The sequence below is a fragment of the Pseudoalteromonas sp. J2K-J979 genome (assembly GCF_058169715.2).
Genome location: NZ_CM200281.1, coordinates 3057501 through 3115171 on the forward strand (window position 1 = coordinate 3057501; position 57671 = coordinate 3115171).

At 41.5% G+C, this 57671-nt stretch carries 49 protein-coding genes (2 of these 49 cut by a window edge); 35 read left to right on the top strand and 14 right to left on the bottom strand.

All coding sequences use genetic code 11. The features are described 5' to 3' along the window. On the bottom strand, nt 1-514 hold the 5' portion of the coding sequence (gene rph / locus AC3KVK_RS13945; RefSeq protein ID WP_086744671.1) for a ribonuclease PH. It extends 200 nt beyond the left edge of the window; the window shows 514 of its 714 coding nt (coding positions 1-514); its start codon is at nt 512-514; the stop codon falls past the left edge of the window. A gap of 188 nt (nt 515-702) precedes the next feature. Between rph and AC3KVK_RS13950 the strand changes: the two genes are divergently transcribed. The 8 genes from AC3KVK_RS13950 (at nt 703) to AC3KVK_RS13985 (ending at nt 10564) form a co-directional block, all read left to right on the top strand. Continuing rightward, entirely contained in the window at nt 703-1563 is an 861-nt protein-coding gene (locus AC3KVK_RS13950; RefSeq protein ID WP_490311861.1) for a YicC/YloC family endoribonuclease, read from the top strand. A 190-nt stretch (nt 1564-1753) separates the two neighbouring features. Beyond that, nucleotides 1754-4507 (top strand): ATP-binding protein, encoded by a 2754-nt coding sequence (locus AC3KVK_RS13955; protein ID WP_490311860.1) that lies wholly within the window; start codon nt 1754-1756, stop codon nt 4505-4507. 3 nt (nt 4508-4510) lie between these two features. Continuing rightward, entirely contained in the window at nt 4511-4846 is a 336-nt protein-coding gene (locus tag AC3KVK_RS13960) for an Hpt domain-containing protein (RefSeq protein WP_490311859.1), read from the top strand. A gap of 308 nt (nt 4847-5154) precedes the next feature. After that, nucleotides 5155-5781, top strand: a complete 627-nt coding sequence (gene gmk, locus AC3KVK_RS13965) for a guanylate kinase (protein WP_490311858.1) — start codon at nt 5155-5157, stop codon at nt 5779-5781. 121 nt (nt 5782-5902) lie between these two features. After that, complete coding sequence (rpoZ, locus tag AC3KVK_RS13970; RefSeq protein WP_490311857.1) at nt 5903-6178, top strand: DNA-directed RNA polymerase subunit omega; 276 nt, start codon at nt 5903-5905, stop codon at nt 6176-6178. A gap of 126 nt (nt 6179-6304) precedes the next feature. Beyond that, complete coding sequence (gene spoT / locus AC3KVK_RS13975) at nt 6305-8410, top strand: bifunctional GTP diphosphokinase/guanosine-3',5'-bis pyrophosphate 3'-pyrophosphohydrolase (protein ID WP_490311856.1); 2106 nt, start codon at nt 6305-6307, stop codon at nt 8408-8410. A gap of 25 nt (nt 8411-8435) precedes the next feature. Continuing rightward, entirely contained in the window at nt 8436-8828 is a 393-nt protein-coding gene (gene ridA / locus AC3KVK_RS13980) for a deaminase RidA (RefSeq protein ID WP_490311855.1), read from the top strand. A gap of 110 nt (nt 8829-8938) precedes the next feature. Further along, nucleotides 8939-10564 carry a FapA family protein gene (locus tag AC3KVK_RS13985; protein WP_490311854.1) on the top strand — a complete coding sequence of 542 codons (1626 nt, stop codon included), beginning with the start codon at nt 8939-8941 and terminating at the stop codon, nt 10562-10564. 17 nt (nt 10565-10581) lie between these two features. On the opposite strand, the gene asnA is transcribed toward AC3KVK_RS13985, so the two are convergent. Then, nucleotides 10582-11577, bottom strand: a complete 996-nt coding sequence (asnA, locus tag AC3KVK_RS13990) for an aspartate--ammonia ligase (RefSeq protein WP_490311853.1) — start codon at nt 11575-11577, stop codon at nt 10582-10584. 195 nt (nt 11578-11772) lie between these two features. On the opposite strand from asnA, the gene asnC reads away from it, so the two are divergent. The 4 genes from asnC (at nt 11773) to AC3KVK_RS14010 (ending at nt 16569) form a co-directional block, all read left to right on the top strand. Then, a complete protein-coding gene (gene asnC, locus AC3KVK_RS13995) occupies nt 11773-12231 on the top strand; it encodes a transcriptional regulator AsnC (protein ID WP_490311852.1) in 459 nt (152 codons plus the stop codon). Between the two features lie 103 nt (nt 12232-12334). After that, nucleotides 12335-13021 carry a tRNA (guanosine(18)-2'-O)-methyltransferase TrmH gene (gene trmH / locus AC3KVK_RS14000; protein ID WP_490311851.1) on the top strand — a complete coding sequence of 229 codons (687 nt, stop codon included), beginning with the start codon at nt 12335-12337 and terminating at the stop codon, nt 13019-13021. A gap of 60 nt (nt 13022-13081) precedes the next feature. Continuing rightward, a complete protein-coding gene (gene recG / locus AC3KVK_RS14005) occupies nt 13082-15163 on the top strand; it encodes an ATP-dependent DNA helicase RecG (RefSeq protein ID WP_490311850.1) in 2082 nt (693 codons plus the stop codon). A gap of 260 nt (nt 15164-15423) precedes the next feature. Next, the gene (locus tag AC3KVK_RS14010) at nt 15424-16569 is read left to right on the top strand and encodes an OprO/OprP family phosphate-selective porin (protein ID WP_490311849.1); all 1146 of its coding nucleotides are present in this window, start codon (nt 15424-15426) and stop codon (nt 16567-16569) included. Nucleotides 16570-16636: 67 nt separating this feature from the next. Here AC3KVK_RS14010 and AC3KVK_RS14015 read toward each other — a convergent pair whose 3' ends face one another. After that, nucleotides 16637-17509 (bottom strand): LysR family transcriptional regulator, encoded by an 873-nt coding sequence (locus AC3KVK_RS14015; protein WP_490311848.1) that lies wholly within the window; start codon nt 17507-17509, stop codon nt 16637-16639. Nucleotides 17510-17601: 92 nt separating this feature from the next. On the opposite strand from AC3KVK_RS14015, the gene AC3KVK_RS14020 reads away from it, so the two are divergent. The 3 genes from AC3KVK_RS14020 (at nt 17602) to AC3KVK_RS14030 (ending at nt 20319) form a co-directional block, all read left to right on the top strand. Continuing rightward, nucleotides 17602-17970 (top strand): MaoP family protein, encoded by a 369-nt coding sequence (locus tag AC3KVK_RS14020; protein WP_490311847.1) that lies wholly within the window; start codon nt 17602-17604, stop codon nt 17968-17970. Beyond that, the gene (locus tag AC3KVK_RS14025; RefSeq protein WP_490311846.1) at nt 17970-18938 is read left to right on the top strand and encodes an ATP-grasp domain-containing protein; all 969 of its coding nucleotides are present in this window, start codon (nt 17970-17972) and stop codon (nt 18936-18938) included. The genes AC3KVK_RS14020 and AC3KVK_RS14025 overlap by 1 nt, the downstream gene beginning before the upstream one ends. Nucleotides 18939-19080: 142 nt before the next feature. Continuing rightward, the gene (locus tag AC3KVK_RS14030; RefSeq protein WP_490311845.1) at nt 19081-20319 is read left to right on the top strand and encodes a diguanylate cyclase; all 1239 of its coding nucleotides are present in this window, start codon (nt 19081-19083) and stop codon (nt 20317-20319) included. Between the two features lie 9 nt (nt 20320-20328). On the opposite strand, the gene rarD is transcribed toward AC3KVK_RS14030, so the two are convergent. Continuing rightward, nucleotides 20329-21246, bottom strand: coding sequence for an EamA family transporter RarD (rarD, locus tag AC3KVK_RS14035; RefSeq protein ID WP_490311844.1), 918 nt, complete (start codon nt 21244-21246; stop codon nt 20329-20331). Nucleotides 21247-21486: 240 nt separating this feature from the next. Here rarD and recQ point away from each other — a divergent pair, with 240 nt between their 5' ends. Continuing rightward, nucleotides 21487-23307 carry a DNA helicase RecQ gene (gene recQ, locus AC3KVK_RS14040; protein ID WP_490311843.1) on the top strand — a complete coding sequence of 607 codons (1821 nt, stop codon included), beginning with the start codon at nt 21487-21489 and terminating at the stop codon, nt 23305-23307. 41 nt (nt 23308-23348) lie between these two features. Here recQ and AC3KVK_RS14045 read toward each other — a convergent pair whose 3' ends face one another. Next, a complete protein-coding gene (locus AC3KVK_RS14045) occupies nt 23349-23654 on the bottom strand; it encodes a c-type cytochrome (protein WP_490311842.1) in 306 nt (101 codons plus the stop codon). Between the two features lie 175 nt (nt 23655-23829). On the opposite strand from AC3KVK_RS14045, the gene AC3KVK_RS14050 reads away from it, so the two are divergent. The 3 genes from AC3KVK_RS14050 to AC3KVK_RS14060 all read left to right on the top strand — a co-directional run bounded on the left by AC3KVK_RS14050 (nt 23830) and on the right by AC3KVK_RS14060 (nt 27465). Continuing rightward, entirely contained in the window at nt 23830-25278 is a 1449-nt protein-coding gene (locus tag AC3KVK_RS14050) for a protein adenylyltransferase SelO (RefSeq protein WP_490311841.1), read from the top strand. A 32-nt stretch (nt 25279-25310) separates the two neighbouring features. Continuing rightward, on the top strand, nt 25311-25595 hold the full coding sequence (locus AC3KVK_RS14055; protein WP_490311840.1) for a DUF3630 family protein: 285 nt from the start codon (nt 25311-25313) through the stop codon (nt 25593-25595). A gap of 139 nt (nt 25596-25734) precedes the next feature. Then, the gene (locus AC3KVK_RS14060; protein WP_490311839.1) at nt 25735-27465 is read left to right on the top strand and encodes a BamA/TamA family outer membrane protein; all 1731 of its coding nucleotides are present in this window, start codon (nt 25735-25737) and stop codon (nt 27463-27465) included. A 57-nt stretch (nt 27466-27522) separates the two neighbouring features. Here the strand turns inward: AC3KVK_RS14060 and map are convergent, their stop codons facing one another. From map to AC3KVK_RS14090, 6 genes are all read right to left on the bottom strand, one after another. After that, a complete protein-coding gene (gene map / locus AC3KVK_RS14065) occupies nt 27523-28308 on the bottom strand; it encodes a type I methionyl aminopeptidase (RefSeq protein WP_490311838.1) in 786 nt (261 codons plus the stop codon). 55 nt (nt 28309-28363) lie between these two features. Continuing rightward, a complete protein-coding gene (locus AC3KVK_RS14070) occupies nt 28364-28519 on the bottom strand; it encodes a ParD-like family protein (RefSeq protein WP_490311837.1) in 156 nt (51 codons plus the stop codon). Nucleotides 28520-28623: 104 nt separating this feature from the next. Beyond that, entirely contained in the window at nt 28624-31923 is a 3300-nt protein-coding gene (locus AC3KVK_RS14075) for a choice-of-anchor A family protein (RefSeq protein ID WP_490311836.1), read from the bottom strand. A 174-nt stretch (nt 31924-32097) separates the two neighbouring features. Beyond that, a complete protein-coding gene (locus AC3KVK_RS14080) occupies nt 32098-33348 on the bottom strand; it encodes an alpha/beta hydrolase (protein WP_490311835.1) in 1251 nt (416 codons plus the stop codon). 73 nt (nt 33349-33421) lie between these two features. Continuing rightward, nucleotides 33422-34228 carry a DUF2145 domain-containing protein gene (locus tag AC3KVK_RS14085; protein WP_490311834.1) on the bottom strand — a complete coding sequence of 269 codons (807 nt, stop codon included), beginning with the start codon at nt 34226-34228 and terminating at the stop codon, nt 33422-33424. Then, nucleotides 34218-34571 (bottom strand): hypothetical protein, encoded by a 354-nt coding sequence (locus tag AC3KVK_RS14090; RefSeq protein WP_490311833.1) that lies wholly within the window; start codon nt 34569-34571, stop codon nt 34218-34220. The genes AC3KVK_RS14085 and AC3KVK_RS14090 overlap by 11 nt, the downstream gene beginning before the upstream one ends. Nucleotides 34572-34701: 130 nt before the next feature. Between AC3KVK_RS14090 and AC3KVK_RS14095 the strand changes: the two genes are divergently transcribed. From AC3KVK_RS14095 to AC3KVK_RS14135, 9 genes are all read left to right on the top strand, one after another. Further along, nucleotides 34702-35445 (top strand): helix-turn-helix domain-containing protein, encoded by a 744-nt coding sequence (locus AC3KVK_RS14095; protein ID WP_490311832.1) that lies wholly within the window; start codon nt 34702-34704, stop codon nt 35443-35445. A gap of 18 nt (nt 35446-35463) precedes the next feature. Further along, a complete protein-coding gene (locus tag AC3KVK_RS14100) occupies nt 35464-36813 on the top strand; it encodes an alpha/beta hydrolase (protein ID WP_490311831.1) in 1350 nt (449 codons plus the stop codon). 341 nt (nt 36814-37154) lie between these two features. Then, nucleotides 37155-38270, top strand: coding sequence for a polyamine ABC transporter substrate-binding protein (locus AC3KVK_RS14105; protein ID WP_490311830.1), 1116 nt, complete (start codon nt 37155-37157; stop codon nt 38268-38270). A gap of 82 nt (nt 38271-38352) precedes the next feature. Beyond that, a complete protein-coding gene (locus tag AC3KVK_RS14110) occupies nt 38353-39459 on the top strand; it encodes an ABC transporter ATP-binding protein (protein ID WP_490311829.1) in 1107 nt (368 codons plus the stop codon). Next, nucleotides 39456-40358 (top strand): ABC transporter permease subunit, encoded by a 903-nt coding sequence (locus tag AC3KVK_RS14115; RefSeq protein WP_490311828.1) that lies wholly within the window; start codon nt 39456-39458, stop codon nt 40356-40358. The genes AC3KVK_RS14110 and AC3KVK_RS14115 overlap by 4 nt, the downstream gene beginning before the upstream one ends. After that, entirely contained in the window at nt 40359-41177 is an 819-nt protein-coding gene (locus tag AC3KVK_RS14120; protein WP_490311827.1) for an ABC transporter permease subunit, read from the top strand. A gap of 186 nt (nt 41178-41363) precedes the next feature. Beyond that, nucleotides 41364-43199: a monovalent cation:proton antiporter-2 (CPA2) family protein gene (locus AC3KVK_RS14125; protein WP_490311826.1), complete on the top strand. Its 1836-nt coding sequence runs from the start codon at nt 41364-41366 to the stop codon at nt 43197-43199. Nucleotides 43200-43293: 94 nt separating this feature from the next. Further along, on the top strand, nt 43294-43680 hold the full coding sequence (locus tag AC3KVK_RS14130) for a DUF1294 domain-containing protein (RefSeq protein WP_490311825.1): 387 nt from the start codon (nt 43294-43296) through the stop codon (nt 43678-43680). Nucleotides 43681-43820: 140 nt separating this feature from the next. Beyond that, nucleotides 43821-44696 carry a CHASE3 domain-containing protein gene (locus AC3KVK_RS14135; protein ID WP_490311824.1) on the top strand — a complete coding sequence of 292 codons (876 nt, stop codon included), beginning with the start codon at nt 43821-43823 and terminating at the stop codon, nt 44694-44696. A 39-nt stretch (nt 44697-44735) separates the two neighbouring features. Here the strand turns inward: AC3KVK_RS14135 and AC3KVK_RS14140 are convergent, their stop codons facing one another. Continuing rightward, on the bottom strand, nt 44736-45341 hold the full coding sequence (locus AC3KVK_RS14140) for a TetR/AcrR family transcriptional regulator (RefSeq protein ID WP_490311823.1): 606 nt from the start codon (nt 45339-45341) through the stop codon (nt 44736-44738). Nucleotides 45342-45531: 190 nt separating this feature from the next. Here AC3KVK_RS14140 and AC3KVK_RS14145 point away from each other — a divergent pair, with 190 nt between their 5' ends. The 7 genes from AC3KVK_RS14145 (at nt 45532) to AC3KVK_RS14175 (ending at nt 55008) form a co-directional block, all read left to right on the top strand. Then, entirely contained in the window at nt 45532-46581 is a 1050-nt protein-coding gene (locus tag AC3KVK_RS14145; RefSeq protein ID WP_490311822.1) for an efflux RND transporter periplasmic adaptor subunit, read from the top strand. After that, nucleotides 46581-49646 carry an efflux RND transporter permease subunit gene (locus AC3KVK_RS14150; RefSeq protein WP_490311821.1) on the top strand — a complete coding sequence of 1022 codons (3066 nt, stop codon included), beginning with the start codon at nt 46581-46583 and terminating at the stop codon, nt 49644-49646. The genes AC3KVK_RS14145 and AC3KVK_RS14150 overlap by 1 nt, the downstream gene beginning before the upstream one ends. A 159-nt stretch (nt 49647-49805) precedes the next feature. Then, the gene (locus AC3KVK_RS14155; RefSeq protein ID WP_490311820.1) at nt 49806-50963 is read left to right on the top strand and encodes a DUF3103 family protein; all 1158 of its coding nucleotides are present in this window, start codon (nt 49806-49808) and stop codon (nt 50961-50963) included. A gap of 115 nt (nt 50964-51078) precedes the next feature. Further along, nucleotides 51079-51816, top strand: coding sequence for a substrate-binding periplasmic protein (locus AC3KVK_RS14160; RefSeq protein ID WP_490311819.1), 738 nt, complete (start codon nt 51079-51081; stop codon nt 51814-51816). Between the two features lie 8 nt (nt 51817-51824). Continuing rightward, nucleotides 51825-52511 carry a hypothetical protein gene (locus tag AC3KVK_RS14165; RefSeq protein ID WP_490311818.1) on the top strand — a complete coding sequence of 229 codons (687 nt, stop codon included), beginning with the start codon at nt 51825-51827 and terminating at the stop codon, nt 52509-52511. Nucleotides 52512-52589: 78 nt separating this feature from the next. Continuing rightward, entirely contained in the window at nt 52590-54125 is a 1536-nt protein-coding gene (locus tag AC3KVK_RS14170; RefSeq protein ID WP_490311817.1) for a CHASE domain-containing protein, read from the top strand. 130 nt (nt 54126-54255) lie between these two features. After that, nucleotides 54256-55008: an NUDIX hydrolase gene (locus tag AC3KVK_RS14175; RefSeq protein ID WP_490311816.1), complete on the top strand. Its 753-nt coding sequence runs from the start codon at nt 54256-54258 to the stop codon at nt 55006-55008. 76 nt (nt 55009-55084) lie between these two features. On the opposite strand, the gene AC3KVK_RS14180 is transcribed toward AC3KVK_RS14175, so the two are convergent. Then, nucleotides 55085-55384 carry a DUF6172 family protein gene (locus AC3KVK_RS14180; protein ID WP_490311815.1) on the bottom strand — a complete coding sequence of 100 codons (300 nt, stop codon included), beginning with the start codon at nt 55382-55384 and terminating at the stop codon, nt 55085-55087. A 583-nt stretch (nt 55385-55967) separates the two neighbouring features. Continuing rightward, nucleotides 55968-57671: the 3' portion of a hypothetical protein gene (locus AC3KVK_RS14185; protein WP_490311814.1), read on the bottom strand. 51 nt of this gene lie beyond the right edge of the window; the window shows 1704 of its 1755 coding nt (coding positions 52-1755); its start codon lies beyond the right edge, outside the window; it ends in the stop codon at nt 55968-55970.

A 57671-nucleotide genomic window follows, 5' to 3' on the forward strand; every position in this document is an offset into this window, starting at 1 on the left:
TTGGCTCACCTTTATAAATGCCCACTGAAATCGCCGCAATCATATATTTAAGCGGATTATTATTGATCATTCCTTTCGCGCGCATATGCGTAAGCGCATCGACTAGTGCAACACATGCACCACTAATGGAAGCCGTACGTGTGCCACCATCAGCTTGAATGACATCACAATCAATCGTGATCGTATTTTCACCTAAGGCTTTTAAATCCACTGCAGCACGTAAAGAACGCGCGATTAAACGTTGAATTTCCATTGTTCGGCCACTTTGCTTGCCACGAGCCGCTTCACGATCACAACGAGTATGGGTTGAGCGAGGTAACATGCCGTATTCTGCAGTGATCCAACCTTTACCTTGGCCTTTCATAAAACGAGGCACACCCGGTTCAACAGTAGCAGTACATAATACTTTCGTATTGCCAAACTCAACTAATACAGAACCTTCTGCATGAAGGGTATAGTTTCGGCTAAAAGTAACCGGTCGAATCTGGTTAAGTGTTCTTTCACTAGGACGCATCATCTCTTCTCTAATCTAAAAATTTGCCACATTATAGAAGGTTGCTATCCATCATGCTATGACGAAATGGAAAACTTTATATGACAAGCTAATTTTGTTTAAAAATAAGTGCTAGAGCTGTCATCATCTTTGGTTATAATGGATTGAATTTAAAAATTAACCTGTAATTGAAAAAGGGAATCGTTTCCATGATCCACAGCATGACAGCATACGCGCGCCAGGAACAAAAAGGCGATTGGGGAACAGGCACGTGGGAAATCCGCTCTGTGAATCAACGTTATTTAGAAACCTTCATTCGAGCGCCAGAGCAATTCCGCGGCATGGAACCCATTATTCGCGATCGCCTTCGTAAAAATTTACAGCGCGGTAAAGTAGAAGTTTTCTTAAAGTTTGCAGCCAACCCAGCCCATGTTGGCGAACTGACCATCAATGAATCTCTCGCCACTCAATTAGTCAATAGCGCTAAATGGGTGCAAGATATAAGTCAAGGTGACATCAACCCTGTTGATATTTTACGTTGGCCTGGCGTGATGGAAGCTCAGGAAATTGACATGGATTCAGTACAAGCCGAGTTACTCTCAGCACTAGATCGTACCATTGTCGACTTTCTGGATGCGCGCGCTGCCGAAGGTGCCAATCTAAAAGACATGATTGAAAGTCGCTTAGCAGCCATTCTTGAACAGGTCGATATTGTTGAGCAACACATGCCACAAGTTAAAATTTGGCAGCGGGAACGGTTAAGTCAAAAACTCGAAGAACTCAAAACAGACATTGACGAAAGCCGTTTAGAGCAAGAGCTTATTTATTTAGCACAGAAGCAAGATGTCGCAGAAGAACTCGACCGCCTAAAATCACATGTTAAAGAAACCCGTAAAATGCTCAAAAAAGGCGGAGCATGTGGTCGCCGTTTAGACTTTATGATGCAAGAGTTCAATCGTGAAGCCAATACACTAGCCTCAAAATCAATTAACAGCGACATCACCAATGCTGCCGTCGAACTTAAAGTATTAATTGAGCAAATGCGTGAGCAGATCCAGAATATAGAATAACGTTAATTAAAAGCCCTACTTAACATTTTTTAAAAGTGAAGTCAGGGCTTTTAGCTTTTCAATCCATATCCAAACTGCGAACTTATCATTACTGAAAATCATGTTTTACCTATAACAACTCATCGTTGGACTACAAGCGAAAAACAAAATAACAGCTATATTTCTTATTATTAGAATAAGGAACTTCTGAATGGCTGAACAATACTTATCAACTATTTCAATTTTAGAATTTGACGAGAATTTTCATGTTCAGTCAGCTAATGATGCTTTTTGCCAGCTACTTGGAGTAAATAAAAATCAACTTCATGATATTGATATCCATAAAATACTCAATTTAAATCACTCCATTTTTTCCCTGACTTCACCAAAACAGCTGAACACTAAATCAATATTCGCGACCACAGACAATTTTCGTTCCTTTTTACTTAATGTGGTTGATACCAAGAAAATAAATAGCCGGACGGTAATCACAGTAACAGTCAATGAAATTAGCGAGCCATCTCTCATTTCTAATCAAATTAGTCAGAATATTAAAAGTGAATTCAGCTTGCTTCAAAATGCTGTAAGTGGTGCCAATATTGGTATTTGGCGCTACAACATCCTCAGTCAACACACCTATTTTTCGCAAAAAACAAAAGATCTACTTGGGTTAGACTCACATTCAGAGTTAACGTGGCAAGGCTTCATTAAACGAGTACATCCTATGGATCAAGAGCTCTTTGAGGTTTTCTTCGATAACCACCTTGAATTTAGACTGCTGCTTCATTTTGAATTCAGAATTTTTATTGATGATGCATTTCAATGGTTTGAACTTAGGGGGGAATTAGTAGAAAGAGCGACAGGTGAAAGTCACATTTACGGCACTTTAATAAATTGTCATCAGAAAAAAGAGATGGTCATTGCACTAAATGATGCAAACGAAAGTAAAGCCCTAGCCATGCAAGCGGGTAAGATAGGAACCTGGCGCGCTTCAAAAGCAGGTAACGAATGGACATGGGACTGGGACAAACTCACTAACGATATTTTTCACCTACAAGATGACGATATTGGCCATCTAGAGAAATGGGCTGAACGCGTCCATCCTGAAGATATACCTGAAGTACTCAGCCAACTCGAAGCCTCCCTAAAAACAGGCCAAGAATTCAACGAAAAATATCGAGGAGTACTCCCCTCTGGAGAAATTTTTTATGTTTCAGCAAAAGGAGTCGTGGGTAAAAATGCGCTCGGAGAAAATTATCGAATTGATGGCTTTTGTGTGGATGAAACTGAGATTTGCCAAGCGCATGTGCAATTACAACAGCTCAACCAAGAGCTCGAAGCCCGTGTAGCAGAAAGAACGGCAAGGTTAACCCAAGCTACAGAGCAAGCTGAATTAGCCAGTAAAATAAAATCCGATTTTCTTGCAATGATGAGCCACGAACTCAGAACACCAATGAATGCCATTATTGGCTCATTAGAACTTCTGTCATTATCGATCAATGATTATGAACAAAGCGAATTAATCAACACCGCTTCTATCTCTGCGCACAATCTGATTAATATTCTCAATGATATTTTAGATATAAATAAAATAGAATCTGGAAAGTTAGAAATTGAAACCCTTGATTTTAATCATCAGCAATTGATTCACAACATAGTAAAAACATATGAATCAACCACCATCAACCAAGGTGTGACTTTGATAGTGTTAGAAGACACTTCAATGCCGCCAATTATATCTGGTGATGAAATCCGAATCAGGCAAATACTGATCAATTTAATCAGTAATGCCGTTAAATTCACCGCAGGAAATGAAAAAGACCTTAAACAAGTCACAATTTCAATACTCTGGAGACAAATTGAAAGTAGCTTATTTGAAATAATCTATGAAGTGAACGATACCGGAATTGGCATAAACAAAGAAACACAAAAAAAACTCTTCACCCCTTTTATACAAGCAGAAAAATCAACAACAAGAAAATTCGGGGGGACAGGCTTAGGTCTCGCCATTTCAGGTAAGCTCGCAGATATGATGGGTGGCTCGATTGAACTAACCAGCCATGTAGGAGAAGGCAGCAAATTCACAATAAAACTCCCTATTTGGCAAAACGCATCAATTCAACTCCCAACAGAAAAAAGCATTTTGTGCGAAAAAATGACTGTCGTGTATTTTAATCAAGAAACCCCAACACAAACACTCCATATTAGTAGGCTCCTTTCTCGTTTCTGTGACAACATTCACCATCAATACTTGCCTCATAACTCTCCATCCAAGGAAGATGGACTGCTTGTTTTTATTGTTCCTGACCTAGAAAGTCAGGTTGAATCTTTTAAGTTTGTCGAGGAACTGTCTCAACCTTTTATCATTTTTACAAACCAAACAAATGTTGAAATAAGCCGACGTGCGTTACTAACCTCTCATATCTATACGATTCACCCTCAAACAATCGTATCTATGAGTGCAATTTTAAATCACTGTGGAAAAAATACAGACTCGATTGAAAAGCTTGAGGAATTCGACCTAGACTTAAATTTCGACCTCGATTTTGAGGACTTGCCACCAAACCCGACTGAACATATTTCAAACCCTGTAAAAACAGGCATCCTACTTGTAGAGGATAATATAGTGAATCAACAACTCATCGCTAAACAATTGAGCAAACTGGGGTATCAATGCGAAATAGCAAACAATGGCAAGGAAGGGTTTGATAATTGGCAATCAGGCAAACATAGCTTAATCCTAACTGATTGCCATATGCCTGAGATGGACGGCTACCATATGACAAAGAAAATTCGTGAATCCGAAACGGCGCTTAAACTCAATAGAATCCCGATTATCGCCGTGACGGGCGCCGCAATGAAAGGTGATAAAGAATATTGTTTTTCTTTTGGTATGGACGATTTTGTAAGCAAGCCCATTACCTTAGACAGCTTAAGAAAAACCCTAAATAAATGGTACTCTTAAAATATGACGCAACTAAAAACCCTTAATACACAAGTATTAATAGATTTAATAGGTGATGATCCCAATGAGCTTATTAAATTTCAAATGCGCTTTTTACAACAAGCGCAAAGTAATTTGAAGACGTTAGTCAGCCAGTTTAATAATGACCAATTTGATGAAATAAAAGAAAGTGCTCATTTTTTGAAAACTTCAGCAAAAGCCATCGGCGCAGAGATCACGGCAGATTTACTGCAACAATTAGAAGGCTGCGCACTTAAACAACAAAAAAAACAATGTAAATTCTTAATCCAAAGCATTGCTGACGAAATAAAACTCGTTTACAAAGAATGTAGGCAATAAACTCAGAATCACGCTCTTAACTCGCGGAGTCCCGAAAGTGCAGTCCGAAACATCATTGAGCAACATCAATTACACGAATAAACCACCAGACCTTTTTGTTTAAAAAACAGAGATTAACTCCGTTTTAAAAAGACTAAAATAAAAATTGAGTTACTTTTTAAAACATCAGCATTGCACACTTCGAACATGAAAAGCTATCTAAATGACTAGCAACTTCTTATAATTTGCCAATAGAAATGAACATTTTCATAATTTTTTTACAATTTTTGCACTGCAAAAGACATCAATACAGACTTTAGGAATGTTAAATGAACCGAGTTCGCGGAAATTTATTTATTTTATCAGCACCATCAGGTGCTGGAAAATCAAGCTTAATCACAGCCTTATTAAAGCGTCACGCTGATATGAAAGTTTCGGTGTCTCATACAACGCGCCAACCTCGCCCTGGTGAAGAAAATGCCGTGCATTATCACTTTGTTACCATCGATTCCTTTAAAGCACTCATCGATAAAAATGACTTTTTTGAGTGGGCTCAAGTGTTTGAAAACTATTACGGTACATCAAAGCAAGCGATTGAAGCACAACTCGCCAGTGGCATTGATGTTTTTTTAGATATCGACTGGCAAGGCGCACGTCAAGTTCGTCAATTAGCGCCTGAAGTACAAACTATTTTCATTGTTCCTCCCTCTAAAATTGAGCTCGAAAGCCGCCTCAATAATCGAGGCCAAGATTCTGTCGATGTCATTGCTTCACGGATGGCCAAAGCACAAGCAGAGACCTCACATTATGATGAGTATGATTATATGATCATAAATGATGACTTCGATACTGCGTTAGTCGAGCTTGAAACCATTGTGTTGAGTCAACGTTTGAAACAACAAAATCAAGCCATTAAGCACCAACAATTGCTTCATGATTTACTCAAAGAAGACTAGTTTTTTAACCCAAGCCATCGAGTGTAGACAAGTAACCGAAATATAACTGATTAGATCTTGGCTAATTGGGGTGCTTAAAGTAAACTACGCTTTTGCTTAATTAAAATTTTGGGAGTGCATAATGGCTCGCGTAACTGTTGAAGATGCAGTAGATAAAATTGGCAACCGTTTTGATTTAATCTTGGTTGCGGCACGTCGTGCCCGCCAAATTTCGGTTGGTGGGAAAAACCCGATGGTTGAAGCTGGTACAGACAAACCAACTGTTATCGCACTTCGCGAAATCGAAGCGGGTTATGTTGATAATGTCTCAATGGATCACATTGAACTTGAAGAACAACATAGTCAAGAAGCTGCAGAATTAGCAGCGGTTGCAGCTATCGTTGGTGGCAACCAGTAATCTATTACTTCCATAGATAAATGCTGGCGTCCTTTCACCATAAGGGCGTTGGCATTCCTCCTTTTTCATCGTATATTGTTACCTAAAACAAGTATCTCCCCACCTCTCTAGAGCATTGGAGCGTGAATGTATCTTTTTGAAGGTTTAAAAAAGAAAATCTCAGAATATTTATCACCAGATCATGTTGAACTGGTGCAAAAAGCATATGTAGTTGCTCGAGAAGCGCATGAAGGTCAAACGCGTTCCAGTGGTGAACCTTACATCACCCACCCTGTCGAAGTAACACAAATTCTAGCCAGTATGAAACTCGATCATGAAACTTTAATGGCTGCTTTAATGCATGATGTCATTGAAGACACTGATTTTAGCCAAGAAGACTTAGCCGAAATTTTTGGTGAAACAGTCGCTGAATTAGTTGAAGGCGTCAGTAAACTCGATAAACTTAGCTTCAAAGATAAAAAACAATTTCAAGCCGAAAACTATCGAAAAATGATCATGGCCATGACGCAAGATATCCGCGTTATTTTAATCAAGCTGGCAGATCGAACTCATAATATGCGCACATTAGGCGCACTACGCCCTGAAAAACGCCGCCGTATCGCCCGTGAAACTTTAGAAATTTATGCACCGATTGCCAACCGCTTGGGTATCCATGATATCAAGAATGAATTAGAGGATTTAGGCTTTCAAGCACTCTATCCAATGCGTCATCGAGCATTAAAAAATGAAGTTGCAAAAGCTCGCGGAAATCGTAAAGAAATAATCAATAATATCCGAGGCGAGATTATCGCGCGCTTGGCTGAGTCAGGTATAGAAGCAGAAGTCAGCGGTCGTGAAAAGCACTTGTACAGTATCTACAAAAAAATGCTCAACAAAGAGCTGATGTTTAATGAAGTAATGGACATTTACGCATTTAGAATTAATGTCAATTCAATGGATACCTGCTATCGCTCTCTCGGAGTTGCGCACAACCTTTACAAACCAATTGAAACACGCTTTAAAGACTATATTGCAGTGCCAAAAACCAATGGTTATCAGTCGCTGCATACTTCGTTAGTCGGTCCACATGGAATTCCTGTCGAAATCCAAATTCGGACCCACGAAATGGATCACATGGCTGACAAAGGAGTGGCTGCTCACTGGATGTATAAGAAAGCTGGAGATAACTCAGGTAACACCGCACAACAACGAGCACGTCAATGGATGCAAAGTTTACTTGAGTTGCAGCAAAGTGCCGGGTCATCGTTCGAATTTGTAGAAAATGTTAAAACAGAGCTCTTCCCTGAAGAAATTTATGTATTTACACCGGACGGGCGCATTATCGAGCTCCCAATGGGCGCCACAGCGGTCGATTTTGCATATGCTGTGCATACCGATGTCGGCAATACCTGTGTTGGCGCTCGAGTAAACAGAAAGCCTCATCCTCTAAATCGCCCACTCGATACCGGGCAAACTATTGAAGTCATCACCAGCTCTGGCGCACATCCTAATGCCACTTGGCTCAATTTCATTGTGACAGGTAAAGCGCGCTTAGGGATCCGCAACTATTTGAAAACTCAACGAGAAGAAGAAGCGATCAGCTTAGGTCGCCGTTTGCTCGAGTCTGCGCTGGGTGAACAATCATTAGAAGATTTACCGGATGAAAATATTCAACGCGTGTTAGAAGAAAATCACCTAAAAACCATGATGGAACTACTGGGTGCGATTGGAACCGGTAACTTAATGAGTATTTTAATCGCCAAGCGGTTATTGCATTCAGATAATGCCGACTTAGATGAATTCACCAAAAAAACCAAAGCAGCTATTATTGGTACTGAGGGAATGCTCGTCAGTTATTCGAAATGTTGTCGACCAGTTCCAGGTGATGACATCGTCGCTCATGTTAGTCACGGTAAAGGGCTCACCGTTCACCGCCATGAATGTAAAAATATTCGAGGTTGGGAGAACGATAAAGCAAAATTCTTCGTCGTACGCTGGGAAGATGCACCCGAAAAAGAATACATCGCCGCCTTACGAGTTGAAATTATTAACCATCAAGGGGCCTTGGCTAAACTGACAAGTGTTGTAGCATCGACTGCAGCCAATATTGTCGAAATAGCCACCGATGAAAAAGAAAGTAACCTATACGTCATCGACTTGTCAGTCACTGTAAAAGATCGCATACATGTTGCCAATATAATGCGAAAAATCAGAGTGATGCCTGACGTACAAAAAGTCTATCGTAAACGATAATTACCGAATTTAAGGATATACAAAAATGACAAAAGCTATCATAAATACCGATCAAGCTCCTGCCGCAATCGGCACATATAGCCAAGCTGTGAAAGTAGGAACTGCTGTTTACCTTTCAGGCCAGATCCCACTAGTCCCTGAAACAATGGAAGTTATTTCAGAAGATTTTGCTGAGCAAACGCATCAAGTATTCAAAAACCTCGTCGCGGTCTGTCAAGCAGCTGGCGGGCAGATCCAAGATATGGTGAAAGTAAATATTTTCTTAACTGACTTATCAAACTTCGCGACCGTCAATGAGGTCATGAGTCAATATTTTAAAACCCCCTACCCTGCACGTGCTGCGATTGGGGTCAGAGCGTTACCAAAAGGCGTTCAGATTGAAATTGATGGCATTATGGAATTACCTTCCACAAACTAACCATCATTCATATAAAAAAGCGCAAATTTTGCGCTTTTTTTTATTTTCGTCTAGGCAAAAAAGGTTAAATATCATACATTCATAACATACATATCTAAAAAAGCAGTGCGATGTTTACGATTGATAACAAAGGAAAGGTTTTTCTAGATTTAGCCAATTATGGTACACCTGCCAGCGCATCATTTGTTGAAGAGGCTCTGGCCGCTTCTCAATACGCTGATTTTGCTATTCATGCCGAAACAATTAAAGCATTTTTTAAACAAAACCCGCAGCCCAACATCCTGCATGTTGCAACCAAAACCGATGCCACTTTAGAGATTGAGATAGCCGATGATAAGATGAGTGCGATTGGCTATTTACAAACAGCACAGGGCGGAAAAATGATGTCTCTTGAGGCAGGAAAAGCCCTTTTAGTTAAATCAGGAGTGAGCAGAGGTTATAAGCAAGCCTTACTTGAATCATTGCTCGCACTACAATTTGAACTCGGTCCAGGTGAAAAAACACACAAAGCTATTGCCGTTGGACGACCTGCCACCCATGGCCAAAATGGAAGCTTAGAAAAAAGCGTCACAACGTTATCCGAACGTTTAAACCAACCTAAAGAGCTCGAAAATGGACGAGTCGACTTACGTGATTTTGGTAAATTAGCCAGTGTTACCAAAGGGACAACGCTCATCAAAATAATACCCGAAACCCAAGGCTCTGAAGGGTTTAATGTTATCGGTGAAACATTGCCCCCTATACCTGGTCAAGGAGTAACTCTCATTGCCGGAGAAGGCACACAGATTCCCGCAGAAAATCCCCATGCATTAATCGCCACCTGTGACGGGGTGCCTATCGACATTCCCAATGGCATGCGTGTTGATGATATTTTCACGATTGATGAAGTGAGTGTCAAAACGGGGCATATCGACTTTGATGGCAGCATTTTAATTACTAAAGGTGTTGATCCGAGCATGAAGGTCACCGCGAAAGGAGATATTAATATTCTAGGCACTGTGGATGGGGCGATGATCACAGCGCAAGGTAATATCTCAGTTAAAGGGGGCATCATTGGTCATATGGATCATGATGATCACCACCTCACTACCATAGTAAACTGTCAAGGAGATCTCACTTTAGGTCACGCTCAATATGCCAGTCTAAGTGCTAATAACATCACTGTTGCCCGCCAAGTAAGTCATTGTGAGATGACCGCCAAAAACTCAATAAAAATCGCTGAAGGTAAAAAAGGCAAAGGCATTGGCAAGTTAATCGGAGGGAAAATTTTAGATGCAAAGCATGTCATAGCTGCAGAAATTGGTACAGAATCAGCCGCTAAAATTGAAATTTCATTAATGCAAGCCGGCCATCAATTGATCGAAAAACACGAAGCATTGCTCGATCAACTAACTGCTGCTGACACCCACTTATTTGAATTAACCGCCAAACAAGTTGCGGTAGATCGACTGAGCGATTGTCAGCAAAAAAAAGTCCTACAAGCGAAAATTGATGCGGCCAACAAGCACTGGATGATGCAATCAGAGAAAATTGAAGGGCTGCTTTCAAAATTCGATGATGCACTGCATTATTTACTGGAACATAGCGACATCAAAGTCAGCCAAACCTTACATCCGGGCGTTGAATTTAAGTTATTCAATAAAACCCTTAAAACAACTCGCACTTACCCAGCATGTCGCGTCAGTTTAAAAGATAATAATATCCATGTAGAAATTAGCGCCAAGAGCCAAGGTTAGGCTATCAGCGCTTTTTATTACAATATTTCAGCAAATGCAGACTTCACCTCAGAAGACCACACCCCGACTTGCACTTGACCAATATGCTGCTTTTGTAATAACAGCATCGCTAAGCGTGATTGACCAATTCCTCCGCCTATTGTTTGCGGGAGCGCCTGTGCAAGTAACTGACGGTGCCAATCAAGTGATAACCTGTCGTGATCTCCTGTAATTGCTAGTTGACGCTGTAATGCTTGCGGACAAACTCGAATACCCATAGATGAAATTTCAAATACATCCTCCAAAACAGGATTCCACACTAAAATATCGCCATTGAGACCTGCAAATTCATCACAAGTCGGCGTCGACCAATCGTCATAGTCCGGCGCGCGAACATCGTGAATTTTACCATCACTCAGTTTCCCACCTATTCCAATTAAAAACACCGCACCAAATTCTTTTGCAACAGCTCGCTCACGCTCCTTTCCTGAAAGGTCTGGATACTCGCGTGCCAATTGCTCAGCATGTAAAAAAGTAATATCAGATGGTAAGAACGCTTTTAGCCCATATAAATCTTCAAGCTGAGATTCTGTTTTCTTGATTGCTTGATATAAAATAGCAACAGTTTGCTTTAAGAAATCAAGGCTTCGTTCAGTCGAAGCGCAAATGACTTTCTCCCAGTCCCACTGATCAACATACACAGAGTGAATCGGACTTAGTGCATCTTCATCCGGACGCAGCGCTTTCATGTTGGTATACAACCCCTGACCAACAGCAAAACCGTAATCAGCTAATGTTTTACGTTTCCACTTTGCTAATGAATGCACGACTTCGTATTGCTCTGTTGGTAATGTTTTAACTTGGACAGACACCGCTTTTTCGTGGCCACTGAGGTTATCTTGAATACCATCACCGACTCTGGCTAAGATTGGCGCTTGCACCTCAACCAACCCTAGTTGACTTTCTAACTGCGCCGCGAATAATGCTTTCGCTTTACTAATTTGTTGCTGTGTTTGTATGTATGTTGCTGACATTTTGATAATCCTCATTCCCAAAACCTGTCGAATTAAACGAACGATTTGTAACTAAAACCGCTCTCAATGCTTATTATCCTCAAACAAATACCAAATTATTTCAATATCCCGCAACAAAAAGAACTTTACTACACAAGAATCGATAATAAAATAAACCAATAATTAACAATTCATTATTAAAAGGCTTTTTATTCCATGCAAAATTATCAGATCGATAATCTCGACCGTGCCATTCTTCACGCATTAATGGAGAATGCACGGATCCCTTATGCCGAATTAGCCAAAAATCTTGCAGTCAGTGCTGGAACGATTCACGTTCGAGTCGAGAAAATGAAACAAGCCGGGATTATTGAGGGGACTCGAGTTGCCATCAATGCCAAACATTTAGGATATGATGTCTGCTGCTTTATAGGCATAAATTTAAAAAATGCGAAAGATTACCCCGATACCATCACCAAACTCGAAGCACTTGAAGAAGTCGTCGAAGCCTACTACACCACAGGCAACTACAGCATTTTTATAAAGGTGATGACTCGCTCTATTGATCACCTGCAAACCGTGTTGATCAGTAAAATTCAGGCCATTGATGCTATTCAATCAACCGAAACTCTGATTTCATTGCAAAATCCAATCTACCGCGCAGTCATGCCTTAAGTGTCGCACACTATCAAACCGCCCTCGCTGGCAATAAAACACCCCGCGATGGCCTATTTACTTGTTATAATCGGTAAAATAGTTAGAAAACACAGAGAATTCGATGGAAAATAAACGCTATCACCGCATCAAAAGCGTGTTAGATCGTCGTCAAACAGATTTAACGGTTTGTTTGGAAGATGTTCATAAACACCACAACTTATCGGCCATAGTACGCACAGCTGATGCGGTTGGCTGCCATCATGTCCATGCTGTCTGGCCAGAAAACCAAAAGTGGCTGACCAATAACACCTCTGGGGGCAGTAAAAATTGGATTGATACGCAGCTGCATTTAAATATCGATAACGCAATCGAAGCCATTCGAGCGCAAAATCCAGGGATTCAGATTTTAGCGACTAACCTTTGCCCTGAAGCTGTTGATTTTCGTGAAATAGACTACACCCTCCCAACAGCCATTATTGTCGGACAAGAAAAAACCGGCATTTCAGAACGCGCACTGGCTCATGCCGACAAAAGTATCATTATTCCTATGCAAGGCATGGCGCAATCTTTAAATGTATCTGTTGCTGCAGCACTGATCTTATTTGAAGCACAAAACCAACGCGAAAAAGCAGGCTTGTTTGAGCGCAATATGCTTGATCCGGCGATCAAACATAAAATGCTATTTGAAGGTTGCCATCCGATTATTGCCCAAAAATGTATCGAAAAGTCGTTACCCTACCCAGCCCTCGACGAGCAAGGCGAAATAATTGCCGATGACGTATTTTGGCAAAAACTAAAACATGCTTGATGCCATCTAGCACTACAAGTAAACTGAAAAAATCCAATAAATGAAAGAGTTGAGCTTCCCTTGTCACAACCTCTGTTAAGCCAATATCCAATAACTGAGCTAAAAGGTGTCGGGCCAAAAATGGCGCAGCGTTTGGCCAAATTAGCCATTCATACTGTGCAAGATCTACTTTTTCATTTACCTCTCAGATACGAAGATCGCACCCGTATTTACCCCATCAACGAATTGCAAGCACACAACCACCAAAGTGTGATGGGTGAAATAGAAAACAGCCAAGTCACTTTTGGTAAACGGCGCATGATGATTTGCCAAATCAACGATGGAACCGGTCGCCTAACTCTCAGATTTTTTAGCTTTACGGCCGCGCAAAAAAATAACTTAGTCACGGGTAAAATCATCCGATGTTTTGGTGAAGTGCGCCGAGGCCAATATGGTTACGAAATGGCGCACCCTGAATACACCTTACTCGACGATTACCAGCAAAGCCCCGTCAGCGATACGCTCACTCCTGTCTATCCAACAACAGAGGGGTTGAAGCAATTATCTTTACGTGCTTTGAGTGAACAAGCAGTTGCCTTACTCGAGAAGTATGACATCGAAGAGTTGTTGCCCAGCGACTATCAACCTGCCGGTTTGACACTCAAACAGGCTCTTTTAACACTTCATCGCCCAAGCCCCGATACCTGTACTGAGCAACTTGCTCTTGGGCTACACCCCGCACAGCAGCGCTTAGCTCTTGAAGAATTGTTAGCCCAAAACTTGAGCTTACTAAAACTGCGCCAAAAAGCGCAGGCTCATCAAGCTGTGGCTTTACAAACCAATTCAACACTCGAGCAAGGTTTTTTAACTCAATTACCTTTTTCACCAACAGGGGCTCAGCAACGAGTTGTGCAAGAAATAAAACACGATTTAAGCCTCCCCCATCCCATGATGCGCCTTGTACAAGGCGATGTTGGTTCGGGAAAAACTCTCGTTGCCGCATTAAGCGCATTAACTGCAATTGGCCAAGGATATCAGGTGGCGCTGATGGCCCCCACTGAGATATTAGCTGAGCAACATTTTATAAGTTTCAAACAATGGTTAATCCCCCTCGGAATAGAAGTCGCATGGCTTGCAGGTAAAACCAAGGGAAAAGAGCGTGACAATACATTAGCGAATATGGCCAGCGGTCAGGCACAAATGATTATTGGCACACACGCTTTATTTCAGCAGCAGGTGCAATTTTTTAACTTAGCGTTGATCATCATTGATGAGCAACATCGCTTTGGCGTGCACCAGCGGCTCGAATTACGTGAAAAAGGCCGTTTTGGCGAATGCTACCCACATCAACTCGTGATGACCGCAACGCCGATCCCACGCACTTTGGCGATGACCGCTTACGCTGACTTAGAAACCTCGATTATTGATGAACTTCCTCCGGGCCGCACCCCCATTACAACGGTTGCACTGCCTGATAGTCGTCGTGATCAAATCATCGAGCGAGTGCGCCTAGCCTGTACTGAACAGCAGCGCCAAGTGTATTGGGTGTGTACTTTAATTGATGAATCAGAGGTACTACAGTGTCAAGCTGCAGAAGATAACGCCAAAGAGCTCCGTGTTTTATTGCCCGAACTTACAATAGGCTTAGTCCATGGGCGAATGAAACCCGCTGAAAAACAGCAGATCATGGACGAATTCAAGCAAGGAAAAATCCACGTTTTAGTCGCCACAACCGTCATAGAAGTCGGGGTGGATGTGCCCAATGCCAGTTTAATCATCATTGAAAACCCTGAGCGCCTTGGGCTTGCGCAGTTACATCAACTTCGAGGTCGTGTTGGCCGAGGCTCAATAGCCTCTCACTGCGTATTGCTTTATCACGCACCTTTATCTGCTACGGCTCAAAAACGTCTAGGTGTTTTACGCGACAGTAATGATGGCTTTGTGATTGCGCAACGAGACTTAGAAATTCGAGGGCCTGGCGAAGTGTTAGGCAGTAAACAAACGGGTCTGGCTGAATTTAAAATTGCCGATTTAGTCCGCGATCAAGCACTCGTCAAACATGTTCGACCCATGGCTCAATCTCTCCTTTCTCGTCACCCAGAATTATGCGATAAATTAATTACTCGTTGGCTCGCACAACGCGAACACTACGCGCAAGCCTGACCTAAATACAGCCTATCAATCGATATATGAATATTTAAATACAAATCAATGACAAAAATGAGACAAAAACAAAAAATAATTTTACAATTAAAAACAACAACTTAAAATTAATGTGACAGTGATATTTAATTATTTAGACTCTAACAAGTCGATTGTAATATTTAAGTAATATTTCGAAATTAACATACTCGCATCAAACAGGCACTTGCCTAGATAAAATTGAGTCATTCACTTTACAATTGTTAGTTAGGAACCAAGCGATGAACAAGTTAATTAAACTGTCTACGATGACCGCAGCTATTTTAGCAACGTCAAGCCTTTACGCTGCAGAAGTATCAACTAAAGGCGGTTTTCAAGTTAAATCTGACGACGGTCAGTACAGCTTTAAATTTAATGGCCGAATCCAATTAGATGCAGCCGCATTTAGCAGTGATGATATCGATTTAAATAATGGCACAGAAGTGCGCCGTGCACGCTTTGCAGCCAACGGTAAAATGGCTCAATGGGGCTACAAACTACAGTATGACTTTATGTCGAGCGAATCAGTGAAAGATGCGTATATCAGCTATAACGGCTTTAACAATACTGAAATTTTAATCGGTAGCCAAATCGAAGCATTTGGCATGGAGCCGCAAACAAGTTCAAACGACGTGACGTTTATTGAACGTTCTTCAATTATTGAAGCGTTTGGTTTAAACCGTGCGATGGGTATTGCTGCTCGTCAATGGGGCGAAAACTGGTCTCTTAACTATGGTATTTATGGACAAGACGTCAACAAAGACAATGCAGGTGATGAAGAGCTTGGCTTTAACGGCCGCTTTAACTACGCCCCTGTTATCGATAAAGACCAATTAATCTCTTTTGGTGCATCGTTATCAACACGTCAATTATCTGATGGAGCTTCAGTGCGCTTTCGCTCACGTCCAGAATCACATCAAGCTGATACGCGTATTGTTGATACATCAAGCTTAGCTGCTGATGGTTATAATATGTACGCCCTTGAAACAGCTATGAAATTTGGTTCACTGACTATCTTAGGTGAATACATCAATGCTGATGTTGATTCATCAGTAAACAACGACAGTAGCTTCGATGGCTATTACTTATCAGCCTCTTACCTGCTAGATGGCTCAACACGCCCTTACAATACAAAACAAGGTAAATTTAAGCGTGTTAAGCCGGGTAAAAATGGTGCTTGGGAAATCGCAGCTCGCCTATCAAGCCTTGATCTAAACGACAAAGACGCAGCTATCATGGGTGGCCAAGTTGACTCGATTACACTCGGCGCAAACTACTACATCAACAACAATATGCGTGCGATGTTTAATGTTGTTTCAAGCGACGGTGATGAATTCGCTAAGTATGATGCGACTTCTGTTGCTGCTCGTATGCAAATTACTTGGTAAATAGTTATAATCTAAAAAAAAGCGGCTAAGCCGCTTTTTTTAGATTGATCACCTAAATTGCACAGCTTTACGCCTTCAACGATTTGGCCGCTTTTGGGCTTAAGGCGCGCAACAAACCAACCACAGTTTCAATAAACTCTTTTTGTTCGTTATCTTTGTGATACGCAATATAAATGTCTCGTGATGTTTCTGGAATGCCATCCACCCGTTTTAAAACATCTGACTCTAAATAACTCTTCGCTAGCGCTTCAGGAATAAACGCACTTCCCCCGCATTGTAATAATAAATCTAACGCGATCCGGCCGGTACTTGTCCGGACATAGGGCAATGTTTTACCTGCTGCTACTTCAGCATGCCACAATGAAAATGCGGTTCCCCAATCGACATAAACATATTGATTTTCGTAAAAGCTAATCGCATCGCAGTCATCAAAGCTGGTTATAGGAATAATCGCTAATTCACAAATACGTTCAACTTTGAGTTCATCCACTTTGGGCGGATCAAATAACACAGCCATGTCTAAGGTACGCTCTAACAACAATCGCGTACTTTCTTGTTGAGCTTTCACTTCAGCCACTAACGACACACCAGGCATTGCCGAAACAATATTTGTAATCCCAAATTGCAAGAAGGCATCCCAAATATTTGGCGTACCTGCCAACGAAACCTGTTTATTCATTCCCTCAGCAAGTGCGACATCAATTTTTGCTCGCTGAACACCTGTAACAATAAGGTTGGCATGAGGAAGTAAGCGTTCACCTGCAGCTGTGAGTTGGATATTATTTCGCTGCCTTAAAAATAGATTTACACCGAGTGTTTGCTCCAGTTGCCTAATGCGAAAACTCACGGCTGATTGAGTTAAATAGAGATTTTCAGCCGCACGGCCAAAGTGGCGCGTATTAGCAACTTCCATAAATGTTTTAAGTAAATCTATATCCAATTACTTATCCTCACGATAAATCTTTTTTGTTTAAAATAACACAAATCTTAGTATAAGCTCGCGTCGAATAATCATGTCCAAAAGGAGCCTGTATGTCTATCCAAGATATTACAGCGATTAAGCGCGCATTTGCATCTGATCAACTTTTTTTTGATGATGCTCACTTTCCTCGAGGATTTAGTCGAAGTGGTAACTTTACGTTATTAGAAGCGCAAATCCTAGAAAACAATGGTGTGGTCTTAAAAGCTTTATATAACAACACAATCGAGCCTATCAACGACTTACAAATTCACTTTCTGAATGTAATGCAAGGGCATAGTGAAGCACAGAATATCGCCGAAAAGGTGTGGCTTAAATATTTAAAATTAACAACGAGCCCTGCACGTTTTCATACCGTGTTTGGCAAATCGAAAAATACCGGTAGCGAAATCAGCTACGGTAGACAGATTGAGGAATTCTAATGCGCGGTTGGATAATCTATAAAGACTCTGCCACTTTATTGAAACCAGAGTCTTATGAAATTCAACGCCTCGTAGAGGCCGCTAAGGCATCGGGAATTGAACTAGACGTTTACTCACCGGACCAATTTGATTTAACGGTCACTCGAGAAGACGATAAAAGTATCATGATCAATGGTGAATACGTCAAACTCCCCGATTTCGTAATGCCTAGGATGGGAGCGGGTACGACCTATTTCGCTTTAGCTATCATCCGACATTTAGAGCGTCTTGGGGTTTACTGTGTTAACAATTCTGTCGCGATCGAAACCGTCAAGGATAAGCTGTACTCACAACAAATCTTAGCGGAAAAAAACCTCCCGACACCTAAAACAATGTTGGTGAAATTTCCAGTCAATGTTGATTTAGTTGAAAGCACTTTAGGCTTTCCTGTGGTCATCAAAACGCTCTCAGGATCACAAGGCAGCGGGGTGTTTTTATCAAAAAGTAAAAGTGAGTTTCGCGATTTAATGCAATTGATTGAGGCAACCAATAAAAATGCCAATATCATTTTGCAAGAGTTCATAAGTAACAGTCATGGTCGTGATTTACGCGTATTTACGATTGGCGGCCGTGTGATTGCCTGTTTTGAGCGTAAAGCCGTTGATGGCGATTTTAAAGCTAATGTCAGTAATGGCGGCAGTGCAAGCCCCTTTGTTATTACACCTGAAATAGAATGGTTAGCGCTGCAAACCTCTCATGCACTAGATTTAGATATCGCAGGGATTGATTTACTCTTTGACAACGGCCACTACAAAATATGTGAAGCAAACTCATCACCTGGTTTTGAGGGCTTAGAGTCATGTATTGATATTGATGTCGCAAAAGAGATTTTGCATTTTGTTCGCATCCGTTTAGGTATTTTTGACAAACCTAAAAAAATAAAAATACCGACGTCAGAAGCCTCTTTAGCGCAAAAAGACGAGAAATAATCCACACTTTGGTGCACCGAACGCGTGCACTTTCTACTTTACCCTATAAAAAACTCAACAAAATTCAGCAAATTATCAAAGCTCAGCTAAACTTTTTAATACCTACTTTCCTTTACTTTTCGCGTAATTAAAAGGGATTAAAGTGCCGCATAAGCTATTAATAATCGAAGATAATCAATCTATCGCAAAGGTGCAAAAGCACATAGGAACAAAAATAGGGTTTGATGTCGATGTCGCCTTTTCTTTGGCTGAAGCCATTACTCTCATTGAAAATAACAACTATTTTTGCGCCGTGGTTGATTATGTCTTACCTGATGCACCCACAGGAGAAGCCATTCCATTCACGATTGGGGCCGATATTCCAACCATCGTAATGACAGGCAAGATCGATGCTCAAACTCGCGATACTGTCTTACGTTACCCGATCGTCGATTATATTACCAAAGAGAACCGCCAAGCTTATCATTATCTTGAAACACAACTGCGCCGCTTGCCGAAGAATGAACATGTTCGCATCTTAGTGGTCGATGACTCAGGCGCTACTCGTAATCATTTAAATAATTTACTCAAACGTCATAATTACTTAGTGGCCCTTGCAAAAGATGGTATAGAAGGATTGGCTCAACTTGAAGCCTATAAAGATATCAAAGTCGTCATCACAGATAACGAAATGCCCAATATGGATGGCATCACCCTCACTTCTCAAATCAGGCAAATTTACAGTAATGAAGACTTAGCGGTGATTGGCATTTCGAGTACAAAAGACAACCAAATGTCAGCGAAATTCTTAAAAAATGGTGCGAATGATTATTTGAGTAAACCCTTTCACCCTGAAGAATTTTACTGTCGCCTTAGTCAAAACATTGAAATGCTCGAAGCGATTGCGACTATACGCTTACAAGCCAACAGTGATTACCTGACAAACTTACCCAATCGTCGCTATTTCTTCGAATCAGTACAAGAGCAACTCACAAAACGCTTTGAGGAACAGCAAGGGATCACACTCGCCATGATCGATATCGATCACTTCAAAGCAATCAATGATAACTATGGCCATGATGCAGGAGATGAAGTATTAAAAGGATTAGCCGACTTTTTTAAACAGCACTTTACCCAAGCGTTAGTCGCCCGACTAGGCGGAGAAGAGTTTGCTATTTTCTTTGCTGAAAATACCTACCAAGAAGCACAACAACAATTAGAGAAGTTTCGACTCGCAGTGGAAGAACATAGTCCCTCTTTTAGTCAAGATAACATCCAATTTACCTTATCAATTGGCGTCACCTATCAAGTGAGCGAACGAGTCGATGAAATTTTAAAAGTGGCCGATAAACATTTATATACGGCCAAGGAATCTGGCCGTAATATTGTCATTAGCGATTAACTGTAAAGGCTAGTTTTCACCTGCTAACAGCGCACGCCGCTTAGCTTTATTTGCAAAGTGATAAGAGTCCCAACTAAATAATGCGAGCGCTCCCCAAATACACGCAAATGTGACCATTCTGTCAACGCTAAACGTTTCACCATAAAAGCTCACTGCTAATAAAAACATCAAGCTTGGGCCGATGTATTGAAAAAAGCCTAAAGTCGTATATTGCAAACGCTTTGCTGCAGCCGTAAAACACAATAGCGGTAATGTGGTCACAACACCCGCGCTGACTAACAAAACATTTAATTGCCACGTATTTGACGATAAATCAGCAGTCGGTGATTGCATAAAATAAAACCAGTAGATCAATGCCGCAGGCAATAAAATAAGCGATTCGAGTAATAACCCAGGTAAAGAATCTACGGCCAGCTTTTTACGTAACAATCCATACACAGCAAATGAACCCGCCAGCGAAAAAGCAATCACAGGAAACGATCCAAAGCTAATCACTTGGATCACCACCCCCGAAATAGCTAATGTCACTGCGATACCTTGCCAACGACGTAAACGCTCACCTAAAAATAAAAAGCCGAGTAATACATTCAATAATGGGTTGATGTAATACCCTAAGCTGGCATCGAGCATGTGATTATTATTGACTGACCAAATAAACAACCCCCAGTTAAATCCCAACAAAGTTGCGGTAACAATCAACATAAAGACTAATTTAGGTTGCTTTAGAACATTGACGACCGTGTGCCATTTTTTGATAGTCACAACAATAACGAATAAAAAAAGGAAAGACCAAACAACGCGATGAACTAAAATTTCCATCGCAGCTACATTATCGAGCAACTTAAAATAAATCGGCGCTAGGCCCCACATTAAAAAAGCCGCACTCGCAAACATCATGCCTTGTTTTTGCTCTGAACTAATCGACATCCAATTACAAATCCATAAAAAACGGTGCGCCATCTTAACGTAAGTTTTAAAATTCAGGCACCATTGGACTCAAAATAATAAATTTAACTTAAAAATCGTGTATCGCTAAATTTACTTCGCTGTCATTGTTATTCGACAGTGTCAAAAAAAGGCACTAATGAAATACTACCAAAAAATAAACCCGACCAATTCCGAGCAAGGAATGCAGACAAGCGAGAAAAAAAACTCTAAAATGCCGCGATGATAACGACACCCACGACCGAACAGTCCACCACGGATATCTATTCAATACTCAAACAAGTATTTGGGTACGATACCTTTCGAGCAGGACAAGACAGCGTAATAGAAGCCGCCATTGCAGGCCAAGATACGCTTGTTCTCATGCCGACGGGTGGAGGAAAATCACTATGTTATCAAATCCCTGCGCTAGCGTTATCAGGGATCACTATCGTAGTATCACCACTGATTTCCTTGATGCAGGACCAAGTTGCTCAACTTAACGCGCTAGGTGTTGCGGCAGAGTGTATAAACCAAAGTCTTTCCCGCGAACAAAGCATGGCTATTTATCAAGATTTGCATGCGGGTAAAATTAAGTTGCTGTACGTTGCTCCTGAACGGGTTTTGCAACACGACTTTATTGAGCGCTTACATCATTTACCCATCAGCTTATTTGCGATAGATGAAGCGCATTGTGTCTCCCACTGGGGGCATGATTTTCGCCCACATTATTTTCGACTCAAACAGCTTAAGCAATATTTTCCCGCCATCCCGATAATGGCATTAACAGCAACTGCCGATACTGCAACACGCCATGACATTGTCCAACAGCTGAATTTAAACCACCCCTATATTTATACTGGCAGTTTTGATCGACCTAATATTCGTTATACCCTCGAAGAAAAGTTCAAACCTTTATCGCAATTAATGCGTTATTTGCGCCAGCAAAAAGGGCAAAGTGGCATTATTTATTGCACCAGTCGCAAACGCGTCGATGATATCAGCGCAAAATTAGTCGAAGCCGGATTTAACGCAGCGGCCTACCATGCAGGGCTTGAAAACTCACAGCGGAGTTTTGTCCAAAATGCATTTGCTAAAGACGATATTCAAATCGTAGTAGCCACTGTTGCATTTGGCATGGGCATCAATAAACCCAATGTCCGCTTTGTTATTCATTATGATATTCCCAAAAATATCGAGTCTTATTATCAAGAGACTGGACGAGCAGGCCGTGATGGCTTAGCTGCTGAAGCCATCATGTATTTTGATCCCGCAGATATTCCACGGGTAAAGCGTTTTTTTGAAGACATCGAAGATGAGCAAAGACGCAAAGTCGAACAACAACGCTTTAATGCCATGGCCAGCTTTGCTGAAGCACAAACCTGCCGACGGAAAATATTACTTAATTATTTCTCTGAGTATCAACGTGAAGCCTGTGGTAACTGCGATATTTGCCTCAACCCACCCAAGCAATTTGATGGCACCGTCGTTGCACAGCAAGCGTTGTCTTGTGTGTATCGTGCAGAACAAAAATTTGGCATGGGTTATATTGTCGAGCTGTTACGCGGGGCCAATACCGCTCGGATCCGTGATAACAATCACCATGAACTCAGCACATTTGCGATCGGTAAAGAACAGAGTATTGAGTTTTGGCTCAGTATTTTAAGACAATTAGTCCACCAAGGGATGTTACAGCAAGACATTACACTCGGGTCTATTTTGCGTCTGACAGAAGCCGCACGCCCTGTATTACGCGGTGAATACCAACTGCAATTAGCCGAACCACGCTTACAAGCGAAACACGTCTACCAAGATAAACTGGCGCAATTTAATTACGATAAAAAGCTATTCGCCAAACTGCGCGCGCTACGAAAAGAGCTCGCGGATGCCGATGACGTGCCCCCTTATGTGGTTTTCAACGATAAAACCTTGGCAGAAATGGCGCAAATTATGCCAACAACCGATGCTGAATTTCTTCACGTCTCAGGAGTCGGTTTTACTAAACTGACTAAATATGGCTCGGAGTTTATGAGTTTAATCCGCGCATATTTAACCCAGCAATAAACGCAAAACCAAGTGATTTTGCCTTCATTTTAGGCTTTAGACTACTTTGCAGCAGGCAAAGAGGCAAAGTACGCTGCGAGATTATCAATATCAGCGTCACTAAGCGGTTTAGCCATGGCACTCATCATCGCATCACTGCGACTTCCTGATTTAAAGTCACGCATTTGTTTCGCCAAATAGGCACTTTTTTGCCCCGCTAAATTAGGATAAAGCGCGACAGAACTCACTCCATTGGTTCCATGACATGCTGCACACATTGCCGCTTTAGCTTTACCTTGATCGATATCACCTGCATGCACTGAGCTGCAAAATACAATTATGCCCGTTAAAAATAACGTTTTCATCATGGTAACTTCTCTTATTTTTTTAATTAGTTAAGATGATTTTATCGGTTATTACCACCCTAACTTTGCGTTAGCGCAATAAACATCGACTTTTTCACGATCATTTTCTTCATAGCTTTCGTACTGCACAGAACATAAATCGTTTATCATAGAGTGAATTGACTCAATGAGTGCCCAGATGAAATTCAATAACACCTATATCAAGCTTGATCCTGTGTTTTATCAACCTGTACTGCCCACTCCAGTAGCTAAGCCCAAACTGCTACTTTGGAACCGCCCATTGGCTGAGCAATTAGCGATAGCAGATTCACTCTGTAACGATACAGAGCAATTAGCGCAGTATTTTTCAGGCAATCAATTACCACCAGGCGCACAATCCATTGCCTTAGCTTACAGTGGCCATCAGTTCGGTCATTTCAACCCACAACTCGGTGACGGCCGCGCACATTTAATCGGTGAAATCACCGACAAAGAGGGTCATCAGTGGGATATTCAACTCAAAGGTTCGGGCCCTACCCCATTTTCTCGTCAGGGTGATGGCCGTTGTGCGATAGGGCCTGCTGTACGCGAATATATCATGAGTGAGGCAATGCATGCTTTAGGTGTGCCAACATCCCGCTGCCTTGGCGTTGTAGCAAGTGGTGAGCCTGTCTATCGCGAAGGCGCAAAACCCGGTGCTATCGTCACTCGCGCTGCAGCGAGTCATATCCGAGTTGGCACATTTCAGTATTTTACTGCTCAAGGGAACCTTACTGCACTGAATGAACTGGTCGATTATGCCATTGCCCGACATTATCCGGGTATCACAACCACAGGTGCACAGCGTGTTGTCGAGTTACTTGAGCGCGTAATTAACAAACAAGTCTCTTTAATTGTTGCATGGATGCGGGTCGGATTCATACACGGGGTCATGAATACGGATAACACCTCCATTAGTGGCGAAACCATTGATTTTGGCCCATGCGCCATGATGGGTGTTTATCATCCTGGTACAGTTTACAGCTCAATTGACCGTAAGGGTCGGTATGCGTTTGCCAATCAAGCGCCAATTGCACAATGGAATATGGCCCGACTCGCAGAGGCGCTCTTACCTCTAATTGATGAAGATCAAGACACTGCTGTAGCCAAAGTTGAACCTCTGATCATTGCCATGAGCACTCAGTATCAACAAGCCTTTCATGCCATGATGGCAACAAAATTAGGTTTTAAGCGCACTTCTGCTGACGTAGAGGCATTAAGTACAGAGTTGCTCGAACTAATGCACACCCACCAGCTAGATTATACGCTTACATTTCATCATTTAGGCTTAATAATTAATCATCAGGCCACGGTGGCACTCGTTGCGCCGCTCAGTGACTGGGTTGCAAAATGGCAGCATGCTCTAGGCGCTGCGACCATTTGCGACACTGAAGCCTATCAAATGATGCAGCAGAATAATCCTGTGGTGATCCCAAGAAACCATCATGTTGAAGCTATTTTAGCCCAGTATGAACAAGGCAATGAAAGTGACATTGAAACCTTTTTATCTGTTCTTCTGCACCCATATCAGCAAATGCAACAAACTGAGCAATATCAAGATCTCCCCGTTGATGGCGATCAGCATTATCGAACGTTTTGTGGTACTTAATAAATTAACGCGTCAAATTCTAGAGATTAATCATGACTGAAATAAATTATGATCAGCAGCATCAGGTGTTGATCATCACCCCAGAGACAATGCCTGAAGATCACGATTTTGAATTATGGGCGAGTATTTATTTGCATCACCCGCAAATTAACATCCAAGAGTTTGAACAAGGGGCCGATCGCCACTTACAACGATTTCGCTTTAAAGAAGAGCATTTCAACCTCAATTTCGAGCATTACAGTAATAGTATTTGGATTTCTGGCGAAGGGGCATTTGCTGAAGAGCTCTTAAGCGAGTTATGTCAAATTCTCATTTAAAAGCAAATAAATTTTTCAGCTTGAAAGCCTTTCTAACTGTGGATTATGCAATATTTTAAGCCCAAAACCCGCTAAATATTTAAGCAGTATAGAGGGAGTTGATATAGACTAAAGAGACAGCGTTCTTGATTGGTGATCAATGAAAACTCTTTTTATTTCAATTAGTACAGTTACTTTAGTCGCATATTGTGGCCATGTATTTTCGGCCGACGAACTGCCTTCAGCAGACGATGCTATTTTTGCGACTGATCAAAGCTGTCAATGGCAAGCCCCTACAACCCAGTTTGCTGAATTTGAAATGCGCTACCAAATTGATAACCCAGCACCTCTGCCAAAAAGCCAACCAGGAATGACCGTTTCTAAGGTCAAAATTAAACGCCTAAATATCTTTAACCCCAATAATCCAGACGAAGATAACGCACTATTCAACTTTGCCAACAAAATCCATTTTGTCACTGATGAAAGTGTGATTGAAAACATTTTACTGTTTCAAGCTGGCGATCATTATGATCCGAAATTAATCCTCGAATCTGAACGTCTATTGAGAAATCAGCGCTACCTTTACGATGCACAAATCAAAGTAGAGCAAACCTGCGCAGACCAAGTCGATGTCACGGTCATTACACGAGAGCTTTGGACTTTAATGCCAGAAATCGACTTTAGCCGTACCGGTGGGCAAAATAGCTCCAGTTTAGGGTTTAGGGATACCAATTTATTTGGTTGGGGTAAGCGTTTGTCCATGACCTACAACTCGGATGAAGAACGCTCTGGTTATAATTTTATTTATGAAGATCCAAATATTTTTGGCAGTCGCTACCGGGGACGTTTTGAGTACGGTGATAACGATGATGGTGCACGCCACTATCTCGATTTTTCTTTGCCATTTTATTCAGTGACAACCCCATACAGTTATGGCGTACTCAGTTACGCTAATGATCGTACTGAATCTTTATACCGAGATGGCATTGTTGCTTCGCAGTTTCAACAACATTCCAAAGTAAACTCCGCCTATTTCGCCACATCGTCTGAATTAGACAAATGGATCCGTCGAATTAGTGTAGGAATTCAAGTTGAAGACCATCAGTTTAATGAAATCGACTCCTCAGTTTCTGCCATCGCACAAGACAGGAAGCTTGTTTTTCCTTGGATATCCAGCCATTGGCTTGAAGACTATTACGTTAAAGTTAATAACTTTGACTCTATCCACCGTACCGAAGACCTTAATCTTGGTTGGGATATTCATACTCGAATTGGCTACTCGCCTGAGCAATTAAGCAATGATGATGACCGCATAATTTACGAAGCATCAATGAACAAAGCCTTGTTTCAAGACACCCACACCTTATGGCGATTTAACAGCGGTTTACGCGGCTATTGGAATTTAGAACACAACGCTTTAGAAAATGCCGTATTATCGGGGTCAGTTCAGCTAAATCTCAATACTGATTTAACCGAGTCTTGGTATTCGATGATCCGCATTCATTTAGGTGAAAACTTAACCGCTGACCAGCAAATTTCCCTTGGTGGAGAAACAGGCTTACGGGGCTACCCACTCAATTATCAATCCGGCGATAGAAGCGTATTATTCAGTGTGGAAAAGCGTTATTACTGGGAGTATCACTTGCTGCAACTTTTTAAAGTTGGCGGAGCTGCATTTTACGATATTGGCCATGCATGGTATCAACACACGCCATCCTCTGAGCTGATTGGCAACGACGATGTATTACAAAACATCGGAATAGGATTAAGACTAGCCCCAAGTCGAGCCAATGCCAGAACAGTGATCCACCTCGATTTAGCCATGCCGATTAACCCACAAGACAATATCGATTCGGTACAATGGCTGGTCACTGTTAAAAACTCTTTTTAACGGTTCAACCCACCATCAATACCTGCAACTAAATCCTGTGCAGCTGAATTATTAACTTTAGTGAATGGGTGAGACCTGCTCTTCATTGCGTAAAGTAAGCACTTCGTAACCGCTCTCGGTGACTAAAATTGTATGTTCCCATTGTGCAGAAAGCTTTTTATCTGCAGTAATCACAGTCCAACCATCAGATAAACTTTTCACTTTAGCCTTACCTTCGTTGATCATGGGTTCAATGGTGAAAGTCATACCTGGTTTAAGCGTTAACCCTGAATTCATTCGTCCGTAATGCAATACTTGCGGTGCTTCATGCATTTGTTCACCGATACCATGTCCGCAATATTCTTTTACTACGCTATAGCCCTGTTGATGGGCAAAACTGGCGATTGCATAACCAATGTCGCCAAGTCTAGCTCCTGGTTTGACAAGTTTTATTCCTTGCCACATTGCTTGATAAGTAATATCACATAATCGCTTTGCATTAGGCTGACAGACACCGATTAAATACATCTTGCTCGAATCAGATATAAACCCATTTTTCTCTAATGTGATATCAATATTGATTATATCACCTGACTGTAGGATCTGGTTTTCACTCGGAACACCATGACACACCACTTCATTTACCGAGGTATTGAGCGAATATTGATAGCCGTATTGACCTTTACTAGCCGGACGCGCATTTAATTGTTCGACAATAAAGCATTCAACAAAGTCATTAATCGCCATGGTTGAGATACCCTCAGTAACGACACCATCGAGTTGCGCAAAGACCTGCGCTAATAACTGGCCTGAGCGACGCATCAATGCTATTTGTGCTTCATCTTTAATAATCACTTCATTCATCAGATTGCTGCGCTTGATTAGACAGTGGATGCAAATCTACCTTCGCAAGCTCTTGTTAGATGAGTTCATTAAACGTGAGCTGAGGGTTGAGCTCGGCTAACATGCCCATTTTGGCCCAAAACTCAGCTTGGGCGTTGATCGAGCGCGCCATCACAGTGCTGGCTTTTCTAATTTCTTGATGAAGTTCGTCTGAAACTTTAATAATACCCATAAATACACTTTATATATAAATCATATATGAAGTATATGTACTTAACTATTAAACACAAAAAAAAGCGACTTAATTAAGCCGCTTTTCAATCTTAACTATCTCGATTAACGATTCATAATCGTATGATCTTTCACATACAGATCTGACTTATCATCTTTACGCCATGTATGAAGTAAATACTCTTCCAAGCCTTCAGTTTCATTGTCGGTAGACGTTGTGAGCGTAATCGTAAAACCTGCAGTGCCCTTTACAACCTGCACAGCGGCTATACCCGAAGCATCAACACCTGTTTGCTTCGCTTGGTTGTCCCAAGTGTCAATATCAACCAAGGTCGAATAATCAGCGCCTTTCACTGTGTGTCTGTCGACAAACTCAAAGTAGAAAGTACCCGAACAGCTCGCTTCTTTTGCAAAACCAGCGTAGTACTCCATTTGGCCACCTTCTTTGGTGTACGAGCGACCTTCATCAACTGACAATGCAGTAATAAACTTCATCGCTGGCATGTCATCTTGTGATGCACAACTATTTGGATCTGGATTGCCAGTACCAGGGTTAGGAGTACCTGAACCTGAACCTCCACCGCCCGTGCCTGGGTTGCCGTTATCATCTGTAGCCGCGTTATTTTCAATCGAGTGATCTTTATACTTCACATCCGATTGATCTGAATGACTCCAAACAGACAAAGTAAAGACTTCGTTTTGCTCTTTTTGTGTATCCGCTAGCGTCTTAACACGAACAATAAAGCCTTCGTCTCCCTCTTGCACTGCATAAGATGCCGAGCCTGAAGCAACATTAACATTATTGAGCCATTGACCACCACTGAGTGATGTAACAGAAACAAGTGCCGAATAGTCCACACCTTGTGTAGTCTCAATGTCATTTAAATTAAACTGATAATTTCCATTACATTGCGCTTGGCGATCAAAACCGACCTCAAATTGCATTTCGCCACCTTCATAAGTGAATGCTTTTGAATCCTGAGTATATTCGCCATTGAAAATGGATAGTGCAGTTATGAAAGAAACGCTCGGCATATCACAGGTGTTACCACCACCGTTATTTCCACCACCGTTATTTCCACCACCATTGTTACCACCAACTGGTTTATCAACGATTGTTAATAACGCTGTTTTTGTGATATCAGGTGCATGAGCAAAAGCGACCGCTAAGCGGAAGTTTTCATCCCCTTCGTTTTCTGTATCTGTAAGTGTTACTACTTTAATAAGAGCCGAAGTCACGCCTTTAGGCACGGTGACAGATCCCTGCTTGGCATCCACATCATCTAGCCAAGTTTGACCATTATCAAAAGAAACTGACACTGCCGATAAGAAATCAACATCCATATCAGCTGAATTAGATGCTAAGTTAATTGTCAGCTGCGCTTCTTCTTCACCTGTTAATGTTACTTTAGCAATGAGTGCTTCACCTTCAAGCTGACGATCAGCACTGGCTTCAATAGCTAATACTGAAGGTTTAGTCGGCTCAACAGGATCAACCACATCCGTATCACAGGTTTGCCCAGCAAAATCGCGTAACGCCAAGTCATTAATGACATAATCAACTGTCGCGATTGCTACAGGCTGACTTGCTAACTGGTTCGGATTCACTTTAAAAATCGTTGTTTGTGATGTTGCACTGTTAATTTTTGAAATCAGCAATTGCCCGTTGCTATCAACTTCTGCACCCGTTGCGCCATCAATACCATGTTTACCCAGTACATTGGCCTGTTTATTTTCAAGGTCAACCAATACTAAATGCTTTTTCGTAACAATATATAGGTCATCATTAATAAAAACTAAATCACCCATACCAAATGTAATTGATTCATCATTTGAAGCTAGCTTGATCGTACTGATCACAGCACCAGTAGCAGGATTAACCTCTACGATATTACGGCCACTTGAAGCAAATAAACGTGAGCTATCTGGGCTAAAAACTAAACGATAACCACCACCTATAGTTGCTAACTCAACATCAGCACCCGTTTGCATATCAACATAAGCAACCTTAGGCGCAAGTGCACCGTTAGTTTTAGTGATGTAATACAAGCGATCATTAATTGCATCGTAAGCTAACGCATCTGACTTATGATTGGGCGCATCAAAATCAAATGGTTGATTGACAATCCCTTTTTCGAGATCGATATACACCATCGGCTTACCATCACGGCCGCTGACACCATAAAGGCCATTACATGCTAGCGGCTTGGTTGTGTCACCGTCACCGCCGCCTGTGTCACCACCGCCAGTGTCACCACCACCTGTATCACCATCGCCTGTGTCACCACCGCCTGTATCACCACCGCCTGTGTCACCACCGCCTGTATCACCACCGCCTGTATCACCACCGCCTGTGTCACCACCGCCTGTATCACCGCCGCCTGTATCACCGCCGCCTGTATCACCGCCGCCAGTGTCACCACCACCTGTATCGTCATCGTCATCGTCATCGTCATCGTCATCTAACGATAAATCACCACTGAACACTCCACCTCGAAGTGTTAACTGCGCGCCGTTACTTCCTTGCGCAACTAAACTTTTAGCAATAATGGCCATATAAGCATTACCAGATGATGACTCAATATCAGCCTCAGGAGCCAAGACTACACCTAAAATGTCAATAAAGCTGGTGATGTTTAGCGTGGTTGCTTCAGCGAAATTAAATATGGTTTTTTCTGGAATAAAACTGTGTAGACCACCACTCAATTGCGGATGTTCACCCTTAAAATTGACCACAACAGTCGTGTCTGCTTCAACACCTTCAAGGTAAATAGAACGAATATTTGCGAGATCAAATGCTTTACCTGCCTCATCTTCACCATCAATAGTAAAAACTTGGATGTCGCTATTAGTATTTGAGGCTTTTAATACTAGCTCTGCACTTGATTTTAAAATCACGGTGCCAGTATCGTCTTTTTTATTTAACTCTTGGCTTAGTTCCTTGGCATCTTCTTCAGCATCTTCAAAGTCAAATGGCAGGTCATCGTCTGAAACATTTTCGAATTTCTGTTTTGTGCCATCTAACACATAGTTTTTGGCCAAATCAACACTATTGCCAGCATAAATATTGCCGAATAAAGAACCTTCACCAAATACAACATTATTACCTGCAACCAACGCTTCAGTGGTCGTCAGTGCGCCAGCTGAAAGTGAATAACCACCATTGCTTTGAGTTGCACCATGCCTGCCTTCGAAGCTGGGCGTATCGTAATCAATCATAATGTTATTGCCAGCGGCAATGACGCCATTACCCGAACCTGATCGGGCTACAAAGTTTTGCCAAACCATGACGGCATAACCATTAGACAGCAACTCAATGTCAGCGCTGTCATCAGCAGAAGCGCTATAACTACTTGTTGCGGTAGCTACGGCGGCGGCTATCAATGCTAATTTTTGTTTAAACATACTTTTCCTCATAGAATATGGGGGGCATTTTATAGAATTGAACAATTTTGATCCAATTTTTATTTACAAAGGCCTAAATGGAACCAGGTGAGAGTAATCTAAGATCTAGCCTATAATAGTGGCGTAATCATATTAAGCTATTACCCACTATTACCGTTAAAGAAGCCCTTCCGATTAAAACCCGTGATTGGGCGACAATTCCCAGTACTCCCAACTTTCTAACTGATGGGTACTGGCCAATTGCAATGCAAGTTGATGATGCTGTTTTGCTAAATCAGTCTGTGACAACGCTTGATAACTCAAACTTAATTGATAATGCCATTTGGGGTGAAGCTTCCCTTCATTTTCAACACTGAGTAATAGATCTCGCGCTTGTTCTGGCTGTTGTTTTTTATTAAACCCTAATGCAAAATTGATGGCTATTTCAAGGTACGATTCGGGGTAATGTGTTTGAACCCAAGTTAATGCTGTTGGTATATGTTCACTTTGTTTAGAAGCAAAAAAATACTTACTTAATGTGTAACTTTGTAACCAACCAAAATTAAACCCACTCCACAACGTCGATTTTTTAGCAAACTCATCGAGTAACGCTTGATACCCTTTAAAAGTCATCATCTGATCTAAATCGATAAAATAATTGGGCATTAAAAACACTAAACCATCGTATAAAGCGGGTAAAGCGGTGCTGTAATGCGTTTCATTGGGGTATTGTTTAAACTGCCAAAGGGGACTCTTTTTAGGCGCTTTGTTTTTCAAAACTTCCACAATCGGTTTTATGCCCATCCCCTGTTCATTTGCCAACGAAATAAACAAAGGGCCTTGACCGATACCTTGAGAAGCATAAAAAGTTTCAAGTGTGGATTTAAACCGATATTCATCGAACCACAAGCTCGGGCTAAAGGCGAGAAATGCATTAAACAGTGGTTCAGAAGCAATGTATTGCTGCATTACAAATAATCCACCTAAAGAATACCCTGCTAACGCCCTCTGACGACTAACACGATACTCTTTCTCTATGTACGGAATAAGTTCTTCTTTTAAGTAGCGTTGAAATAACACCACGCCACCAAACTCACCCCCTTCAAATTCACTTGTCCAAGTATTACTTTTTAAATAATCGCTATTCCCTTGATTCGCGATACCAATGACAATCATCGGGGCTATTTTCCCCATTCGCGCTAAATTATGAACCGTGGCTGACACATGCTGAAACTGAAAATCACCATCAATCACAAATAACACCGGGTACGAGCGCTGATTTAAAGAATATTGCTCTGGCAAGGCCACCATAAAACGGCGCTCGTCGTTAAAAATGGTCGATTGATGACTGATAGTCACCCCGGCCACAATAGGAGTATGAGTCACACTACTTGCATTGCACAGTGCAGAGAAAAAACACCCTAAAATCAGTATCAGTAAACGCATTATTCTTCCTTTTGAATATAAGCTATGTCACTGTACCACAAAAGATAATGCAATTAGAGTACGAAATAATGTCCTAAATATCATCAATCGTTTCACTGCTAAAATGAACCGCCATGTCACTTAATTGATAACTTTTTAGATAAGAAACTATACTCGAAAAAGTAGCTGTTTTTACTTGCCGCTCATGATCATCTGTACTCACTTCATCTAACAACCACGAACCTAGCATCAACTTAACAGGGTTAGTGTTGATTACTTGAGGCTTAAAATACGCTTTAGCATTTACTTTGAGCTTACTGATATCTTGAGTTTGATAAATCGCAGCATTTATCATATCCAGAGTAAACTCGGTGCAATTTTGAAACTGACGATTGAACGGATTAGCAATAACGGAATAATGTTGATTGTGCAGCTTATGATGCTGCCCACTCGCCACTAACTCAATTAATTGTTGCTGTAATTGTGCAGTGGGAATCAGAATCCCCGCTTTTAGCTGCTGCGCGCCCCAAAAAAAATCAACGGGATAATCTATGACAAGTTCACTTTGCGCTGTATCTTCAGCTGTTTGATATAAATTATGAATCGCATAACCCGATACCACTTCACCACTCGCTAATGTAATGTCTGAATAAATAGCCACCGCAGTGTGTGTGTAAACGATCCCTTTGGGCAACTCTTTTTCTGGCCGCCCGACTCGAGCAATTATAAATGCCCGTGCACCTTGCGTCGCTGCAAACTGTTCAACCTGCTTAGCAAACATCGTTATTTTCTCTGGCGAAAAATGAGCCTGTTGCTTGGCGGTACTGCCAGCCAATACTTCTGGCGACAACGCAATCGCCAGAAGTATGAGGCATTTATTTAAGAAAAAGTTAAGCCTCATTGGCTTGCTCATTTTTTTTAGCTGCGATCTGCTGATTCGGTGGTAAATCGGCTGTGAGTGTTTTGTCGGTGATCACTAACGGCTTTTTACTCACGGTTGCATCCAGAATACTTTGACCTGCAGCGACGCTCGCACTCCCTACAGCCATAGCCGAAGCTCCCACAACCACTGCAGGCACAGCAACGGCAACACTCGCGACTTTTCCAACAGATTGAGCGCCTTTACTTGCAGCTAATGCAGAATGCTTACTTGCCTGACCGCTGTGCGTGATAGCTTCAGATGCAAACACATTAACCGAACACAAAACACTTGTTAAAACGATGATTGATGTAACTTTTTTCATAATGCTTCCTTAATTATTTAAAGCTGAGTAACAATAAAGGTTTGTTATATTAAGTAAATATCGTCCGACTTTGTTTACTTAACAGAAACTCCAAGTATAGTAATCCTATACTTGGAGCCGGTTTTTCTATATGAGTCAAATCAAACACGTTAATCAAACCCTCAAAAACTTGCTAAAGCAGCATCAACTGACTTACAAAGATGTTGCCCAAGCATTAGCAATGAGCGAAGCCAATATAAAGCGTATTTTTGCGACGCAGAGCTTTACACTCGAACGACTCGAGGAAATTTGTCAGTTAATCCACATTAATTTATCCGACTTATTCTTGTTAGCTGAAAAACACACCGAGCAATTGACTCAATTAACGCTCGAACAAGAACAAGAGCTAATCGATGACCCGAAATTATTTTTAGTTGCGGTGTGTGTACGCGATGGTTGGCCATTTGACGAAATCATTAAGCAATACCAAATCAATCAATATCAATGCGTTCAATTACTTGCCAAGCTTGATAAGTTAAAAATGATCGATTTATTACCTAACAATCATTATAAACTTCGTATTGCTCAAGATTTTCGTTGGATCCCCGGTGGACCATTAGCCAAGTTTATGGAGCGAGAAGTCATCAGTACCTTTATGGATGATACATTTGAGCAACCCACTAGTTTTCGTTTTTATTTACGAGGTAGCTACTCTTCAAGCTCATTAGCCATCATTGAGCGAAAACTAAACCAATTAACAAAAGAGGTCGCATTACTCAACAATGAAGATGCTCATTTGCCTTTATCTAAGCGGCAACATGTGGGCTTGCTGATGGCAATGCGGCCATGGCAAGTCTCTTTCTTTGAACAATTGAAACGCACTCAACCCGATTAAATACAGGATGTTATTAATATGAAACACCCCATTTTATACGCTATTTCAGCGCTTTGTTTATGCCTAACGACTTTGCATAGCCAAGCAACACCAGACACACATACGTGTTTAACCATCAATCACGACTTCCAACATATTCTCAAAGCCAAAAAACAGGGGCTATATCGGGAAGCAGTGCAATCAAGCTCACCTGAATACCACTATGAGCAAACACTGGCCTTTAGTGAGTACCTCAATATCACCAAAGCACTCATTGAAGCACGTAACCCCCATGCACAGCGACCTTGCCCAATTACCACCCCAGTGACCCAAGCCCAACAGCGCGTCCCCCATGCGCAAGTCGTCAGTGATCTCGTCGCCCCATTCGAACTGCGCCAACCGACTAACCACAAAGCAATTTTACTCATCCATGGTTTAACCGATTCGCCTTATTTATTTCATGATTTAGCAGGGTATTTTTACCAGCAAGGGTTTAATGTTAGAACCATTTTATTACCCGGCCATGGCACGGCCCCTGCGGATTTAGCCAAAGTAAATGTCAAACAATGGCAACAAGCTGCACGCTACGCCATTGAGCGAACCCTTGCAGATTTCGAACACGTCTATCTGGGCGGGTTCTCGACGGGGGGAGCCCTTATTTTTGATCATTTAATGCACCAAGCTCATGTGAGCGATAAAATTAAGGGGCTGCTAATGTGGTCACCCGCTTCTAAGGCTAAAAGTGATCAAGCATGGTTGGCCAAATACATTGCCGCCATTCCATTTTTGACGTGGCTCGATAAAGACGCGGATGTGGATTTTGCAAAATATGAGTCGTTTTCATTTAATGCCGGGGCACAAGTGAATACCCTCATGGATCGCATCGGAGAAAAGCGTTTTAGTGCATTAAATCGGCATGATATCCCTCTGATACTCATCGCGAGTGAGGTCGATCAAACCATCGAGACGCGCGCAAGTTTGCAATTAGCTAAGTTTTGGTACCAAAATCCTGCCCGGAAAAACAATAAACAAGATAAAGTCATTTATTATGGCCAGCGCACTGCAGCGCAAGCTTTGCTCGATCCTGCTCAAACCTTACAGATCCCACATTGCGAGCAAATAGCCCTCTGTGCGCAAGTGAAAAATATTGCTCACACATCGCCAACTAACAGCCCAAGTAATCCTCATTACGGAGTCGATGGCGTGTATCGCAATTGCGGCCACTACTTAGCCAAACCAGATTTATACCAAGCTTGTAAAACACAGTTAGATATCAATTTAGGTGAGACTACCGCTGAAAATATTACAGCGTTCAGCCCGATGAAACGCCTGACATTTAACCCTTATTACTCGCATATGTTAACGACTATCTCAGAGTTTATTCAGTAACTGTGAGTGGTGGGCTAAGCGAAGCCATCATTGCTTAGCCTGCTGATTCATCGAGCTATTTATTCACAAATCAATAGACACTCTCACGGATTTTTCGCCTATGTTCTCAGTGAAAAAACACTCTTAGAGCTACCACTTTAAACCTCCTATAAAAACAAGTTAATTCAATCACTAACGCAGCTTATTTTCACTATAAAAATAATTCATTATTGTGATGATTTATTTACTTTCCATTTTTATTTTTTTTTGTCATATTTCCCCTCCTAAAATATATTTTTGATGCAAAAACCACCAATTAGCTTCTCGATTAAGCTAGCATCAACACTCACAGGAGCTATGCCATGTTACATTCTTTTTTCAAAACAGGGGCTGTCGTCACCGCAATCTCGACCTGTTTATCATTCAGTTTCGCGAGTATCGCAGCTGAAAATCAGGCATTGCATTTGTATAATTGGTCTGACTATATTGCTCCAGACACAGTCGCAAATTTTGAAAAAGAAACCGGCATTAAAGTGACGTACGATGTGTATGATTCGAATGAAATTTTAGAAACAAAACTATTTGCTGGTAACAGTGGATACGATTTGGTTTTTCCAACCTCTCGTCCATTTGCGGGACGGCATATTAAAGCTGGCATCTATCAACCGCTCGATAAGTCTCTTTTAACTAATTTAGGCAATATCGACCCAATTATTTTAAATTCACTTGTTGATTTAGATGCGAGCAATACTCACTTAGTCCCTTATTTATGGGGAACAACCGGGATCGGCATTAACGTGAAAAAAGTCAGAGCGATTTTAGGTGATGACATGCCACTTGATACATGGCAACTGCTTTTTAATCCTGAAATTGTCGCTAAATTAGCAAGTTGTGGCGTGTCTTTAATGGACGACCCAACTGAAGTATTTACAGCCGTACGTATTTTTAATGGCAATGATCCTTCTGACTTTAGCAAAAAAGCCACCGAGCGTGCCGCCGATACCATTAAAACAATTCGCCCACACATCAAGTATTTTCATAGCTCTCAATACATTAATGATTTAGCCAATGGGGATAGCTGTGTTGCACATGGCTATTCTGGTGATGTACTCCAAGCTAAAGCTCGCGCTGAAGAAGCCAATAATGGCGTTGAGATTATTTATTTAGCCCCTGCTGAAGGAGCCGTTGTGTGGACTGATGTAATGGCGATTCCAAAAGATGCAAAAAATGTTGCGGCTGCTCATCAATTTATTAATTTCATGATGCGCCCAACAGAAATTGCACAAGTGACAAACTACGTCTCTTATGCCAATGCCAATAATCAAGCTGATCAACTTGTAGATAAAAAGATTTCAACCGATCCGGGCATTTATCCACCTCAAGCAACTTTAGAAAAGCTCGTGATCTTACATAGCCCATCAGACAAAGAAAGTCGTAACCTCAACCGCTTGTGGACCCGACTTAAAACCAATATGTAATTTTGCTTTTACTTAACTACACTCAACCATTTCGGCGCAAAGCGCCGAAATGGTTTAATTTATCATAAAGGTACGCATGCCAATGACTCAAACTGAGCCTGTTGACGTCCCCATCGTTCAAATTCAAAACTTAACTAAAAATTTTGGCGCCACTTACGCGGTCGATAATATTAACCTTGATATCCACCAAGGAGAGTTTTTTTCGTTACTCGGCGCCTCTGGATGTGGAAAAACCACACTACTGCGGATGCTTGCGGGTTTTGAAACCCCGAGTAGCGGCCGAATTATCATCGATGGCCAAGATGTGACTGATTTACCCCCTTATGAGCGCCCTGTAAATATGATGTTCCAATCGTATGCTCTTTTCCCTCATATGACGGTCGCCGACAATATCGCCTATGGGTTAAAACAAGAAAAAATGTCCCGCCATGAGCGCAAAGAGCGGGTGAATGAAATGATGGCTTTGGTACAAATAACCAAATTCGCCAATCGTAAACCAGATCAACTCTCTGGCGGCCAGCGTCAACGTGTTGCTTTAGCGCGCTCACTAGCAAAACACCCTAAAATTTTATTACTCGATGAACCCCTAGGTGCACTCGATAAAAAGCTGCGCGAAGAAACACAATTTGAGTTAGTGAATATTCAAGAGCGCCTTAAGACTACATTTATCGTGGTGACTCACGATCAAGAAGAAGCCATGACAATGTCAACGCGGATCGCCTTGATGCACGAAGGACGTATAGAGCAACTTGATACACCACGACGCATGTATGAGTTTCCTTCTTCGGTCTATGCCGCCAAATTTATCGGCTTGGCCAATATCACTCACGGCGTTGTGATTGCGCAAGATGAAGACATCGTGACTCTTCACTGTGATGATCTTGGCTGTGACATTCAAGTCAGCCATGGCCAGCCTCTTGTGGCAGGAATGGAAGTCAGTGTGGTGGTGCGCCCAGAAAAAATTAAAGTGCATCAAGGTGAAACCGATTCACCCAATGCGGTGACTGGCGTAATTAAAGAAATCGCTTATTTAGGTGATGTCTCGATTTACCATGCTCAGCTTGAAAGCGGCAAGCGGATCAAATTTACTCAATCGAATATTCAGCCTCTTGCAGAGCAACCCTTTACTTGGGATCAAACCGTCTCACTGAATTGGTCACCATACAGCTGTGGGATTTTAACGCTATGATGTCACTGTCACGACTAAAGGTGCGTAGCCAAAGTATCATTACCGCTATCCCCACACTTTGGCTGACCCTATTTTTTGTATTGCCGTTTTTGTTTGTACTCAAAATTAGCTTATCCGAAGCAGCGCTGGCTCAGCCACCCTACCTCGACTTAATCCGTGATGTCGAAGACGGTCTCATTACGCTGAAAATAAACTTTGCCAATTATCTACTCTTACTTGAGGACTCACTGTATTTCAGTGCGTTATTCGGTTCATTGAAGGTCGCATTTATTTCGACAATTTTGTGTATATTAGTTGGCTTTCCTATGGCGTATGCAATTGCCACGGTCGATAAAAAATGGCGCATGCCCTTAATGATGCTGATTATTTTACCGTTTTGGACTTCATTTTTAATTCGAGTGTATGCGTGGATTGGCATTTTAAAAAGTAATGGAGTCATCAATAACACCCTTATGTCATTAGGGATAATTGACCAACCATTGGAAATACTGCATACCCCAACTGCAGTGTATATCGGCATTGTGTATAGCTATTTGCCATTTTTTATTTTGCCGTTGTATGCAACCTTAGTAAAACTCGACCGCTCATTACTTGAGGCTGCTGCCGATCTCGGAGCTAAACCCATCACCCAATTTTTCACCATCACTTTACCGCAATCAGTGCCGGGCATTTTAGCTGGTTCGATGCTGGTGTTTATTCCGGTAATGGGCGAGTTCGTTATTCCTGACTTACTTGGCGGGCCTGATACATTAATGCTTGGTAAACTGATGTGGATTGAATTTTTCAATAATAAAGATTGGCCAGTTGCATCGGCGTTAACCACGGTATTACTGATTGCACTGATAATTCCATTCATTTTCATGCAAAATTATGAACGAAAAGTAGTGGATGATATTTAAATGAAAAAAACAAAAGTATTATCAATCTGCGTATTATTAATTGGCTTTGCATTTTTATATGCGCCAATTTTCAGCCTAATTATTTATTCATTTAACGAAAGCCGCTTAGTCACTGTTTGGGCAGGGTTTAGCACTAAATGGTACGTGGAGTTATTCAACAACGAACCGTTACTCAGCGCAGCATGGCTGAGTATTAAAATTGCATTTTTTAATGCGTGGTTGGCTGTGGTACTCGGAACATTAGCCGCCATTGCCTTAGTACGTTTTCCTAAATCAAAACGAAAGCAAACCCTTGAGGTCATGACTACCGCACCGTTGGTGATGCCCGAAATTATTATCGGCTTATCCATGTTACTGTTATTCGTGGCACTCAAAGATATGTTTGGCTGGCCAGAAAATCGCGGCATGATGACTATCATTTTAGCCCATAGCACCTTTTCGATGGCCTATGTAACTGTGATTGTTCGTAGTCGTTTGAAAAATATGGACCGCTCTTTTGAAGAGGCTGCTTTAGATTTAGGTGCCAAACCGCTCAAAGTCTTTTTTACTATTACACTGCCGCTCATTGCACCCGCACTGGCCGCAGGCTGGCTATTGGCGTTCACTTTATCGATGGACGATTTAGTGGTCGCTAACTTTGTTTCAGGGCCAGGTTCGACCACATTACCTATGGTGGTCTACTCCAGTGTACGCTTAGGTGTCAGCCCGCAAATCAACGCACTAGCAACCATAATTATTGCTGTGGTGAGTTTTGCGGTTTTAGTCTCAGGCATCATCATGTATAAAAAAGAACAAGCGCAGCTTAAAAAACAGCCTTAAGATCTCTTATTAAGCCCAGAGTTACTCTGGGCTTAATAAGATTCAACACATCACAATTCAGATACCATCACCTTCTTGGCATGTGTTAAACCTGCGCGTGAATCACATATTAATCACTAAAATCCCTAGATTCATTCTCTAATTGCCATATTATTAGCCTCTTACCCACTAAAATTTGGAATCTCCATGTTAGAAATGGCCATTATTTATCTTGCTGCCGCAATCATCGCAGTCCCCATAGCAAAGCGCCTTGGGCTTGGCTCTGTGCTAGGTTATTTGCTCGCAGGGATCTTAATCGGTCCATTTCTATTAGGCTTTGTCGGCGATCAACAAGCAGTCATGCACTTTGCTGAGTTTGGTGTGGTGATGATGTTATTTTTAGTTGGTTTAGAGCTGCAACCTTCGCGGCTTTGGAAACTCAGGCACGCAATTTTAGGGCTCGGTGGGCTGCAAGTGGTGCTCACTGCTTTGGCTATTTTTGCCGTCGTGTATGGGGTATTTGCAGTGGCCTGGCAAACTGCATTGGCGATCGGTCTCATGCTAAGCCTTTCTTCAACCGCCATTGTGCTCCAAACACTGACAGAAAAAGGCTGGATAAAACAAGAAGCAGGCCAAAATGCGTTTGCTGTTTTATTGTTTCAAGATATCGCAGTCATCCCTATTTTAGCGTTAGTACCACTGTTGGCGTTTGCACCCAGTGCAATGCCGGTCGACCCCAGTCATAGCAACCTCATTGAACATTTCCCTGTTTACCTCCAAGTAGCTATTTCACTTTTGGTAATAGCAGGCATTATCTTGGCTGGTAAATATGTATCAGCGCCATTATTTCGCTATATTGCCGAAACACGTCTGAGAGAAATATTTACGGTTTTTGCACTTTTTCTAGTGATTGCTATTGCGCTGATCATGCAAAAAATAGGGATTTCACCCGCTCTGGGAACTTTTTTAGCTGGCGTCGTATTAGCAGAAAGTGAGTTTCGTCACGAACTCGAAGTCGATATTGAACCGTTTAAAGGTCTCTTACTTGGGTTGTTTTTTATAACCGTCGGTGCCTCGATCGACTTTAATTTATTAATTAATGAATTCGCGTTAGTTATTGGTTTAATTGTCGGGTTGTTTAGCGTCAAAGCTGTGATTTTATATGCGTTAACTTTTTGTTTTAAAATGGCTAAAAAGCAAAAGCTATTATTCACCCTCGCCTTAGCGCAAGGAGGCGAATTTGCTTTTGTATTATTATCTTTGACCACTAATTTAGCTATTTTAACGCCCCTACAAGGAAAAATAACCACCCTCGTCGTGGCGATTTCAATGTTATGTGCGCCATTGCTTTTAATTGGCTATGAGCAATTAATCAGCCGACAAAACCAATCCGCTGCAAGCGCAGATAACATTGATGAAATCGAAACCACCAACAGTGTAATCATTGCCGGCTATGGGCGCTTTGGCCAAATAATTGGCCGCCTATTAAGTGCGCAGGGCTACCATTTATCGATTTTAGACCACAGTCCAAGTCAAATTGAGCTGCTGCGTCGCTTTGGCAATAAGGTATTTTATGGCGATGCTGCGCGCCTCGATTTACTGGCCGCTGCAGGCGCCGCCGAGGCCAAGTTATTGGTGATTGCCATTGATGAGCCAGATAAAACCCTCGAAATGATCAGAGTGGTACACAAGCACTTTCCAGAACTCAAAATTGTCGCCCGCGCTGTTGACCGTCGCCACGCTTATCAACTCCTAAAACTTGGCGTGACCCATTTCAAACGTGAAACATTTGATTCGGCCCTCAGTTTAGGTGTGGATGCGCTCAAAGTTTTAGGTAATTGCCATGAAGCAGCTGAGCGGGCTGGTGAATTGTTTAATCAGCATGATAACGAGTCATTACATGCTCTAGCTGATATCTGGGGAGACGATAAAAGCTATGGCATTGCCGTACGCCAACGCATGGCCGACTTGCAATATGTACTAACAGAAGACAAAAAACATCAAGATGCACTACAAACTTGTGAAAATCGCACGGTTGAATAACAAACAATGACAACCCAATTAACCAAAAGCCACTGGCAAATCAGCCATGTTAACAACCTAGCTTTCGTATGGGGCTCTTTTGTCGGAGTGAATAATGATGGCTAAATTTTCTGTGTATCTTGCCAACAGTATGTTGATTGGAATGTTGTTCGCCGCTTGGTTTAAGCTGTTGCCAATTTTACTGCCCGCGGTGTACTTAGTATTAAGTGGGGTGACATTTATCGTGTATTGGCTAGATAAACTTAAAGCAAAAAAGGGCCTTTGGCGAATCCCAGAAAGTACCCTGCATATGTTAGCTCTCTGCGGAGGGTGGCCTGGTGCGGCCTTAGCCCAACAACTGTTACGCCATAAATCAAGTAAACCTAGGTTTAGGGTTGTCTTTTGGCTCACTCTGGTCACTAATTTAGTAATACTGACTTATTTGACTAACCCTACTGTTTTTTCCGTTCCGTGGGTCTTGCCAAATATTCTGATGACATAAAGCCTAATTAATCGTTTTATGACCCATTTCTATCAGTGTCACTTACCCGTAAGCAGGGACTACTGAAGATGAAAAACACATGTCGGCGATGCTTTTGCTTCTATACTAAGCATTAGCTTCTTAATTTTAAAATAATATAAATGATGAATGACTCTTCATATACTCATAAATTGTACTTAGTGACAGGTTTAATCATCCTGAGTATGGCTAGCCTGATTCTTTCGGCGTATTGGCTGAACACTCAATTTACCCAACTGTTAAACGCATCAGAAAAAACAGAAGTATTGAATAGCAACCTATTATCCCTACGTCGCCACGAAAAAGACTTTATGCTGCGCCATCAAGATAAATATTTAGATAAACATCAACAAGCGATGGATACCATTATAAATAATTTATCTGCACTAAAAATCCACTTAATTGACATCGACTTTTCAAGTAAAAAGCTAGCTGCGGTTAAAAGCTCTTTACTCGAATACCAATTAGCATTTCATCGTTTTGCTAAATTACTCCAGAAAAAATCAAACCTACTGAAAACCATCGAAAAACGCTCAAGTGATATTTCCAACGCCTTACAAACACAACCCGATGCTCGTTTAGTGTTTTATAAACTGAGTGATGCCATTCGTTATGATTTATTGCAACCCCAATTTCGTGCCCAACAAAGTGTGGCTGATTTTGAACAACTAAAAAGCTTACTTATAAAAGCGCTTCCCGATGAAGGGCTTGAGCTTTTTTTTAAGTACGAAGATCTTATTTATCAACTTTTTAAATTAGAGGTGTCGCTCGGAATCGATGAAAACAAAGGCGCAGAGGGTGAGTTAAGAACCAAAATACATTTCAGCGAAGCTATGCTCAGCCAAATATCTACTGCAATAGAGCATCATATCGCGTCAAAAATTAAATATTGGTGGAAGAGCGAGCTGATGTGGGCATTAATTTTACTAACAATAAGTTTAATATTACTTATAAACATAATAAGAAAACATGCCGTTCCCCACAAAGCCGCTCAGTAATTTAACACCTAATTTTATTTTCTACCCGTGTCGGTGATGTTAGCTATACGCTTTGATAAAACGCGCCACACAATCCTCGAGATAAGCAGAGGTTGGTACATCTTGGGCTTTTACAACACCTAAAGCATGGCGCATTTTCCAATCACCTTGCACCATTCCTAACAATTGCACGGTGGCAAATTGAGGGTTTGCGACCTTTAATAAGCCTTTTTCTGATAATTCAGTTAAACATGCCGCAACCTGCTGTAACACCACCTTAGGGGCAGCTTCAAAAAATAGCGTGCCTAGCTCCGGATGATCTTCTTTATGCGCCACACACGTATCGTACACACGTAACGCTTCGGGAGAAAATACCAGTTCAATAAAACTCGTCACAATCCGGAGTAAATTTTGCGCCACACTTTGATCATCGCGATACAACTCTTTGCGTAAGTTCGATGAAGAACAATGCGCGGTAATTGTTTCTACAAATAAATTATTCTTATCCTGAAAATGGCTATAAACCGTTTGCTTCGACACTTCTGCTAGCTTGGCTACTTGATCCATACTGGTGTTAACAAAGCCCTTTTCCATAAACAATTTTGTTGCAGCACCAATTATTTGCTGTCGTTTTTGTTCTGAACGACTCAGAGTATTTATTTCCATCACTACCTCAAATCAAACTAGACAGTCTAGTTTGATTGATTTATATTTATTCAAATTAGACTCACGAGTCCAATTTAATTATTTAACCTGTTTTTCAACCAAGAATAAACGCTTTTTTACTATATAAAAATAGTGTGACTCGCTGTAAAACGATTAAACAGTTTGCAATCGCTACCAAACGGATATTTCAATGCTCAAATACCTGCTCAGTTCAATGTTACTCATTTTACCTTTTTTTAATCAGGCTGACAGCCTCGTTCATGTTGCCGCCTATACAGTGCAACAAGAAGCGGGATATTTCCAAGCAAGACAGCTCAGTGGTCAAGTAATCAAACAACATGATGCGCACTTAAGTTTTGAGTTTTCAGGTAAAATCGAAAAAGTATTATTAGATCAGGGCCAGTCGGTACAACAAGGTCAAGTAATCGCCCAGCAAAACACCGAATTTTTAGTGATAGAGCAACAAAAGCTAGCCGCACACCAACAAAAAGCCCTCGCACAACTGGCACAAGCTGAACTCGAAAGAAATCGTTTGAGTAAGCTAGATAAACAAAATTACTCTGCTGCTGCGCAATTAGATCAAGTCAAAACCAATATTGCGGTGATCGAAGCTGAACTCGCAGGCTTGTTGGCCAATTTGAGCGAAGTGAACTTACGAATCAACAAAGCTCAACTGCTTGCCCCTTTTAACGGCGTTCTGGGCCAGCGATTTGTATCCCAAGGTGAAAATGTCATCGCCGGTACGCCAATTGTGCGCTTAATTGAAGACAGACATAGCCAAGTTAGTATTGGGATCCCGCCGACATTGCAAGCGGCAATTACCGACTCCATGCCTATCACCATTGCAGGGCAAACTTTTAATGGCCGAGTATTAAGCAAAGGTGCGAGTATTGACCCGCAAACTCAAACCCTCACTACACGCTTTGCGCTGCCAGACACAAGTCAGGTTTATGCAGGACAGCTAGCAAAATTAACCCTAAAACACTACCACCAGCAGCCGGGGTTTTGGATACCACTCGATGCTCTCGCTGATGGGGTGCGTGGTACATGGCAGATTTATCACATCAAAAATAACGTACTCAAGCCAGTGATTGTACAGCTTTTTTATGCCGAAAAAGGCTATGCTTATATTGCCGCACCACTAGCAAATGGTGATCAAATTGTGGCTAATGGAATGCACAAGTTATCAGCCAATATTGCCGTTAATGTGGTTGAGCAACACGCTGCGAAGGTGCTGTGATGATCCGCTACTTATTTCAACATGGTCGCTTTCAAGCCCTCATCGTTGCATTATTAATTGTCAGCGGCTTAGCAGCAATTAGTGGCTTACCACGAAGTGAAGACCCTCGAATTACCAATCGTCACGCTATTGTGAGCACTGCACTCCCCGGTGCGAGCGCTGAACGCGTTGAAGTGCAAGTTAGCGAAAAAATAGAACAACGATTAAAATCACAACCGGAAGTTAAACACATTTCTTCTATTTCACGTCCGGGCTTATCGGTGATCACCATCGAGTTACACGACGAGATCACTCAAACCGATCCTGTGTGGTCTCGCATGCGAGATCTGCTTTCTGATGTGCGTAGCCAATTACCCGACCACGCCGCGACACCGTTGCTTGATGATGAACGAGGTTATGCCTATACCCGCATAGTTTCTTTAAGTAGCCCTGATGATAAGACGCCCATTGCGACAGTAAACCGCTACGGAAAAGAATTACAAAATCAACTTCGTAATGTATCAGGAGTTGAATTAGTACACTTTTTTGGACTCAACACTGAAGAAATAAGAGTGTCTGTGGATGCAAATAAGGCTAGCCAAGCCGGCATTTCTCTCGGCCAAATTCATGCTGCCATTAATGGGGCCGATGCCAAGGTCGCCTCCGGTACCTTGACCAACCAACACAGCCAAATGCAAATAGAAGTCTCAGGCGCTTTAGACTCCATCGCCCGCATTGGGGCAATTGTGTTAACTTCAAACACTCATGCCGCGCAATATCAACTGACAGATTTAGCAACGATAGAACGCACTATCACCACGCCAGTCCGTGAAATTGCATTGATCGATGGTCAACCAGGGATCTACCTTGCAATCAGAATGCTACCAAACCTAAGAATTGATAAGTTTTCTGACAAAATTGATGCCGTTCTAGCGCAATTCTCCACAGATTTACCCGCGCAATTGAGTCTACAGACCATTTTTGATCAGCGAGGTTACACCGACAAACGATTAGGTGATTTACTGGGTAATATCGCTTTGGGATTTGTAATAATTTTGGCGGTATTATTAGTCACCTTAGGTTTTAAAGCGGCACTGATTGTCGGTACGGCTTTACCTTTGACGGTATTATTCACCTTAGTCAGCATGCATATGTATGGCCTACCGATACATCAAATGTCAGTAACCGGACTGGTGGTTGCCTTAGGTATTATGGTTGATAACGCAATTGTCATTACCGATGCTGTGCAGCGTTTACGCCAACGAGGTGAGCGTGCTTTGGCGGCTGTGCAAAAAGCTGTTCAGCACTTTTGGTTACCTCTGCTTGGTTCAACTTTGACCACCATTTTGGCATTTGCACCGATTGTCCTGATGCCAGGACCTTCGGGAGAGTTTGTTGGCGGGATTGCATTGAGTGTTATTTTTGCCTTAATTGGATCATATTTGATCTCTCATACATTGGTGGCTGTGTTTGCTGGGAGATTCATCAAAAATGATAACCGCTCGGGAATTTTTTACTCCGGAATTCATTTGCCGCAACTCAGTCAACGCTTTGAATCAACTCTCCATTTAAGCCTAAAAAAACCAGCGCTCACCTTATTATTAGTTTTTATTTTACCTGTGGCAGGCTTTATTGGCGCAGGCAAACTCACAGAGCAGTTTTTTCCACCATCCGATCGCGATATGTTTCACATTGAAGTGCATTTTGCCCCGCAAGTAAGTATCGAAGCCACCCGTCAAGCGGTGGTGAAAATGGACCAACATATCCGCCAGTATTCAGGCATCGAAAAACTCGACTGGATGATAGGTACTAATTTTCCAAGCTTTTATTACAATATGCTGCAACGGAACCGTGGCGCCAATAATTATGCTCAGGCACTTGTCAAAGTAACCGATTTTAACCGCGCAAATCAGTTAATCACCCAATTACAACAGGATCTTGATCAATCCTTTGCCAATGCACAAACTTTAGTACGAAAACTCGAACAAGGCCCCCCGTTTAATGCGCCCATTGAACTAAGAATTTATGGGCCAAACCTCGATACATTGAGCGAACTTGGCCAAACCTTGCGCACTCAACTCATTGCCCATCAGGATATTACGCATACTCGACCCACGTTACTTTCTGGCTCCCCCAAGCTTTGGCTTCAAACTGATGAAGCAGCCCTTAATCATGCCGGACTACGCTTAACCGATATGGCGATGCAGTTGCAGCAGCAATTTAATGGTGTGGTCGCCGGCAGTATTATTGATAACACTGAAACCGTACCTGTTCGGGTAAGAGTTGCAGATGAAGCCCGTGATGACATCAGCGCCTTATTTACGACACCTTTATTATCTGAAAAGCCTCTTTTAGTTGAATCTTACGCTGCAGCGACACTTAAAGCCTCGCGCGGTTCAATTGCCCGTCGTGATGGTGAACGCGTCAATATAATTGAGGCTTATTTAGTCACCGGCGTGCTACCGCAAACAGTCCTCAATGAGGTTAACGCAACACTGCAGAATTCTAATTTTGTCTTACCACATGGCTATCGCCTCGAAATAGGGGGGGAATCTCAAAAGCGCAATGAAGCGGTCAGTAAACTGCTTGGCCAAGTGGGGATTATCCTCGTGTTATTGATCACTGTATTAGTGATTTCTTTTAATTCATTTACCACCACTGGGTTAATATTAATTAATGCACTACAAGCTGTGATGCTTGGTTTACTAAGTGTCTTTTTGGGCGGCTACCCATTCGGCTTTACTGTGATTATTGGCTTATTAGGATTAATGGGCTTAGCGATCAATGCTGCTATTGTAATTTTATCTGAACTGGACGCCACCAACGCCTCTGCCGATAAAGATAAAATCGTTGCCGCCGTCATGACTTGCTCTCGTCATATCAGTTCAACCACCATTACCACAGTCGGTGGATTTTTGCCTTTGATCTTAGCCGGTGGCGGATTTTGGCCTCCTTTTGCGGTTGCCATCGCGGGGGGAACGGTACTTACAACATTGTTATCATTTTATTTTGTGCCTGTAGCTTATTTATTATTAGCCAAAAAACGAGCCCGTCAGACAGTAAAACCATTGGCAGCCAACACGTAATAAGCAGTGATAGAGATAGGACAAGTTATGCTTTCCCTATCTCATGGCCATTTAATGCTGCATATTTCTAATAAAAAAGGCTGTTTTTAATTTCTTAACTTGAATAATTACTCTAATTACTGTTTTATTTATAGGTACAATCAATAAACAGGAATAATTATGACAACAAAAATAGCTACCCTCGCCACCTTATTGACACTCGCCACGAGTTTAGGAGTCAGTGCGTCCGAAACAATCTCGCAATTGACGCCCTCCCAACTCGAGCAGTTAACACAACAAGAGCAATACCAATCCGTTTCTTCAGTCAAACGGACGTTAGCAAAAAAAATTGCACTGAACTTTTCATCGATTGAACCGACACTCAAACAACAACTCAGCCACTACCACTTAGTGTTCAGCGCTGATGAGCTCGCTCATTTAAATATCACGCAACAGCTAGATTTACCGTTAGCAAATCAAGCGTTACATCATCTAAAAGGCCTGCCGACAAATACGCCAGATTTATTACAAATGCGTTTAGCACATAGTGATATGCTGGCTGATTGGCAACAAGGGAACGCGCCACTTTTTGCTTTTGCGCCACAGGGAAATGACAAATACTGGACACATATTGAGGCTTTTGATCAAAGCGGCCAAGTTCATACTCTTTCTGTTGACGAACTCCCCTCTCAACCCACCTTCATTATTGAATTAAACCAAGACAAAACCCATCATGCCGGTCTTGCAGTGATGAAGCGCATTTTTAATGGCGCATCAAAACCTATTGCCAAAGATGAAGCTATCAGTAATGTTGAACCCTTGTCGACCAGTGTACTGAAAAAAATTCGTTTAAATAACGACCAAGAGCCGTGGATTTCTGGTTCGGCCGAGGTATACGGTATTGTCACAGGTATCGATCCCAGTCGCGATACGCCTGTGTTAGATATCGTTGATTTACCGTATCTGGATCACGACAAAACCGACTACTACCCTAATCAGGTGATCATTCATTGGCAGCGTTACCGTTGGCAAGCAGTCGATTTATTATTAATGGAACAAGATGACAATACCAATTACAAAACATTGGCATCAAAGTTACTCGAAATAGCCGTGCAAATTATGCGAACCATCCCTGACCCTCAAGTGCAAGGTTATGCCATTATTCCTCAGCTAACTAATGAGTTACTAAAAGCGATGCCTGATGGTTGGTTTACCAATGACGATGATTACGTCGATGTATTTTATACCTTATTTGAAGGGCAGACTTATCAAAGTCATCGTGGTGCCAGTAGTAATGCCACGATTACACTTGCCCCTTTAACAATTAATCCTCGCTAACTCAATCGCCAGAGCCCCCTGTTTAGAGCGCTCTGGCGAGATTCAAATATCACTGGCTTATATAACAGTTTGTTAACTATAATTGATTTTTCACTAATCAATAGATTACCAAATTGTGTTTTTACGGATTTTACTGTTGTTAATATGCTTTGGCAGTCAAGCAAACGACGCTAAGCTGACTCATCATTATAAGTTTGCATCGATAGAATACTTATTCGAGCAAGAAGTCGGTCGACTTGTGCTCCCACAGATTTACTCGAAAATTGCCATTGATATCGACATAACCCCTCTACCAGGAAACCGTGCGCAATACGTAGTCAATGCAGAAATTTATGATGGTGAAATCATGCGAATTTGGAGTTACGGTGATGAAAACCCTACATCTATCAGAGTGCCAACTCCCTATTACTACCTAGAAACAATGGCATTTGTCCGTGCCGATAGTAACCTGACTATTGACTCTGTCAGTGATTTAGCTCCACTGCGAATTGGGCGCGTTCGCGGCGTTAAACACACTAATAATATTACCGCAGACCTCTCCGATATCTATGATGTACATAGTACCGTGTTGATGTTTGAGCTACTCGAGCAAGGTAAAATTGACGTTGCCCTCACTAATACCCTTGATGGGAAAGTGATTATTCAGCATCATCAATTTAATAACATTCGCGCCATGGATAAACCTTTAGCAACCCTAAAACTCTATCATTACCTTCACGAAAAACATCAAGATCTGAGCTTATTGATTGATCAACAAATCCAACAGCTCATTCAAAGTGGTGAATTAAGCAGTATGCTTAATCAGGCTGAACGCTATGTCATTAATCAATATAATAATGATACCAATCAATAAAAAGGTTAATGATGCAGCCCCATATCCAAACATTGATTCAGCTCTTATCGCAGCAAAACTTTAAGGAATTATTAAGCCATTATCAGGCTTGTGATGAACAACAACAAATTGATTTATTAGCTTTTGTGTACCAACAAAGTTTAAAATCGATAAGCGGTTTTGCATTTTACCAGCACATTGCTACCAAATTCATAGACAGCGCAGGCTTGCCGGCCTCTCTCATTATACAAATCAATAGCGCAGATGCCTTAAGCTTTTTTACTCCGGCATTGCAATTACGTGATCATTTCACCAAAACAAATCATCAACAACGAAATGTGGTTCACTATTTATTAGCTGGCGAAACGCCTCCTTTTAACTACCTACGTTCATTGTTACTTTTCGAGTCCAACGAGTTCTTAGCGCAAGCTCTGAGTCAACGCGACTGTAAAAATCTCACCCCTTTAGAAGTGTATTTGCGGGTCAATCAACGATTTACAGCACTGCCACCTCATGAATTCAACGCCCTCTTGGCCTTAATGGAAGCCGAGCAAAAGATCGCAACGATCACCCAACATAACTTAACTAAAACACTCCTGCAACTCAGGAAAAACTTGCAGGCTCAAGGATTAATCTTAGATGATAAAATACAGCGACCTGGCCTAATTGCAGCTTATTACGGATTGACCTTAGAACAAATTTATCAAGCCATTTAAAATGCGTATCACAGCTTGCCCGACTATCCTTAACAGCAACCCATTAAAAATTTATGTTAAGCAGGGCAGGAAACCTCATTGATAAAAAATACCAACATTATCACACTCATTATTGTTGCCTGCCTGGGGGTGTGTTTTTCGATTGCAATAGGTTGGGCCGTTTATCAATATGAAATGCAAGCACTCAGCCTCGAATTCAAAAACAAAATGGATGAAAAAGCAGCCAATATTGAACGAGAAATGTCTGTTAAGCTTGAAGGTTTGTATGCTATTAAAGGCTTTTTTGATAACTCAAAGTTTGTCTCAGAAGACGAATTTAATAACTTCACACAAGCTATTTTAGCCCGCCACCCTGACATTCTCACCATTGAGTGGGCACCCAAAGTCGAGTTAAGCAAACGTAATGAGTTTCTCGATACAATGCGCAAAACCCACCTTCACTTTGAAATTACCCAACAGCATAGCCAAGGGCTGATGCTCCCCTCAAAACCCCACCCAGTTCATTTTCCAGTTATGTACTTTCAGCCGAAACCAAAAAATGAGTTAATCTTGGGTTTTGATGTATTGTCTGAAAGTGAGCGGGCAACGGCACTCAATTTAGCGATCGAAGCAAACCTTCCAAGAGCTACGGGACCGATTAATTTGATACAATTTAGTGCTGAACAAAAAGGCTTTTTAGTTTTTTTACCTGTCTATAAAGACACGGCCATTACCACAGAGCAACGCCAAAAATTAACTAAGGGCCTCATTATTGGCGCGTATTTATTTGAAGATGTACTCACCAAAGTGTTCAACAAATCTGACTCTATTTATTTTAATATTCAGCTACTTGATTCCACGCACCCCAAAAAAAGGCTGTTATTTTCACACTCTAGCTCCTCAAGTATACAAGCTGCAACTAATTGGCAATATAAACAAAATCTCAAATCTATTCATGGACGTCAGTGGACTCTCATCGCCACGCCGAATGAAGCTTACTTTATGCAAGCTACGTCGCCGATACCCTATATTGCCAGCTTAATTAGCCTGATGTTTGTGATGTTAATTATGATGTTTGGCTATATATTAGTTATAAAAAACAAGCTTCTTGAGCAATCAAAATTAGATTTAGAAACCATAAGCAGAACAGACTGTGTCACTTGTATTGCAAATCGGCGTTATTTCGATGAAACAATACTAAACGAGTGGTCTCGAGCACGCCGAGAGAAAACCCCCTTAACCCTGCTCATGCTCGATATCGATCACTTTAAGCTGTTTAACGATACCTATGGTCATGTCAGGGGTGATGTTTGCCTTAAAGAAGTCGCACAAGCACTCAACCACTGCGTGACTCGTACTTCAGACTTAGTCGCGCGATATGGTGGTGAGGAGTTTGCGATTTTACTGCCATTTTCAAATCATGTTAGCTTTATTGCCGAGCGATGCCGGCAAAATGTCGAAGCACTGCAAATTCCACATCGTAATTCCCTTTCCAGTTCAATTGTGACCGTCAGCATCGGAGTTGCTACGATTATTCCTGATGCGCAAAAGGACTTAAATCAGCTTATTGAGCAAGCTGATGCTGCCCTTTACCAAGCAAAAGAACAAGGGCGCAATTGTGTTGTATTTTCCTAACCGAATATTAAAGGAAGGATCAGGCTAATTAATTTCACCACCCTCGCTTTCTAAGCATCTATCCCATTGAAATAAAATTAAAAGGTCTGTATTTTACTTTTATAACCATCCGCTCTAAACCGAAGTTAACATGACTTATTTACATGCACGTACTAACCCCTACAACGGCATGATCATTGATGGCCAGCAATTACCAGACTCACCCGAAGAGTTTACTCAACAATTACAGCAGTCCCTCGATTACTGGAAAGATCAGGGTCATGCAACGGTATGGTTAACGATTTTATTACCCCAAGCGCATTTAATTCCATGTGTTCTTGCCGCGGGTTTTGCGAACCACCACAGTAATCAACAAGGTTTCACATTTACCAAAGCCCTAATAGCTAATGCACTGATCCCTCACTTTGCGACCCATACGATTGGCGTCGGCGGATTAGTTATCAATAATAAGCAGCAATTACTCACTATCCGTGAGCAAGATCATATTCACACCCATCCACACAACTGGAAGTTCCCAGGCGGCATGCTCGATCCAAAAGAGCACATTGAATCCGGTGTGATACGTGAAGTATTTGAAGAAACAGGGATCCACACTCAATTTGATCGTGTGCTGGGGTGTCGTCATTATCACAAAGGCCAATTTAACACTTCGAATATTTATATCGTATGCCGCTTGACCCCGCTTAATCATGAAATCGTGATGCAAACGAGTGAAATTGCCGATGCTCGCTGGATGGATGTTAATGACTATTTACACGATGAGAAAATCGGAGCTTACAACCGGGCTATTTTAAGAAGTGCATTAGAAGGTAAGGGTTTGCAAGCACAATCGCTGCCAAGCATGTCCGCAACAGCTGACGAACTCGAAATATATATTGCCTAATACTGTAATCGAACAAACAAAAAAGCCACCCTATGCTAAATAACGTGGCTTTATTGTTAGATTTTAAGCTTGTAACTTATTCGTCATCACCGAAATCAATATTTTTGAAACCTGGCTTAGCTAAAATCTCTAAATAAAATGACTCGTGCTGCTCACTGACAATGTGATCAATGCATTTATTGATCGCTGACAAGCGGATATCTTCAGCTGTGTCTTCAGTTTGACCAAAGCGACAATCAAAATCCCAAAAATCTGCACCCTCAGGCAACTGCTTATTACGCTCACGTTTGATATATTTTTTGGCTTCAAACTTATATGAATCAACCAAACGCTCTAGCTTAATTTTTGGATGAGATAATACAAAGGTCTTTTTCATGGTTTTCCTAGCTACAAATGATGTATTCAATCACACCTAATTAAGTACAATAGGCAAAGATTGAAGTGAATACCCTATTATACTGTGAATTCAAAAATTATCGCTATGGCATCGAGCAATCATCTAAGATATTTTTGAGTTTCAGTCAATGTGATACCCCTTCATCAAACTGATTAAATTATACTCGCTTAGCAAAGTGTCAAAAATGTAGGTACGGAGCAATACAGTAGGTTACATTTATTACATACAGGTTGGTCGCTCAGAATGATACTTTCGCCTATCAATATAGGCTTTTGCTAAGCTTTATGCTGCTATTGGTCTCTATATGATTCAAAGTTGTCCCATTTAATTCGAATTGTCTTCATTTATAATCGAATTAAACAAACTAATGACTGAAAGGAATTCTAGCGAATAGATTGTGGAGGTCTAAAGCTAGATTCCTTCGTTGCTAAAAATCATCGAATTTTGAACTGCAGCGAATAGCCTTTATTTTAGCGCCTTACAGCAGAATACAGCTATGATTAATTTTTAATTCGTTTCAGTTAAAATGAGTAAAGTTCAGACGATCTCTTTCTATCCCATATCATTGATGTATTAGTACCAACTCACGAAGCTTACTATGTTCACTATAGTTTTCCCCCTTAAGCCTTTCAGATTCTTTTAGGCGATTTTTTTCACTTTTGATTTTTGAGGACGGATCTAGTTGTTCTTTGACTTCATCCACTAAATCTGAATATCGAATGAAAAACTCCCTTGGAGTATGGATCGTAGGTTTAACGGCCATTAATTCCAGCATTGTGTTGAGGCAGCCTTTTAAGTAATGCTCTAAGTGAGCACATAATTGCTCTAATCCTTCTATATTTTGTGCATCGTGAACAATCAAGTTTCTCACCCTATATATCCGTCTAAGGTGCTGACTAACTTTCCTTTCGTGCATTTCGATTCTATTGTGCATTTTAAGTGAAGAAGAAAAAAATTCTGAAAAATTCCGCAGTTTAAACTGGAAGTATGGATATTCATCTACCGAATTTATTAACACTTCACGTTTTTCTTCTTCTACTAAAAAGTCATATAAATTCGCGGGTCCCATATTTCTTAATGTAAAGGATTCTCCTCCTTCAACTTCAAAGTCAACTTTGTTTATATTGTGGAAGGCGCTGACAAATGAGCGTAATTTCTTTGTTACATAGTCTATTGCTATACAAGGTAATGTAGCCGCAATTACTCTATCATCATCTCCACCTTGACGATCAAACACGTCTCTAGCGAGAGATTCTAAGGCGGTCCAATAACTGGTGTATTTGGACTCTACACTAGTTGACAGTGTTCCAACTCTCAACAATCTAAATGCGGCAGAGATTTTATTGTCTTTGATCCCTTTGTAAGCATCGTCATTATTAGACTCAATACTCTGACAGAAATTTAAAAACTTTTCTTTTTCAAACTCATAATTGGGGTTGGGTATTGGTCTATGGATTTTGAAGCTTTTCGTTTGGTTTCTAGATAACGATTTCGCTGTATAATTAGTCTCTATGTTAATTTCCTGCTTGCCCAGCGTATAGCTTAGCGCGTCTACAAACTCTACTAGCAAGTCGTATGATTTAGCACCTGCAATCGTGAAAGATTGTGCTTCTAAAGTACATTTTGACTCCAAAATTCGCCCATCCTTTGGAGTAATGTTCAATGGACCAAAATTAATACTTGGACCCTGTCCTTCAAGCATATCAACCAATGCTTTGCTTCTAATTTTAAAGGTGAGTTCGTAACTTTCATTTGGACTTAATGCCGCAGACTGCAAACGCTCAAATCTTTGTTCAAAGGTGCTCTCACCTTGTTTCATTAAAATAAATCGATAAAAAGCGTTTGTTTCTTGCATTCCTGCACCATTAGCAGCCAATGCTCCCATTACAGAGTTCGTCAAAGATATGATTTTCTTGAAATGTTCGTCTTTTGCTCCTAGTTCAAAGGATGCAAGCTCCGATTTAATTTCATTTAAACAGTCTTTCAGATAATTCTGACTTAACGTCTCATTTAACTCTCTCAACAAGCTCTTTACCAAACCACTCCGTTTATTGATGCGGCATTGTTCAGGGTCTCCACCCGTGTTGGATTTTTCGTTTAGGAAAGTAATAAGCCTTTGGGCTATGCCTTTGTATGTTGAATTGTTTATTACAAGGTCATTTTCTAAGATTTCGGATAGTTCAGCCCCAACTAATACTCTTTTGCCTGCGGCTCCAAAGTTATTACCCACCTCATACAGTGATAATAACTCTCTAATACCCCGAAT

Excerpts from the sequence above, each read along its gene's own strand:
- AC3KVK_RS13950 (WP_490311861.1), top strand. The coding sequence starts at position 703 with ATGATCCACAGCATGACAGCATACGCGCGCCAGGAACAAAAAGGCGAT.
- AC3KVK_RS13955 (WP_490311860.1), top strand. The coding sequence starts at position 1,754 with ATGGCTGAACAATACTTATCAACTATTTCAATTTTAGAATTTGACGAG.
- AC3KVK_RS13960 (WP_490311859.1), top strand. The coding sequence starts at position 4,511 with ATGACGCAACTAAAAACCCTTAATACACAAGTATTAATAGATTTAATA.
- gmk (WP_490311858.1), top strand. The coding sequence starts at position 5,155 with ATGAACCGAGTTCGCGGAAATTTATTTATTTTATCAGCACCATCAGGT.
- rpoZ (WP_490311857.1), top strand. The coding sequence starts at position 5,903 with ATGGCTCGCGTAACTGTTGAAGATGCAGTAGATAAAATTGGCAACCGT.
- spoT (WP_490311856.1), top strand. The coding sequence starts at position 6,305 with ATGTATCTTTTTGAAGGTTTAAAAAAGAAAATCTCAGAATATTTATCA.
- ridA (WP_490311855.1), top strand. The coding sequence starts at position 8,436 with ATGACAAAAGCTATCATAAATACCGATCAAGCTCCTGCCGCAATCGGC.
- AC3KVK_RS13985 (WP_490311854.1), top strand. The coding sequence starts at position 8,939 with ATGTTTACGATTGATAACAAAGGAAAGGTTTTTCTAGATTTAGCCAAT.
- asnA (WP_490311853.1), bottom strand. The coding sequence starts at position 11,577 with ATGTCAGCAACATACATACAAACACAGCAACAAATTAGTAAAGCGAAA.
- asnC (WP_490311852.1), top strand. The coding sequence starts at position 11,773 with ATGCAAAATTATCAGATCGATAATCTCGACCGTGCCATTCTTCACGCA.
- trmH (WP_490311851.1), top strand. The coding sequence starts at position 12,335 with ATGGAAAATAAACGCTATCACCGCATCAAAAGCGTGTTAGATCGTCGT.
- AC3KVK_RS14010 (WP_490311849.1), top strand. The coding sequence starts at position 15,424 with ATGAACAAGTTAATTAAACTGTCTACGATGACCGCAGCTATTTTAGCA.
- AC3KVK_RS14020 (WP_490311847.1), top strand. The coding sequence starts at position 17,602 with ATGTCTATCCAAGATATTACAGCGATTAAGCGCGCATTTGCATCTGAT.
- AC3KVK_RS14025 (WP_490311846.1), top strand. The coding sequence starts at position 17,970 with ATGCGCGGTTGGATAATCTATAAAGACTCTGCCACTTTATTGAAACCA.
- rarD (WP_490311844.1), bottom strand. The coding sequence starts at position 21,246 with ATGTCGATTAGTTCAGAGCAAAAACAAGGCATGATGTTTGCGAGTGCG.
- recQ (WP_490311843.1), top strand. The coding sequence starts at position 21,487 with ATGATAACGACACCCACGACCGAACAGTCCACCACGGATATCTATTCA.
- AC3KVK_RS14045 (WP_490311842.1), bottom strand. The coding sequence starts at position 23,654 with ATGATGAAAACGTTATTTTTAACGGGCATAATTGTATTTTGCAGCTCA.
- AC3KVK_RS14050 (WP_490311841.1), top strand. The coding sequence starts at position 23,830 with ATGAAATTCAATAACACCTATATCAAGCTTGATCCTGTGTTTTATCAA.
- AC3KVK_RS14055 (WP_490311840.1), top strand. The coding sequence starts at position 25,311 with ATGACTGAAATAAATTATGATCAGCAGCATCAGGTGTTGATCATCACC.
- AC3KVK_RS14060 (WP_490311839.1), top strand. The coding sequence starts at position 25,735 with ATGAAAACTCTTTTTATTTCAATTAGTACAGTTACTTTAGTCGCATAT.
- map (WP_490311838.1), bottom strand. The coding sequence starts at position 28,308 with ATGAATGAAGTGATTATTAAAGATGAAGCACAAATAGCATTGATGCGT.
- AC3KVK_RS14070 (WP_490311837.1), bottom strand. The coding sequence starts at position 28,519 with ATGGGTATTATTAAAGTTTCAGACGAACTTCATCAAGAAATTAGAAAA.
- AC3KVK_RS14075 (WP_490311836.1), bottom strand. The coding sequence starts at position 31,923 with ATGTTTAAACAAAAATTAGCATTGATAGCCGCCGCCGTAGCTACCGCA.
- AC3KVK_RS14080 (WP_490311835.1), bottom strand. The coding sequence starts at position 33,348 with ATGCGTTTACTGATACTGATTTTAGGGTGTTTTTTCTCTGCACTGTGC.
- AC3KVK_RS14085 (WP_490311834.1), bottom strand. The coding sequence starts at position 34,228 with ATGAGGCTTAACTTTTTCTTAAATAAATGCCTCATACTTCTGGCGATT.
- AC3KVK_RS14090 (WP_490311833.1), bottom strand. The coding sequence starts at position 34,571 with ATGAAAAAAGTTACATCAATCATCGTTTTAACAAGTGTTTTGTGTTCG.
- AC3KVK_RS14095 (WP_490311832.1), top strand. The coding sequence starts at position 34,702 with ATGAGTCAAATCAAACACGTTAATCAAACCCTCAAAAACTTGCTAAAG.
- AC3KVK_RS14100 (WP_490311831.1), top strand. The coding sequence starts at position 35,464 with ATGAAACACCCCATTTTATACGCTATTTCAGCGCTTTGTTTATGCCTA.
- AC3KVK_RS14105 (WP_490311830.1), top strand. The coding sequence starts at position 37,155 with ATGTTACATTCTTTTTTCAAAACAGGGGCTGTCGTCACCGCAATCTCG.
- AC3KVK_RS14110 (WP_490311829.1), top strand. The coding sequence starts at position 38,353 with ATGACTCAAACTGAGCCTGTTGACGTCCCCATCGTTCAAATTCAAAAC.
- AC3KVK_RS14115 (WP_490311828.1), top strand. The coding sequence starts at position 39,456 with ATGATGTCACTGTCACGACTAAAGGTGCGTAGCCAAAGTATCATTACC.
- AC3KVK_RS14120 (WP_490311827.1), top strand. The coding sequence starts at position 40,359 with ATGAAAAAAACAAAAGTATTATCAATCTGCGTATTATTAATTGGCTTT.
- AC3KVK_RS14125 (WP_490311826.1), top strand. The coding sequence starts at position 41,364 with ATGTTAGAAATGGCCATTATTTATCTTGCTGCCGCAATCATCGCAGTC.
- AC3KVK_RS14130 (WP_490311825.1), top strand. The coding sequence starts at position 43,294 with ATGATGGCTAAATTTTCTGTGTATCTTGCCAACAGTATGTTGATTGGA.
- AC3KVK_RS14135 (WP_490311824.1), top strand. The coding sequence starts at position 43,821 with ATGATGAATGACTCTTCATATACTCATAAATTGTACTTAGTGACAGGT.
- AC3KVK_RS14140 (WP_490311823.1), bottom strand. The coding sequence starts at position 45,341 with ATGGAAATAAATACTCTGAGTCGTTCAGAACAAAAACGACAGCAAATA.
- AC3KVK_RS14145 (WP_490311822.1), top strand. The coding sequence starts at position 45,532 with ATGCTCAAATACCTGCTCAGTTCAATGTTACTCATTTTACCTTTTTTT.
- AC3KVK_RS14150 (WP_490311821.1), top strand. The coding sequence starts at position 46,581 with ATGATCCGCTACTTATTTCAACATGGTCGCTTTCAAGCCCTCATCGTT.
- AC3KVK_RS14155 (WP_490311820.1), top strand. The coding sequence starts at position 49,806 with ATGACAACAAAAATAGCTACCCTCGCCACCTTATTGACACTCGCCACG.
- AC3KVK_RS14165 (WP_490311818.1), top strand. The coding sequence starts at position 51,825 with ATGATGCAGCCCCATATCCAAACATTGATTCAGCTCTTATCGCAGCAA.
- AC3KVK_RS14175 (WP_490311816.1), top strand. The coding sequence starts at position 54,256 with ATGACTTATTTACATGCACGTACTAACCCCTACAACGGCATGATCATT.
- AC3KVK_RS14180 (WP_490311815.1), bottom strand. The coding sequence starts at position 55,384 with ATGAAAAAGACCTTTGTATTATCTCATCCAAAAATTAAGCTAGAGCGT.